This is a genomic window from Pseudoalteromonas sp. A601, assembly GCF_002165575.1.
In the GTDB taxonomy this organism is placed as follows: domain Bacteria; phylum Pseudomonadota; class Gammaproteobacteria; order Enterobacterales; family Alteromonadaceae; genus Pseudoalteromonas.
Genome location: NZ_MXQF01000036.1, coordinates 1 through 47,940, shown reverse-complemented (window position 1 = coordinate 47,940; position 47,940 = coordinate 1). Strand labels below are relative to the sequence as shown.

Annotated in this window: 41 protein-coding genes, 9 tRNA genes and 2 pseudogenes; 17 read left to right on the top strand and 35 right to left on the bottom strand. The window is 40.5% G+C overall.

Features of this window, described 5'->3' with window-relative positions; translation table 11 throughout:
* Window positions 1-52: 52 nt before the first annotated feature.
* Window positions 53-817, bottom strand: coding sequence for a class II glutamine amidotransferase (locus B5G52_RS19065; protein ID WP_087534225.1), 765 nt, complete (start codon window positions 815-817; stop codon window positions 53-55).
* Window positions 818-1,046: 229 nt separating this feature from the next.
* Here B5G52_RS19065 and fadE point away from each other — a divergent pair, with 229 nt between their 5' ends.
* Window positions 1,047-3,503, top strand: coding sequence for an acyl-CoA dehydrogenase FadE (gene fadE / locus B5G52_RS19060; RefSeq protein ID WP_087534224.1), 2,457 nt, complete (start codon window positions 1,047-1,049; stop codon window positions 3,501-3,503).
* A 4-nt stretch (window positions 3,504-3,507) separates the two neighbouring features.
* Here the strand turns inward: fadE and B5G52_RS19055 are convergent, their stop codons facing one another.
* Both B5G52_RS19055 and B5G52_RS19050 read right to left on the bottom strand, forming a co-directional pair.
* Window positions 3,508-4,623, bottom strand: coding sequence for a DUF6136 family protein (locus B5G52_RS19055; protein ID WP_087534223.1), 1,116 nt, complete (start codon window positions 4,621-4,623; stop codon window positions 3,508-3,510).
* Window positions 4,620-5,210 carry an ATP-binding cassette domain-containing protein gene (locus B5G52_RS19050; RefSeq protein ID WP_087534222.1) on the bottom strand — a complete coding sequence of 197 codons (591 nt, stop codon included), beginning with the start codon at window positions 5,208-5,210 and terminating at the stop codon, window positions 4,620-4,622. The genes B5G52_RS19055 and B5G52_RS19050 overlap by 4 nt, the downstream gene beginning before the upstream one ends.
* A 162-nt stretch (window positions 5,211-5,372) precedes the next feature.
* Here B5G52_RS19050 and B5G52_RS19045 point away from each other — a divergent pair, with 162 nt between their 5' ends.
* Window positions 5,373-7,316 (top strand): S9 family peptidase, encoded by a 1,944-nt coding sequence (locus tag B5G52_RS19045; RefSeq protein ID WP_087534221.1) that lies wholly within the window; start codon window positions 5,373-5,375, stop codon window positions 7,314-7,316.
* A 167-nt stretch (window positions 7,317-7,483) separates the two neighbouring features.
* Here B5G52_RS19045 and B5G52_RS19040 read toward each other — a convergent pair.
* The 11 genes from B5G52_RS19040 to dnaQ form a co-directional block, all read right to left on the bottom strand.
* Window positions 7,484-7,560: transfer RNA gene (locus B5G52_RS19040), tRNA-Asp, on the bottom strand.
* Between the two features lie 54 nt (window positions 7,561-7,614).
* Window positions 7,615-7,691 (bottom strand) — tRNA-Asp (locus B5G52_RS19035).
* A gap of 37 nt (window positions 7,692-7,728) precedes the next feature.
* Window positions 7,729-7,805 (bottom strand) — tRNA-Asp (locus B5G52_RS19030).
* Between the two features lie 30 nt (window positions 7,806-7,835).
* A tRNA-Asp gene (locus B5G52_RS19025) sits at window positions 7,836-7,912 on the bottom strand.
* Between the two features lie 41 nt (window positions 7,913-7,953).
* Window positions 7,954-8,030: transfer RNA gene (locus tag B5G52_RS19020), tRNA-Asp, on the bottom strand.
* A gap of 41 nt (window positions 8,031-8,071) precedes the next feature.
* Window positions 8,072-8,148 (bottom strand) — tRNA-Asp (locus tag B5G52_RS19015).
* A 41-nt stretch (window positions 8,149-8,189) separates the two neighbouring features.
* Window positions 8,190-8,266: transfer RNA gene (locus B5G52_RS19010), tRNA-Asp, on the bottom strand.
* Between the two features lie 27 nt (window positions 8,267-8,293).
* Window positions 8,294-8,370: transfer RNA gene (locus B5G52_RS19005), tRNA-Asp, on the bottom strand.
* Between the two features lie 41 nt (window positions 8,371-8,411).
* A tRNA-Asp gene (locus tag B5G52_RS19000) sits at window positions 8,412-8,488 on the bottom strand.
* Between the two features lie 99 nt (window positions 8,489-8,587).
* Window positions 8,588-9,964 (bottom strand): TIGR03503 family protein, encoded by a 1,377-nt coding sequence (locus tag B5G52_RS18995; RefSeq protein WP_087534220.1) that lies wholly within the window; start codon window positions 9,962-9,964, stop codon window positions 8,588-8,590.
* 8 nt (window positions 9,965-9,972) lie between these two features.
* The gene (gene dnaQ, locus B5G52_RS18990) at window positions 9,973-10,686 is read right to left on the bottom strand and encodes a DNA polymerase III subunit epsilon (protein ID WP_087534219.1); all 714 of its coding nucleotides are present in this window, start codon (window positions 10,684-10,686) and stop codon (window positions 9,973-9,975) included.
* 68 nt (window positions 10,687-10,754) lie between these two features.
* Between dnaQ and rnhA the strand changes: the two genes are divergently transcribed.
* A complete protein-coding gene (rnhA, locus tag B5G52_RS18985; RefSeq protein ID WP_087534218.1) occupies window positions 10,755-11,222 on the top strand; it encodes a ribonuclease HI in 468 nt (155 codons plus the stop codon).
* A 98-nt stretch (window positions 11,223-11,320) separates the two neighbouring features.
* Entirely contained in the window at window positions 11,321-12,175 is an 855-nt protein-coding gene (locus B5G52_RS18980; protein ID WP_087534217.1) for an MBL fold metallo-hydrolase, read from the top strand.
* Here B5G52_RS18980 and B5G52_RS18975 read toward each other — a convergent pair.
* The gene (locus B5G52_RS18975) at window positions 12,146-12,904 is read right to left on the bottom strand and encodes a class I SAM-dependent methyltransferase (RefSeq protein ID WP_087534216.1); all 759 of its coding nucleotides are present in this window, start codon (window positions 12,902-12,904) and stop codon (window positions 12,146-12,148) included. The two genes, B5G52_RS18980 and B5G52_RS18975, sit on opposite strands and share 30 nt — an antisense overlap.
* A 51-nt stretch (window positions 12,905-12,955) precedes the next feature.
* Here B5G52_RS18975 and gloB point away from each other — a divergent pair, with 51 nt between their 5' ends.
* Both gloB and B5G52_RS18965 read left to right on the top strand, forming a co-directional pair.
* Entirely contained in the window at window positions 12,956-13,741 is a 786-nt protein-coding gene (gene gloB, locus B5G52_RS18970; protein WP_087534215.1) for a hydroxyacylglutathione hydrolase, read from the top strand.
* 138 nt (window positions 13,742-13,879) lie between these two features.
* On the top strand, window positions 13,880-15,475 hold the full coding sequence (locus B5G52_RS18965) for a LysM peptidoglycan-binding domain-containing protein (RefSeq protein WP_087534214.1): 1,596 nt from the start codon (window positions 13,880-13,882) through the stop codon (window positions 15,473-15,475).
* Window positions 15,476-15,520: 45 nt separating this feature from the next.
* Here the strand turns inward: B5G52_RS18965 and B5G52_RS18960 are convergent, their stop codons facing one another.
* From B5G52_RS18960 to B5G52_RS18945, 4 genes are read right to left on the bottom strand one after another with little or no spacing between them, the layout of a single operon-like run.
* On the bottom strand, window positions 15,521-15,970 hold the full coding sequence (locus B5G52_RS18960; RefSeq protein WP_087534213.1) for a flavodoxin: 450 nt from the start codon (window positions 15,968-15,970) through the stop codon (window positions 15,521-15,523).
* A complete protein-coding gene (gene truC / locus B5G52_RS18955; RefSeq protein ID WP_087534212.1) occupies window positions 15,970-16,734 on the bottom strand; it encodes a tRNA pseudouridine(65) synthase TruC in 765 nt (254 codons plus the stop codon). Before truC ends, B5G52_RS18960 begins: the two co-directional genes overlap by 1 nt.
* Window positions 16,727-17,047 (bottom strand): YqcC family protein, encoded by a 321-nt coding sequence (locus tag B5G52_RS18950; protein WP_087534211.1) that lies wholly within the window; start codon window positions 17,045-17,047, stop codon window positions 16,727-16,729. Before B5G52_RS18950 ends, truC begins: the two co-directional genes overlap by 8 nt.
* A gap of 7 nt (window positions 17,048-17,054) precedes the next feature.
* Complete coding sequence (locus B5G52_RS18945; protein WP_087534210.1) at window positions 17,055-17,807, bottom strand: Nif3-like dinuclear metal center hexameric protein; 753 nt, start codon at window positions 17,805-17,807, stop codon at window positions 17,055-17,057.
* A 150-nt stretch (window positions 17,808-17,957) separates the two neighbouring features.
* On the opposite strand from B5G52_RS18945, the gene B5G52_RS18940 reads away from it, so the two are divergent.
* Window positions 17,958-18,329 carry a hypothetical protein gene (locus B5G52_RS18940; protein WP_087534209.1) on the top strand — a complete coding sequence of 124 codons (372 nt, stop codon included), beginning with the start codon at window positions 17,958-17,960 and terminating at the stop codon, window positions 18,327-18,329.
* Between the two features lie 35 nt (window positions 18,330-18,364).
* Here B5G52_RS18940 and B5G52_RS18935 read toward each other — a convergent pair whose 3' ends face one another.
* Window positions 18,365-18,835: an HPP family protein gene (locus B5G52_RS18935; RefSeq protein ID WP_087534208.1), complete on the bottom strand. Its 471-nt coding sequence runs from the start codon at window positions 18,833-18,835 to the stop codon at window positions 18,365-18,367.
* Window positions 18,836-18,928: 93 nt separating this feature from the next.
* On the opposite strand from B5G52_RS18935, the gene B5G52_RS18930 reads away from it, so the two are divergent.
* Entirely contained in the window at window positions 18,929-19,501 is a 573-nt protein-coding gene (locus B5G52_RS18930; RefSeq protein WP_087534207.1) for a TetR/AcrR family transcriptional regulator, read from the top strand.
* 73 nt (window positions 19,502-19,574) lie between these two features.
* On the opposite strand, the gene B5G52_RS18925 is transcribed toward B5G52_RS18930, so the two are convergent.
* The 6 genes from B5G52_RS18925 to B5G52_RS18900 all read right to left on the bottom strand — a co-directional run bounded on the left by B5G52_RS18925 (window position 19,575) and on the right by B5G52_RS18900 (window position 30,547).
* Window positions 19,575-22,760: an amidohydrolase family protein gene (locus B5G52_RS18925; protein ID WP_087534206.1), complete on the bottom strand. Its 3,186-nt coding sequence runs from the start codon at window positions 22,758-22,760 to the stop codon at window positions 19,575-19,577.
* Window positions 22,761-22,856: 96 nt separating this feature from the next.
* Window positions 22,857-23,681, bottom strand: a complete 825-nt coding sequence (locus B5G52_RS18920; RefSeq protein ID WP_087534205.1) for a M90 family metallopeptidase — start codon at window positions 23,679-23,681, stop codon at window positions 22,857-22,859.
* Between the two features lie 95 nt (window positions 23,682-23,776).
* Window positions 23,777-26,662: a ligand-binding sensor domain-containing diguanylate cyclase gene (locus B5G52_RS18915; protein ID WP_087534204.1), complete on the bottom strand. Its 2,886-nt coding sequence runs from the start codon at window positions 26,660-26,662 to the stop codon at window positions 23,777-23,779.
* 161 nt (window positions 26,663-26,823) lie between these two features.
* Window positions 26,824-27,462 carry a CatA-like O-acetyltransferase gene (locus B5G52_RS18910; protein WP_087534203.1) on the bottom strand — a complete coding sequence of 213 codons (639 nt, stop codon included), beginning with the start codon at window positions 27,460-27,462 and terminating at the stop codon, window positions 26,824-26,826.
* A gap of 118 nt (window positions 27,463-27,580) precedes the next feature.
* The gene (locus B5G52_RS18905; RefSeq protein ID WP_087534202.1) at window positions 27,581-28,621 is read right to left on the bottom strand and encodes a Glu/Leu/Phe/Val dehydrogenase; all 1,041 of its coding nucleotides are present in this window, start codon (window positions 28,619-28,621) and stop codon (window positions 27,581-27,583) included.
* A gap of 399 nt (window positions 28,622-29,020) precedes the next feature.
* Window positions 29,021-30,547 (bottom strand): fumarate hydratase, encoded by a 1,527-nt coding sequence (locus B5G52_RS18900; RefSeq protein ID WP_087534201.1) that lies wholly within the window; start codon window positions 30,545-30,547, stop codon window positions 29,021-29,023.
* Window positions 30,548-30,706: 159 nt separating this feature from the next.
* Between B5G52_RS18900 and pabB the strand changes: the two genes are divergently transcribed.
* The 3 genes from pabB (at window position 30,707) to B5G52_RS18885 (ending at window position 34,116) form a co-directional block, all read left to right on the top strand.
* Window positions 30,707-32,053, top strand: coding sequence for an aminodeoxychorismate synthase component I (gene pabB / locus B5G52_RS18895; RefSeq protein ID WP_087534200.1), 1,347 nt, complete (start codon window positions 30,707-30,709; stop codon window positions 32,051-32,053).
* A 6-nt stretch (window positions 32,054-32,059) separates the two neighbouring features.
* Window positions 32,060-32,641, top strand: a complete 582-nt coding sequence (locus tag B5G52_RS18890; RefSeq protein WP_087534199.1) for a CoA pyrophosphatase — start codon at window positions 32,060-32,062, stop codon at window positions 32,639-32,641.
* Between the two features lie 98 nt (window positions 32,642-32,739).
* The gene (locus B5G52_RS18885) at window positions 32,740-34,116 is read left to right on the top strand and encodes an L-serine ammonia-lyase (protein ID WP_087534198.1); all 1,377 of its coding nucleotides are present in this window, start codon (window positions 32,740-32,742) and stop codon (window positions 34,114-34,116) included.
* Window positions 34,117-34,170: 54 nt separating this feature from the next.
* On the opposite strand, the gene cysB is transcribed toward B5G52_RS18885, so the two are convergent.
* Complete coding sequence (gene cysB / locus B5G52_RS18880; RefSeq protein ID WP_087534228.1) at window positions 34,171-35,148, bottom strand: HTH-type transcriptional regulator CysB; 978 nt, start codon at window positions 35,146-35,148, stop codon at window positions 34,171-34,173.
* Window positions 35,149-35,470: 322 nt separating this feature from the next.
* On the opposite strand from cysB, the gene B5G52_RS18875 reads away from it, so the two are divergent.
* Entirely contained in the window at window positions 35,471-36,229 is a 759-nt protein-coding gene (locus B5G52_RS18875; protein ID WP_087534197.1) for a hypothetical protein, read from the top strand.
* A gap of 27 nt (window positions 36,230-36,256) precedes the next feature.
* On the opposite strand, the gene B5G52_RS18870 is transcribed toward B5G52_RS18875, so the two are convergent.
* Window positions 36,257-37,549, bottom strand: a complete 1,293-nt coding sequence (locus B5G52_RS18870; protein WP_087534196.1) for an NCS2 family permease — start codon at window positions 37,547-37,549, stop codon at window positions 36,257-36,259.
* A 127-nt stretch (window positions 37,550-37,676) separates the two neighbouring features.
* Between B5G52_RS18870 and B5G52_RS18865 the strand changes: the two genes are divergently transcribed.
* From B5G52_RS18865 to B5G52_RS18845, 4 genes are all read left to right on the top strand, one after another.
* Window positions 37,677-38,132, top strand: a complete 456-nt coding sequence (locus B5G52_RS18865; RefSeq protein ID WP_087534227.1) for a tetratricopeptide repeat protein — start codon at window positions 37,677-37,679, stop codon at window positions 38,130-38,132.
* 168 nt (window positions 38,133-38,300) lie between these two features.
* A complete protein-coding gene (locus B5G52_RS18860) occupies window positions 38,301-38,735 on the top strand; it encodes a SulA-like leucine-rich domain-containing protein (RefSeq protein WP_087534226.1) in 435 nt (144 codons plus the stop codon).
* A gap of 38 nt (window positions 38,736-38,773) precedes the next feature.
* Window positions 38,774-39,256 carry a YchJ family protein gene (locus B5G52_RS18855; protein ID WP_087534195.1) on the top strand — a complete coding sequence of 161 codons (483 nt, stop codon included), beginning with the start codon at window positions 38,774-38,776 and terminating at the stop codon, window positions 39,254-39,256.
* A gap of 439 nt (window positions 39,257-39,695) precedes the next feature.
* Window positions 39,696-40,091, top strand: coding sequence for a YkgJ family cysteine cluster protein (locus B5G52_RS18845; RefSeq protein WP_087534193.1), 396 nt, complete (start codon window positions 39,696-39,698; stop codon window positions 40,089-40,091).
* 209 nt (window positions 40,092-40,300) lie between these two features.
* Here B5G52_RS18845 and B5G52_RS18840 read toward each other — a convergent pair whose 3' ends face one another.
* From B5G52_RS18840 to B5G52_RS22425, 3 genes and pseudogenes are all read right to left on the bottom strand, one after another.
* Complete coding sequence (locus B5G52_RS18840; protein WP_087534192.1) at window positions 40,301-41,830, bottom strand: acetyl-CoA hydrolase/transferase family protein; 1,530 nt, start codon at window positions 41,828-41,830, stop codon at window positions 40,301-40,303.
* Between the two features lie 320 nt (window positions 41,831-42,150).
* Window positions 42,151-42,540 (bottom strand): hypothetical protein, encoded by a 390-nt coding sequence (locus tag B5G52_RS18835; RefSeq protein ID WP_140394351.1) that lies wholly within the window; start codon window positions 42,538-42,540, stop codon window positions 42,151-42,153.
* A 285-nt stretch (window positions 42,541-42,825) separates the two neighbouring features.
* Window positions 42,826-43,011, bottom strand: a pseudogene (locus B5G52_RS22425) (alpha-amylase family glycosyl hydrolase); the annotation flags it as partial.
* Between the two features lie 839 nt (window positions 43,012-43,850).
* On the opposite strand from B5G52_RS22425, the gene B5G52_RS18825 reads away from it, so the two are divergent.
* Complete coding sequence (locus B5G52_RS18825; RefSeq protein ID WP_087534190.1) at window positions 43,851-45,029, top strand: alginate export family protein; 1,179 nt, start codon at window positions 43,851-43,853, stop codon at window positions 45,027-45,029.
* Between the two features lie 60 nt (window positions 45,030-45,089).
* On the opposite strand, the gene B5G52_RS18820 is transcribed toward B5G52_RS18825, so the two are convergent.
* From B5G52_RS18820 to B5G52_RS18805, 4 genes and pseudogenes are all read right to left on the bottom strand, one after another.
* Entirely contained in the window at window positions 45,090-45,821 is a 732-nt protein-coding gene (locus B5G52_RS18820; protein ID WP_087534189.1) for a MauE/DoxX family redox-associated membrane protein, read from the bottom strand.
* A gap of 477 nt (window positions 45,822-46,298) precedes the next feature.
* Window positions 46,299-46,670, bottom strand: a complete 372-nt coding sequence (locus B5G52_RS18815; RefSeq protein ID WP_087534188.1) for a hypothetical protein — start codon at window positions 46,668-46,670, stop codon at window positions 46,299-46,301.
* A 122-nt stretch (window positions 46,671-46,792) separates the two neighbouring features.
* Window positions 46,793-47,389: a hypothetical protein gene (locus B5G52_RS18810; protein ID WP_087534187.1), complete on the bottom strand. Its 597-nt coding sequence runs from the start codon at window positions 47,387-47,389 to the stop codon at window positions 46,793-46,795.
* A 333-nt stretch (window positions 47,390-47,722) separates the two neighbouring features.
* Window positions 47,723-47,940, bottom strand: a pseudogene (locus B5G52_RS18805) (IS91 family transposase); the annotation flags it as partial.

Below are 47,940 nucleotides of genomic sequence, written 5' to 3'. Positions count from 1 at the left end.
GCAAGCGGCGGGGAATAAACCCGAAGAGATTAAAATGGTAGTACTTCTAAAACTAAATTAATTCACCCATTTTAAATAACGCGAACTCACCTGGCTCCATTTTTTGCCAACGTTCATCGTTTGTTAAAGGGCGAGTTGCAATCACAGTCACCACATCGTTAAGCGTGGTTTCTTGTTGAAAATCCACCACCATATCCGCATCAATCAACGTTGCTTTACCAAATGGTGCGCGGCGGGTGATCCAATGTAAGTTATTGGTACAATACGCTAGTACATACACCCCATCAGTAAGCAACATGTTGAATACGCCTTTTTCACGCAATGTATGCGAAAGCTTTGCCGCATAACGAAATACGGATGCCATATTTGATGGGCGTTTTGGATATTTTTCACGGATTTTATCGAGCAGCCAACAAAAAGCCAGCTCGCTATCTGTGTTACCGACAGGGCGATAATACTCAGGTTTTAAATCATGATAATTTGATAGCTGACCATTATGTGCATAGGTAATTTCGCGCCCCCACAACTCGCGGGTAAATGGGTGAGTGTTTTCAAGACAGACACGACCCCGATTACCTTGGCGGATGTGACTTATCACCGAGACACTTTTTATTGGGTATGCTTTAACTAACTTGGCAATTTCAGACTGACAGCTAGGCTCAGGATCTTTAAAAGTACGACAGCCCTTGCCTTCATAAAAGGTAATACCCCAACCATCTTTATGTGGGCCCGTGTTACCACCGCGCTCTAGTAAGCCCGAAAAACTAAAACAAATATCTGTCGGCACATTCGCCGACATGCCAAGCAACTCACACATAAAATAAATTAACCCTTAAACACAATGTTTATACAAACGAAGAACTGAGATATAGGCTAGCATTGTTAAACATAAGCAACATCAAGGCAAGCTTATGTTAGCTCCTTATCCTATACTCTTTATAAACATGTGAATAAACTCACTGATAATCTTAGTTAGCCACTTGATAATTACCGATTCTAGCGCTACTCTAACGAAGGTGGTCTGACCTCTATTAAGGATTGAATACATGACACTCATATTTGTACTTGGTTTAATCGTGTTGCTTAGCATCGCGAGTTACCACAGAGCGAGCTGGAACACAGCACTTGGCGTTTCTATCGCAACCCTTGTTATCGGTACCTTTGCAGGTGCTTTTGGCGCAATCAGCTGGTTAATCTTTTTAATCATCGCTGTGCCATTATCTGTTACTGGCATTCGCCAGCAATACATTATCAAACCAATCTTTGCTGCGTTTAAAAAAGTAACGCCTACAATGTCTGAAACTGAAAAGTCAGCTATTGATGCAGGTACTACGTGGTGGGAAGCCGATTTATTTTGCGGCCGCCCAGATTGGGAAAAACTACATCAATACCCAATGCCTAAACTCACCATTGAAGAGCAAGCCTTTATTGATGGTCCGGTTGAAACCGTATGTAGTATGTTGGATGATTGGGAAGCCACTCACGAGCTAACCGATTTACCAGAAGATGTTTGGCAATATCTAAAAGATAATAAATTCTTTGCCATGATCATCAAAAAAGAATACGGCGGTCTACAGTTTTCTGCGTTTGCACAATCATGTGTATTACAAAAGCTAACTAGTAAGTCTACCCTGCTTTCGTCAATTGTTGGTGTACCTAACTCATTAGGCCCTGGCGAGTTACTACAGCACTACGGTACAGAAGAGCAAAAGAATCATTATTTACCACGTTTAGCAAGTGGTGCAGAAATTCCATGTTTTGCCCTAACCTCTCCAGAAGCGGGCTCTGATGCCAGTGCAATTCCTGACTACGGCGTTGTATGTAAAGGTATGTGGGAAGGCGAAGAAGTTGTTGGTATTAGCTTAACATGGAACAAACGTTACATTACGCTTGCACCTGTTGCGACAGTACTTGGTCTTGCGTTTAAAATGCAAGATCCTGACGGCCTTTTAGGTGATACAAAAGATCTTGGTATTACCTGTGCGTTGATCCCTACGGATATGCCAGGTGTTGAAATTGGCCGTCGCCATTTCCCGCTTAATGTGCCGTTCCAAAATGGCCCTACGCGCGGTAAAGACATTTTTGTACCACTTGATTACATTATTGGTGGCCCAGAAATGGCAGGTCAAGGCTGGCGTATGCTGGTTGAATGTTTATCTGTTGGTCGAGCAATTACCCTGCCTTCAAACTCTGTGGGTGGCATTAAAACAATCGCACTGGCCAGTGGTTCATATAGCCGCATTCGTCGCCAGTTCCGTTTACCTATCGGTCAAATGGAAGGAGTTGAAGAATCACTTGCTAAACTTGCAGGCTACGCTTACAGCTCAGATGCAGCAGTGAGTATGTCTACCGGCGCGGTAGATTTAGGTGAGAAGCCATCGGTTGTTTCAGCGATTATTAAATATCACTTAACTGAGCAAATGCGTGATTCAACCATTCATGCAATGGATGTTCATGGTGGTAAAGGTATCATGCTTGGGCCAAATAACTATTTAGGCCGTGGCTATCAAGGTGCGCCAATTGCCATTACCGTTGAAGGCGCAAATATCTTGACCCGTAACATGATTATTTACGGTCAAGGGGCCATCCGTTGTCACCCATTCGTTTTAACTGAGTTAAACGCATGCTCAATTGAAGACCGTGAAGAAGCACTTGCGGTATTTGATAAAGCACTAATGGGCCACATCGGCTTTACTATTTCTAATTTAGTCCGTACTAAGTGGTTAGCATTTACGGGTGCTCGTTTTACCAGTACACCGTATAAAGATGAAACAGCTGAATTTTACCGTATTGCATCACGCTTTAGTGCCTCACTTGCGTTAATGTCAGATATCAGTATGGCGGTGTTTGGCGGCTCACTAAAACGGAAAGAACGTATTTCTGCTCGTTTAGGTGACTTACTAAGCTACCTATACTTAGTGTCTGCTACGCTAAAACGCTATAACGACGAAGGCCGTAAAAAAGAAGACTTTGCGCTTGTTCAATGGAGCTGCCAAGATCACCTTTATCATTGCCAACGTGCATTAGCTGATTTAATTAACAATATGCCATCAGCGCCGTTACGTGCAGCCCTTAAGCTTATGTTATTCCCGTTTGGTCGCCCGGTTCGTAAACCAACTGACAAACTTGAGCATAAATTAGCACAGCTATTACAAGTGCCTAGCGAAACCCGTAACCGCCTTGCAAGCTATGTATACTTAACCAACGAACCGCTTAACCTAGTAGGCCGTCAAGAGCAAACGCTTAAAGACGTGCTAGCTGTTGAGCCATTGTTTGACAAAGTATGCCGTGAAAAAGGCGTTAAACTGCCTTTCTTCCAACTTGATAAAGTAGCGCAGATGGGCCTTGACGCGGGCATTTTAACGCAAGCCGAAGCTGACAAGCTGGCTGATGTTGAAAAAGCACGTTTAGACACTATTAACGTTGATGACTTTGACCCTGCTGACCTATTAGCAGGTCAAGCCGCCCGTAATAGCGCAGAAAAAAAATCTGATGCAGCTTAACTGATTAGCCGTTAATCACTGCTAGTAAAAAACCTGTTATAACTATCCAAACCAGCGCATAATGCGCTGGTTTTTTTTGCGCTAAGGCCTGTTGTAATAAACACCAGACAACCCCTATTACTAGCAATAAGCTATTTGCTTGATTATATAAAACCACAAAACCAATCAGTGCGAGTAATAATACAATTAAGCTAGGAATAAATAAGCTAACAAAGAATGCTGTTTGCTTATTCTGCATGTTAAAAAACACACTGTACTGCTGATATAGCTGACGACAATCAAATTGTAAGGAGCTACTAAACAGCACTACAAAGGCAAGTGACAAAATACTGAATATAGCAGCTAAATCGGCGCGCTCTTGTAACAACACTTGGGAGGCTACAAATACGCACAACAATAAAGCCCCTCGCCATATCAAAGCCCAGCTCTTATGCATAAAAAATAACAGCCAAAAGCCTGTAAGTGAACTCAATTTTACCTTAGTGGTAAAACTAAAAGGTACCATTAAGGTGCTTAGTGCAAACAACAGCATAAAACCACACTGATAAATCAGCGGACTAACATCTAGCGGTAACATCACCCAGATTGCGGATAACAAAAAACCATAAACAAGCGCTATTGGCTTGTATAAACATAAAATGCCGAGCACAAATTGCAATAGTAAAAACAACAAGAAATGCGGCACTCTAAGCCACTGACTCACACTAAGATCAATCGCGATAATGAGGCTAGCGATCAACCAGCCATTACTTAACAGTAAAAGCTTTATATCCATCAAACCAAGCCAATACCGCTTCACCAATGTTTGTTGAAACGCACGCTGAGCGGTATTTTTTATCGCAGATTTCATTGCGCTTAACATGACACTTTGCAACAGCAAATACAGCCAAGCCATCTTCGCACCATACTGCGGTGCATCGCTGCTATCGATAATTTTTCCCAATCCTAAAAATAGCAGTAAAATCATACCAAGCATGGCAGAGCCAAGTACCACTAGAAATAACAAGCCAAAGTTTTTGAGCTGCAACAATAATTGCGTGAGTTCAGTTTTGTAAGCTTGGTACCGATAATCCATAAAAGAGTGATATTGCCCAATTGATTGTTTAAAGTTTGCAATCATAAAGGCATACACTCAAAGCCATGCTCAATAAATGGCGCTGGTTCATGGCAGGTGATGATTATTTGCCCTTCAGGCTTATCAGTTAAGTATTCATCGAGTAAATTTAGTAAATACTCAATACTGGCTTGGTCTAGGGCTGCGCTCGGTTCATCTAATAGTAAATACGGTGCATCGCGCATAAGCGCTAAAATTAACTGACATTTCTTTTGATTACCTGACGACAGCGCATCAAAACGAGTATTTAAAAAATCATTAAAATTAAATCCATCTATTAATGCAGTTGGCCAGTTACAACCCAGCGTATTCGCGGATAAGTTAATAATTTGCTGTGCCGTAAGAAAACCGGGTAATGCAATACGATCTGTGGCTATAGCAACTTGCTTATGTGGTTCGGTTAATGCTTTCCCTGAAAATAAAACCTGTCCACTTTGGCGCCCTTCAAGCTCAACTAACATCATCAACAACGTTGTTTTACCTTGGCCATTAGGCGCTTCAATGCATATTTTGGGTGCTGTAAACTTAATATGATAATCATCATAAAGTACGTTTTCAGCAAACTCTTTATGTAAACCTATGACTTCTATCATAAATTACCTCTAGTAATGGAAACACTACTATAGCGATTATTGTCTCGAAAACAATACACGCTTTGTAACACTTTATTGCTGTTCGCATATGCGAAATACTTGCGTTTAAAAAATGTTCGGTTAACACTAAAAGCCTATAACTATAAACCAAGAAATGTATCTATGAAAAAAACCCTCAAACTTGCCTGTATTACCTGTGCAGTATCAATTGCATTAACGGGTTGCAGTCAATCAAATAATTCAGCTTCTACACCTGTGGTAACTGAGCAAACACAACAAGTAAAAACTTATAACGCAAAAACCTTTTTTGATACTACATCTATCATGGGTAGTAGCTTTTCTCCTTCTGGCGATAAGATCCTCGTCAGTAGCGATGAAAGCGGCATTTACAGCTTATATGAAGTCGGTGTTAAAACAGGTAGTAAAAAGCGCTTAACCAATTTTGAAGACAGTACCTACCCAGTACGCTACTTCCCTAACGATGAGCGCGTTTTATTTACCAAAGACTCAGGCGGTAATGAGCGCTTTCATGTTTACGTGCGAGAAGCTGATGGCACCATCGAAGACTTAACCCCTGGCGATGAAACTCGTGCAAGCTTTGCCGGTTTTACACAAGACGGTAGCCAATTTTTTATCACCAGCAATCAGCGTGATGCCAAGTTTATGGACTTATACCGTGTTGATAGTCAAACGTATCAAGTCACGCCTGTGTATCAAAACACGCTTGGTTTAGATGTAGGGGCAATTAGCCCTGATGGGCGTTACATTGCCCTATCTAAAAACAATACCAACAAAGACAGCGATACATTTATTCTTGATACCTATAAAAAAACACTCAAGCCGCAGTTAATTTCAAAACACGATATACCAGCTCAATATACGCCTGACACCTTCTCTGTAGACAGTAAATATTTATACTACTCTACAGATGCTAAAGGGGAGTTTTCTCAGGTATGGCGTTATGAGTTGGCTACAGGCGAACATAGCGCTGCATTAAAAGATGATTGGGATGTCAGCTTTATATACTTCTCTAAATCAGGTCGCTATCAAGTAAGCGGTGTTAATGCTGATGCCAGCACCAAAGTGACCGTCAAAGATACCAATACAGGTAAAGAAATCGCTATGCCTGAATTGCCAGCTGGAAATTTACGCAGCGTGAATTTCTCAAGCGATGAGAAAAGCATGGCGTTTTATTTAAACTCAGACACCTCACCAAGCAATTTATTTGTTTGGCAAGTTGGTAGTACTGAAGCTAAGCAGCTTACCAATACATTAAGTAAAGAGATAGATCAAAACGACTTAGTAGAGAGCACGATTGTACGATTTAAAAGTTTTGATGGCCTAGAAATACCAGGCGTGTTGTATAAACCAAAACAAGCCAACAGCAGAAATAAAGTACCAGCGCTTGTGTGGGTCCATGGTGGCCCAGGTGGGCAAAGCCGAACAGGCTACAGTGCGATGCAACAGCACCTAGTTAATCACGGCTATGCTATTTTTGCCGTCAATAACCGTGGCAGCTCTGGGTACGGTAAAACATTTTTCCATTTAGATGATAAAAAACATGGCACTGATGATTTACAAGATATTGTCTACGGTAAAAAACACTTACAAAGCTTAGATTGGGTCGATGCAGATAAAATTGGCATCATGGGTGGAAGCTACGGCGGCTTTATGACCGCAGCAGCACTTGCCTTTGAGCCAGAAGAGTTCAAAGTAGGCATCAATATTTTTGGTGTGACTAACTGGGTGAGAACGCTGAACTCAATTCCACCTTGGTGGGAAAGCTTTAAAAAAGCGCTGTACGATGAAATGGGCGACCCAGCGACAGATGGCGAGCGTCACCGTGCTATTTCTCCGCTGTTTCATGCCGATAACATCACTAAACCTCTAATGGTTATTCAAGGTGCTAACGATCCGCGGGTATTACAAGTTGAAAGCGATGAACTAGTTGCCGCGGTAAAAGCCAATGGCATTCCTGTTGAATATGTATTATTTGACGATGAAGGCCACGGTTTTACTAAAAAAGAAAACCGTATCAGCGCCTCCAATGCCTATCTAAAATTTTTAGATACTTACTTAAAAGAGTTATTTGGCCCACAAAACTAAATAAAACGAGAAAGTAATAAATGGCCTGTGCTTGAATTAGAGTGCAGGCTTTTTTATGACTACCTAAAGCTCATAACTGATAGCTGATAGCTGATAGCTGATAGAAATTATGCTTTAATTTATTAACAAGGGAATTATTTATTTCTTGCTATTGAGGAAATAACAAGTGGCGGAGTGGACGGGACTCGAACCCGCGACCCCCGGCGTGACAGGCCGGTATTCTAACCAACTGAACTACCACTCCGCAGTGGTATGTGCATGGGGTAATGCAATTACTAATTTTATTACTGATACCAATTGGCGGAGTGGACGGGACTCGAACCCGCGACCCCCGGCGTGACAGGCCGGTATTCTAACCAACTGAACTACCACTCCAGCATACAAATTTTGTAATATAACAGTGTTTAAATAGTGGCGGAGTGGACGGGACTCGAACCCGCGACCCCCGGCGTGACAGGCCGGTATTCTAACCAACTGAACTACCACTCCAGCGCGTATTTAAATTGTTATTTTTCTTATTGGCGGAGTGGACGGGACTCGAACCCGCGACCCCCGGCGTGACAGGCCGGTATTCTAACCAACTGAACTACCACTCCATAATAAGAATATGTTTTACAACCATATGTTGTGTAAGTATTGGCGGAGTGGACGGGACTCGAACCCGCGACCCCCGGCGTGACAGGCCGGTATTCTAACCAACTGAACTACCACTCCATAATAAGAATATGTTTTACAACCATATGTTGTGTAAGTATTGGCGGAGTGGACGGGACTCGAACCCGCGACCCCCGGCGTGACAGGCCGGTATTCTAACCAACTGAACTACCACTCCATAATAAGAATATGTTTTACAACCATATGTTGTGTAAGTATTGGCGGAGTGGACGGGACTCGAACCCGCGACCCCCGGCGTGACAGGCCGGTATTCTAACCAACTGAACTACCACTCCAGCATCTACTTACAAATTGTCGAATATTGGCGGAGTGGACGGGACTCGAACCCGCGACCCCCGGCGTGACAGGCCGGTATTCTAACCAACTGAACTACCACTCCATAATAAGAATATGTTTTACAACCATATGTTGTGTAAATATTGGCGGAGTGGACGGGACTCGAACCCGCGACCCCCGGCGTGACAGGCCGGTATTCTAACCAACTGAACTACCACTCCGCATTTTCGTTTGCTGCTTAGGTCTCCCTTTGCAGCGGCGTGAATAATACGAACCAGCCCCTACTTCGTCAAGGGCTTTTTTGTTTTTTTACAGGTTTTTTAGTCATCTGACATCGAAAGGTTTAAAATTTCACCTGATTTATCACTTTTTGAGCCATTTTTGTGAACTTCATTTTTTTCGCTTTCTTTGGGCTCTTCATCTATTGTTGTTTTTTTCTTCAAAAAAGGAATGCTGACTTTAGGTAATAGTGGTTTTTTCTGTACAAATTTACGAATTGCCAGCCAACCAATTAATAAAACCACCAAATTCCCACCAATAATTAAGCTAATAAACATGATGGTTGACATCGACTGGGCTTCTCTTATTGCTCTGTCGATCTCTTTTTGTTCTGCTGCTGTAATTATTGGTTCTGGTAATTCTGGCACGGCTTCGATGGGACGTTCAATTTCAAATTTATAGGTAGGTAATGTCGCCATAAATTCTCGGTCATTTACATTAGTACCAAACACCGATAGCTCAACACTGTACCGACCCCAGTCATAGTTTTTAATGAGCAACTCACGCGTCAGCAATTTACTGCCTTCTAAGTTAAACATCTGCTCTTCGTTATTAGGGTAATAAATTTTACCTTGTATCAGCACGGTTTCTGGCTTTACCACGCTTGAGTCTAGAGTAATCGTTAATTTGTGTTCATGTGCATCATCTTGGGCAAGCGCTATGTCGTAACTAAATGGTGGCTCTTTTATTTCAAGCACATCTTGAACTACGGTACGTTTTAGTAAAGGAGTTTCGATGTATAACTCGGGTTGCCATTGGCCAGCGGGGAAAACTAGCTTAAACTCGCCTGTGAAAATGCCATCTTTTGGGCGCTCGTCAAACCCTCGGCCATCGTCTTTAAACTGTGCAACATTATGCGTGCCCGCCCCAAAGTTTGCATAATCACTGTTGTTAGTACTTATAAAGTCAACATGTAAACTAACAACATCTCTGAATAGGCCCACGTTAATCGGTTCGTTATCATTTAAAACTTGCCCTGTAACTTTGACAGTTTCGCCACGAAATAGTAACGGCGGCAAGGGCTCTACTTTTAAATCAATATCACCGAGCACAACAATACGGCTATCCGGTAAAATACTGCCGATCACTTGCCATGGCCCTGCCATTGGTTCTCTTATCGTGATTAAATCGTAACTTAGCTCATCAAACCAATCGACGTTTGGCTCTTTAATCGCGGAGGTGGCATAAAGCTTACTCCCGTTTGGCTGTACTAAAATAACAGCAGGAGCGCCGCGCTTACGAAAAAATAGCAAGGTAATTTCATTCACTTTGTAATCAATTCGAAATCGATTGTCTAATAGCGGAATTTCATTTTGCTCGCCATCACGTTTCAGTAAGGTGATTTTTTCTTCGCTATTAGCACTTAATGACAGTGGCGTGATCAATGCCACCAACACTACTAGTAAAAGTATTTTCATTGTGGGCCTTATTCGGCGCGCCATAAACACTGGCCGCCAGCATCTTGAACAATATCTAATCTTGCTTCATGCGCTATCTGCTCATCATCGAACGCTTTTAATACCATCAAAGGAGCACGGTTTGCGTCTAAACGACGAATTTCTTTTTGTTGTTGCTCATTACCCTGATCTTTATTTTGATTCAGGTTTAGCTTCACTTGGCCACCCGTCATGGCTAAGTATACGTCTGCTAGTATTTCAGAATCCAGTAATGCGCCGTGTAACGTCCGCTTAGTGTTATCTACATCATAACGACGGCAAAGGGCATCTAGATTATTCTTTTGACCTGGATGCAAGTCACGCGCCATTTTAAGGGTGTCGAGAACTTGACAGTATTCGTGAGTGTTAGGATACCCCTGATTAAGCATAGCAAACTCATTGTCCATGTGGCCGACGTCAAACGGGGCGTTATGAATAACAAGCTCAGCCCCTTTGATATAATCAAAAAACTCTTGCGCTATTTGGTAATAAAGAGGTTTATCTCGTAAGAACTCATTGGTAATACCGTGAACATCAATTGCTTCTTCTTCAATACTGCGTTGCGGATTGATATAAACGTGAAAGTTATTACCGGTTAATCTGCGATTTATTAACTCCACACACCCGATTTCAATAATTCGGTGCCCTTGTTTTGGGTCGATGCCGGTGGTTTCTGTATCTAAAACTATTTGTCTACGCTGCATATCGAACTTAGCCTGATTCTGGTATCTTTCTATAATCACTTTATTGTACATAATATCAAGGTAAAACAGTGCAAAAAACCGTAGAGATTTATACCGATGGCTCATGTTTAGGTAATCCGGGCCCCGGCGGATATGGTATTTTCATGCTTTATAACGGTCATGAAAAAGAAATGAGCCAAGGTTATACCCTCACCACAAACAATCGCATGGAGATGTTAGCGGCCATAGTGGCGCTTGAAAGTCTTACCCGCCCGTGTGAAATCAACCTCACCACAGACAGCCAATATGTAAAACAAGGTATTGAATCTTGGGTTGCAAACTGGAAAAAGCGTGGCTGGAAAACGTCAGCCAAAAAACCAGTTAAAAATGTCGACTTATGGAAACGCCTTGATGAAGCCTGCACTAGACACACAATAACCTGGAAATGGGTAAAAGGTCACAGCGGTAACAAATACAACGAAATAGTCGATGATTTAGCTCGTGATGCCGCGGGCAGTAAAAACTTATTAGTCGATGAAGGCTACAAGCCAGAATAAAGCAATACTATATCAGCGGTGATTAATTCACCTCAAGCTATTTTACATTTAGGTTATATGATATAAGATTTAGCTATATCATATAATGGAGTTGTAAAATGCCTGTCTCGGTTAAGTCTTTTTTTCATCCGCAGAGCGCTACGTTTAGTTACATCGTTAGTTGTTTAAATACCGGTAGCGCTGTGCTGATTGACCCACCCGCTGACTTTGATGCTCCTAGTGGCACTCTTAGCTTCGCAACTGCCAATGAAATCATTAAATATATTGCTGCCGATAAGCTGACTCTCGAGTGGTTGCTAGAAACTCATGCTCATGCTGATCACATTACCGCCGCAGGCTACATCAAACAAAAACTTCACCCAAAGCACCCTTGTAAACTAGGCACCGGGGCCAACATCACTCAAGTACAAACTTACTTTAGTAATTTATATCAAATAGATATGCCTTGTGATGGTCGCCCTTTTGATGAGTTGTTTGATGATAAAAGCCACTACCTCTTTGGCGATAGCCAATTTAGTGTATTAACAACGCCTGGCCATACACCAGATAGTGTGTGTTATTTAATTGCAGACAACGTATTTGTTGGCGATACTTTCTTTATGCCTGACAGTGGCACTGCCCGCTGCGATTTTCCTGGCGGCAGCGCAAAACAGCTGTATATGTCTTTACAGAAAATTTTAGCCCTACCCGATAAAACAGTCATGTGGATGTGTCATGACTACCAGCCCAACGGGCGCAAGCTTGCTAATAAAACAACGGTGGGTGAGCAGCGTTTAAATAATGTACACTTACAAAGCTCTGAACAAGAGTACATTTATACCAGAGAAAGCCGTGACGCCACATTAAATGTGCCTAAATTATTACACCCCGCAATACAAATGAATATACGTGCGGGTCAATTGCCAAAAGAGTCACAACCGAGTTTAACTATTCCGCTGACGGTGCTGCTTTGATGTTTGACGCAGCCCTGCACCTTTAACGGGTGCAAACTGCGGTCTTGCATGCCACTTTGGTTTAATCGGGGTTAGTGGAGCAACTCGTTTACGTGCAACTAACATATATACACTGCCCATGGGTTTCAAATATTGCTTAGCAAAGCGTCGCCATGGCGCAAAACGTGACAACCTATTACCACGCGCTAAAGAAGAATAAATAAACCGCTCATCGCTGATAATTTCGAAACCAAGTAAGTTAAGCCAATCCTTCACGCGCGCAGGGGTAAAGAAACGCCCCGTCCATGGCAATTTTTGACCACTAAATGGCAGTAATTGAGCCAAGCCACATAAACTAAACGGGTTAAACCCGGTGATCACAATATAGCCGCCAGGGATCAATGTACGGTGTGCTTCTCGCAAAATATGATGAGGGTCTGAATGATATTCTAAACAGTGGCTTAAAATACATGCATCAACACTGTGCTCATAAAACGGAAGTTCATCAATATCTGCAACAACCCCCGTAAACGGGCCTGATTCAGCCACACATACTTGATGTTTGATAGTGCTTGCAGTGGTTTTAAGCTCACCACTTAGATTACCCAATTTAAGCATGTGATAACCGAACATTCGCGGTAACCACTTCGCCATCTTACGTTCAATATCGCAACGTAAATAGTCGCCATGAGGAAACTCATGCCACGACAGTGGTTTAGGTCCTTCTTGAAAACTAAGGGCTGGTTTCATTTGCTGAGCTCGTTATACTATTAATATCGTCACTTTATAGAGCAATGTTACATGGTGCAAGTCAAAGCAATTAAAGCCTTTTCTGATAACTACATTTGGTGCATCACAGATAGCCAAAGCCAATTAGCCTGGGTTGTTGACCCGGGTCAAGCAGAGCCTGTATTAGCCCATTTAAAAGACGCTGGCTTAACGTTGGCGGGGATACTAATCACCCATCACCATTATGATCACACTGATGGCGTGGCCGATTTGTGCAAAGCCTTCCCTGGTATCATGGTATATGGCCCAAGCAATAGCCCATTTACAGGGATAACAAACACGCTAAGTGAAGGCGATAAAGTTACAGTATTTGATACTGAGTTTGTCATCACCCATACCCCTGGCCATACTTTAGACCACATTTGTTATTTAAACCCTGCCCTGGCATTTACTGGTGACACACTATTTAGTGGTGGCTGCGGGCGCCTGTTTGAAGGCAGTGCCGAGCAAATGCAGCACTCTTTTGATAAACTAAAGCAGCTGCCAGATGCGTGTAAGATATATTGCACTCATGAATACACACAAGCAAATTTAGCGTTTGCCTTAGCGGTTGAACCTAACAACGCGGATTTAATTGAGTACGTTCACTGGGTAGATACAAAGCGTAGTAACGATGAAATTACTTTACCTAGCACTATCGCTGTAGAGCAAAAGATAAACCCTTTCATGCGTAGTGATATCTCGGGTATTAGTCAAAATATTCCAACTGAATATCAGAATAAATCAAAAAACATATTACAAAATAATGAACCTTGGCAAAACTTTGCGGGTCTTAGAACCTGGAAAGACCACTTCTAAAACTATAACCTCATAGTTATCATATAATTATGAGGTATAAATACTTACCGTTGCAGTTTTTAGATGGTCATACAGTGGCAATGTTAGCTCATAACGGGTAGTATTCGCCGAGTTTTTTACCTGATGTATTTGGTATTTATGAAAAAATCTCCCCTCGTTTTAAGCTTGGCATTGGTGCTAAGTGGTTGTCAAACTTTGACTTCAACACAATCCGATGACGCAAGTGAGCAGTTAGTTGTCAATCAAACCGCGCAGCAATTAGAAGGCGCAAGCCCTAGCGATATCAATAATGCATTAATGATCAACGCACAATACCTGCAGGTAAACGAACTTGATGATGCCCCCCCTATTTTTGATGATGTATGGGAGCGAATTCGCTACCAATTGTCAATTGAGGTGCCGCAAAACCGCCCGGTTGTGACTGAACGTAACTATTATGCACGCCACCAAAACTATTTAGATCGTGTGTCAAAACGTGCTGAGCCTTACCTGCATTTTATTGTTGAAGAAGTTGAAAAACGAGAAATGCCGATTGAAATTGCGCTACTCCCCATTGTCGAAAGCGCATTTGACCCGTTCGGTTATTCACATCGCAGTGCCTCGGGTATTTGGCAGTTTATGCCGCAAACAGGCGAACGCTTCGACTTAAAACAAAATTGGTGGTACGACGGCCGCCGCGATATAGTGCAATCAACACGTGCTGCTCTTGATTACCTTTCATATTTACACAAAACCCTTGAAGGTGACTGGTTAAACGCCATTGCTGCTTACAACTCCGGCGAAGGTCGCTTGTTACGCGCAATTAAAAAGAATCGCAAAAAGCAGTTACCAACAGATTTTTGGTCACTTGATTTACCAAAAGAAACCACGGCTTATGTACCGCGTTTATTAGCCTTATCAGATTTGCTAAAACGTCAGGAAGAGTTTGGTCTTACTTGGAACCCAATCATAAACGCACAGGTAGTAGAAGCCGTTGATGTTGGATCACAAATCGATTTAGCACTGGCAGCTGATATGGCACAAATTAGCCTTACCGAACTATACCGCTTAAACCCGGGGTTTAATCGTTGGGCAACCGATCCAAATGGACCACATTTTTTACTTATTCCGTCGGATAAAGTTGATACTTTCCAACAACAATTAGCTAAAACAGATATTAAAGATCGTTTGCGTTGGCAACAATATAAAGTAGCCAGTGGCGACAGCCTGTCAGTGATTGCTAAAAAGTTCTCAACCAGTACTAGCGCGATTAAATCACTTAATAAACTTAAGTCGAATACGATTCGCGTTGGTCAACAGTTGCTCGTCCCTTTGAGTGATGGTGCAATAAATAGTGAGCATTTACCTAAGCAAATGCGTATGGCTGCTAATAAGAATAGCCAAAAGAAACTATCGCACACAGTTAAAAGTGGCGACACCCTATGGGATATTAGCCGTGAATATGATGTCACCATTAATGAGTTAGCTAAATGGAATAAACTAAAAAAGAACAGTGTGTTACGTTTGGGTCAAAAACTCACGGTTTATAAAACAAGTAGCAATACACAAACGACTCTAGTTAGCACCAACCGTACCATTACCTATAAAGTTCGCCGTGGTGACTCGCTAGCACGTATTGCTTCTAAGTTTAACTTATCAGTGAACGATATTATTAAGTGGAACAAACTAGCTGGACAAAAGTACTTACAGCCTGGGCAAAAGCTGAAACTTAAAGTAGATGTAAAAAGCACATAACGTAAGCTAAAACTAGTAAAAAGAGCGCTCACGCGCTCTTTTTACTTACTCGGGAAGCTTACTTAACCACAGCTTTAACCAAGGCTCTGTTACAGGCCAAGGTTCAAAATCTTCACAGGCATCAATTTCTAAACGATGACCAATTGGCTTTGCCTGTAAATCACGGAGCAGCTCATCAAAGCTTCGCCCTGCACCGCAAAAAGTGTCGCCATAACTTCTGTCTCCCATAGCCACAATGCCGTAAGGTTTACCTGTAAGCATAGGGAACTGACTGTTAAGCTGGCTATAGAGCGGCGCTAAATTATCTGGTATCTCACCTTGCCCAGTGGTTGAGGTAATTACCAATATATGACTCGCTGACTTTACATCATCTAATGTAGGTGTGATGATCAGCTTTGCTTGATGGTTTGACTGCTCAATCAATTCAATCACGTCGTCACTTAAGCGTTCTGCTCCACCATAAACACTGCCGACAAATATACTTATCGTTGCCATTAATAATCCTTTTCTTGGTTTGGCCAGCCGAGTTGCTGACAAATGCTCAGCATTGCTTCACCCAGTGGCGCTTTTATTTTTACAGCTTGCTTTGTATAAGGGTGCACAAAGTTAAGCTCAGTTGCAAATAACATTAACCGACGCAATGTAAAGTGCTCCCGAAAAAACTGGTTATGCTGATTATCGCCATGATTAACATCACCGATAATCGGTAATGATAAATGCTTCAAGTGCCTGCGTATTTGATGCTTTCGCCCAGTTTTAGGAAAACACTCAACCAATGAATAACGCACTGTTGGATACTTTCCTATTGGAATTGGCAACGCAGCTTGGTGCAAACAATTAAACTGTGTTTGAGCTTGCTGAGGGGCTTTGTCCTGATCAGCAAATTTATCAGCAATTTTATCAAGCTCTTCTTTTAGCGGTTTATCTAAAAATACCGACTCTGGCGCAAAGCCACGTACTAAAGCTAAATAACGTTTACTTATTTGATTATCAATAAACAATTGGTTTATATCACGCGCAGCTTCTGAGCTAAGCGCAAATAGCAATACACCTGAGGTTGGCCTATCTAATCGATGAACAGGAAAAACACGCTGACCAATCTGATCTCGCAGCATTTGCATCGCAAATTGTGTTTCATGTTTATCCAAAAAAGAACGGTGGACAAGTAAACCCGATGGTTTATTTATCGCGACGTAATTTTCATCACGGTATAAAATTTCTAATTCACCAAACTCAATTGGCTCTGGGCGTTCAATCATTTAGGCTTCCAAAAGCTGTATCTAATTTATTCAGTAATGCAGTGACTTCTGTGCCACCGGATTTATTTCCAAGCATAAGCTCCCCCATTGGAGCAATAGCAAAGTTACTCGGCAGGGGCTGTTGATTGGCAACAAGTGCACCCATTTTTTCAATAAACACAAATTGCAGCCATTGCTCAAACGCCATCGTATCATGACAAAATGGCGTAGTTGAAAGTAACGCTTTGGCATCAATCGGCTCATTTTGCCAAAGCTGATGCTGCTTCAGTAATGATTCAAGTTGTGCTAAATAGCTCTGAATTAGTTGGTGCATATATCGTTTATACCGGGTTGTCTATATCAATGAAAGTTACATCAAAACCATGCTCTTGTGATAACAGCTCTCCAAGGGCCTTGATCCCATAACGCTCTGTGGCGTGATGCCCAGCTGCAAAAAAGTCGATACCTTGCTCACGAGAGCTATGAATCGTTTGCTCTGATGCCTCCCCTGTTAAATATGCATCCACACCTTGGCTTGCCGCTAAATCTATATAGCCTTGTCCGCCACCTGTACACCAAGCAATGGTTTCAATTGGTTCATCACGTACTAAACTCGTTAATGGTTCACGGTTAAGGACTTGGGCAATCTTTTGTGCAAATTGCTCACCCATCATAGGCTTTTTTAAACGTCCTTTAACAGCAACGCTATTATTAACAGGCTCAAGACCTGTTTCCCACTGCATATCGAGAAGCTCTGCTAGTTGCGCGTTATTCCCAATCACAGGGTGAACATCAAGCGGTAAATGATAAGCAAACAAGTTAATATCATGCGCTAATAACGCACCTACACGACGCTTTTTCATCCCTGTAATAGGTTGTGATTCACCTTTCCAAAAATAACCATGGTGCACCAAAATTGTATCCGCACTATGTGCAATTGCGGCATCAATGAGTGCTTGGCTTGCAGTAACGCCCGTAACAATTTTTTTAATCTGCTCCTGACCTTCAACTTGCAGCCCGTTTGGGCAAAAATCTTTAATTGAATCAGGTTTTAAGATCTCATTTAATAATTGGTTAAATTCTCTACGCTGCATAATACTTTGCCACCTCTGCATTAGATTTTGTGCAAATTTTGGCGCTTATAGCAGCAAAATGAAAGGAAAATCGCAAAAAATTGAAAAGTTCGCTAAAACTAGGTATAAATGTGTATTCTTTATCTGTGTTTACAACGTATAGGGTCTCTGATGAGCAAACTAGACAAAACAGAAGTGTTAAATGCCTTTGAAGCAGCATATGAAGCAGCCAATGGCAAGAAACCTGAAATCACTACAAAACCTGGTTGGTACAGCATCGATGGCGGTAAAAATTTACGCCTTGCAGATGTAGCAGAGTTAACCGAGCAGTTAACATCTGGTAAAACAGCTGAGCAACCTGCTGCAAAAGCGCCAGCTAAAAAAACTAAAACTAAAACTGCTGCGCCAGCAAAATCAGCTGAGAAAAAAGCACCATTTGCTGTCGTAACAGCTAACGAAGACGGCTACACAGCCGAAGAGTTATGGATTGTTTACCTAGCTGAAAAAGATCATGACTGTCGCCTACCGCGCGGTGTTGTGTAATTTAAAGTAATACACTTTAAATAAAAAAACCGCTGTTAAGCGGTTTTTTTGTGCCTAAATAAATATCCTTTTAGCAGCCTCTGAGATAAATATCCGCATAAAACGATGAATATAGTGCCTACTAATACTGGCGCAATTAAAAACGGCCAACTTTGCCCCGTCACCATTATCAAAATAGGATTGGCTCCCGCAGCAGGATGAACAGTGTTCGTCAACATCATCATACTAATCGCAAGCCCTGTAGCCATTGCAATGCTCACTGTATCTACACCGATATAATTAACAAAAACAACCCCTATCAATGCGGTTAAAAAGTGCCCTCCAATTACGTTTTTAGCCTTAGCCAAAGGACTAGACGGTACGCCAAATACTAATACCGCAGTAGCACCAAAAGGGGCCATTAACCAAATACCATAATTTCCTAAACTATCTAAAAAAACCAACACACTTAAGGTTATCGCTGAAAATACTCCAGCACTTATTGCTTTTAGAACATCACCATTCATAATTAGCTCCAATAAGTAGACCGACTTGTCTACCTGCATATAGTAGACAAATCGGTCTACTCGTGTCAAGCTTACTTTTTTAAAGGAGCCGATATGAATAAACGTAGTCAAATCGTCAATACAGCATTAGCGCTTTTTTACAATAAAGGCATTCATGAAGTAGGCATCAATGAGGTAATACAGTCTGCTAAGGTTGCTAAAAAGACGCTGTATAATCACTTTAGTAGTAAAGATGAACTCATATGTGCATGTTTAGTAGAGCGAGATGAGCGCTTTAACGGGTGGCTAAAATCACAATTTATTTATGCTAAAACACCATTGGATATAGCTGATGCACTCTTTAATGCATTATCGCTTTGGATCAACAATCAAGTAGATGAGCTTGGAGATTTTAATGGCTGCTTTTTTGTAAATACGGCAGCTGAATTTCCACTGGACACGCACCCTATTGCTCAATTATGCACAAAGCATAAACAGACTGTACTTAAAATTATTTATGAAGCGCTTGCACTTACACCGCAATTTAAAGAAGCCCCTTCAGAGGCAGAGAAATTAAGTAAATTACTTATGACATTAAAAGAGGGAATGATTTGCCAAGCAAGAGTCAGCAAACAGCCTCAAACATTGCTGCTTGATAAAACTATATTAAAAAAGCTTATTGCTTAAAGGGTATGCCCAAAAAGCAAAAAAGCGGCTAATGCCGCTTTTAGTCATAACCACCTATTCGGTGTTTTGTTTTTTACTTCTTTTCAAAGTAAAGTTTATCACGTTGTTTTTGGCCTACTTCATTCATTGTGGCGGCGTTAAATAAACGGCCATTGATCATGGTGTAGTCAATTTTATCGGTATCACGAATGTTCTCAAGTGGATTACCATCAATCACGACTAAATCGGCAAGTTTACCCACCTCAAGTGAACCAATGTTTTTATCAAGGCCAATGTATTTAGCAGGGTCGAGTGTTGCGGCCCGTAGCGCTTCGAGTGGCGTCATGCCGCCTTGTGCAAACATCCAAATTTCCCAATGAGCCGCCAAACCTTCACGTTGTCCATGCGCACCTAAATTCACTAATACACCTAAGTCTTGCAGCTCTTTCGCTACGCGTGCATTATTAAAGTGATTATAGTGATGATCGGGCGCTTTAACGCGGCGCATAGAACGCGGCAACAGTTGGTTTTTAGGCACAAACTTACTCAAGCGCGGGTGATTCCACACATCGGTTTTATCATACCAATAGTTTTCACCCCAAATACCACCGTAAGCAACACCTAAAGTCGGCGTATAACCAACGTCACTTTGCGACCAAAGCTGTTTAATATCATCATAAATATTCGCCACAGGAATTGAATGCTCAATCCCTGTGTGACCATCCACTACCATGGTTAAGTTATGTTGTAATAATGAGCCACCTTCTGGCACCACCATCATTTCAAGCTCACGACCAGCTTCAATAACTTGTTGACGTTGCTCACGTCGTGGTTGGTTATATGATTTAACACTAAACGCACCCACTTTCTTTAAACGCTCTAAATGGAATTTAGCATCCTCTAACGAATCAATATGTGAGGTGTAACCTGGCATGTTTGCCCCATATAAAATGGTCCCCGTTGAGAAAATACGCGGCCCAACAATGGTGCCTGCTTTTTGCATTTCACTGGCAGCAAATATTTCGGTGGTGTCGTTAGATGGATCGTGAATAGTGGTCACACCCAATGACAAACCAGCTAGGTTTTTCCAATTTTGCTCAGGAATGATCTCATTACTGCCTTGCGAGCCATGGGCATGGGCATCCACAATACCTGGCATAATGGTTTTACCTGCCACGTTAATGACTTGTGCACCTTTTGGGATCGTGACGCTATCAGCACTACCAACTGCTTTGATGTGTTTGCCATCAGTGATCAGTACGCCGTTTTCGATGACTCTATCACCTTGCATAGTGATAATACGCGCACCGGTTAGCGCAAACATACCTTTTGGCTCAGCCATTTTTTTGCGAAAGCTGATGTTATCACCGCTTTTTACTTTAAAATCGGCATCATCGGCTTGGTTTATATCAAAAATACCCGCTAAACTGGCATGATAAAGCTCTGGGCCTAAAGTCCAATAAAGTTTATCACTGTTTGCGCTCCAGCTAATGCTTTCACCAGCACGAACAGATAATTGCTCAATCGGAAATTGGCTGTCTTTCGGGCCAATATTAATGCTCTTACCATTTTCTACAAGTGGCGTTACAAACACTTTAAAGCGCTCTGCAAACGCTAAGTATTTGCCATTAGGTGACACTCTAAATTCTGTCGCATGTTTTGATTCATATAGCTTCTGTGCTTTTTTAGAATCAAGGTCAACCACGCTTAAGCTTGGTTTTGGCCACGGGCTCATAACAAAAATACGGTCACTGGTCGCGCCAAATTGCGGTTGATAACCACTTTTAGTAATTAATTCAGCCTCACCGCCTTTCGCACTTACCGCGTAAATACCTGGGTGTAATGACCAATCCGGATTTAAAATGCCACCGCCTGACGCTTTACGATAAACCACAGTTTTACCGTCTGGGCTAAATGTTGGCTCAACATATTTACCCGGCTGATCTGTTATTGTGTCGCCGCGACCGCTTCGTGCTGATACCACACGAACACTGCCTTGCTCGTTGTCGTCCCATGTAACATAAACAATTTTTTTACCGTCACGAGAATACTGTGGAAATAATTCAAAGTGATCATCTTGGCGTGTTAAGCGTTTTATTTTTCCTGACTCTAAATCGCGCTTATAAATATGCCCAAGCGCTTCAAAAATAGCGGTTTCACCATCCGGCGATACTTGAACATTACGCAGCATTTTTATATCAAAATCTTCACTATCAATATCTTGCGTAAAACGTACTGCTGTTTGAATTTTTTTATTCGTTTCAACATTAAAAGCAATGTTCTCAACTGACTTATCTTCAACATCGAGTTTATGAATTTTACCCCCAGCCCAAAATACCAGCTCGTCATTATCTGGTGTCCACGCGATAGTCGGGTAAACGCCATGAATCGCCCAGGTTTCTTGCATATCACGTTCAAGCTTGTCATAAAGTTTGGTGTGTTTGCCTGAGGTTAAGTCATAAACATATAAACTGGTTTGGAAATCATCACGCTTAATATACGCCAGCTTTTTACCATCTGGTGACGGTGTTGGTCTAATAGCTCCACCCATACCACTGATAATGGTCTCAATTTCACCTGTTTGGCGGTCAAAACGTTTAATCTTATAAATACCGGCAACAGAATCTTTTGAGTAATGGAAGGTTTTTCCTGGTGTCGCATCATGAGAGAAGTAAACATAACGCCCATCAGGTGAAAACATTGGCTCACCTAAATCTTTTTGGTCATCAGCACGCTTCGTTAGCTGAACACCTTTACCACCCGCTTTATGATAAAGCCATACTTCACCAGCACCTAACGAGCGTGTTGCAGTAAAGTGCTTACGTGCCACGATATAATCGCCATCAGGGCTCCAAGCAGGACTATTGAGTAATCTAAAAGTTTCGTCGGTAACAGCGGTTTGATTTTCACCATCCACGTCCATTAGCCAAATATTGTCGCCACCACCTTGGTCTGAGGTAAACGCAATATGTTTACCATCAGGGCTAAAACGTGGCTGCATTTGCCAAGCAATGTCTGATGTCAGCTGAGTAGCCTTTCCGCCGCTGATAGGCATAGTGTAAATGTCGCCGAGTAAATCAAATACAATCGTATCTCCATCAGGGCTCACATCAATGTTCATCCAAGTGCCTTGGTTAACATTAATCGTCGCATCGACGAATTTGCCTTGAGGGGCATCTACTTGCCATTTTTTATCATCTACATTATCTGCAGCATGAACATTTGAATAAAGTGCTAACGATACTGATACAGCCAATGCTGTTTGCAGTAGTTTTTTCATCGAATTCTCGCTTGTTTTTGTTGTTTATTAATATGATTGCAACAAAAAGCACAGCAAGTTACCAGCAATATCTGATAAAGCGTCTTAAATTGGCGGTTAATGCCATTTAATTGGATCAAACTGGTAATAGTTCACCAGCATAGTATAAATCTCAGGGTCGTAATGGCGCAGTTCACTAGGCTTTTCTAAAAACGTTTCAGTGATCACAGCAAAAAATTCAGCTTCGTTAGTCGCGCCATAACTGTGGATAACATGCGGCATACTGTAAACTACATGTGTTTTGAGTTGATTAAATGCACGGCTAAACACTCTCGCCCATTCTTTATAATCAGCCTCTTTTTTTAGTAATGGCGTACCCGTTGTTTTACCGGTTTCTTGATCAAGTTGATGTGCAAATTCATGAAACACTAAGTTATGGCCGTCACTTGGTAAGCGGTTTCCTTCAAGTACATCATGCCAACTTAGAACCAAAGTACCGCCAGGCCAAGACTCACCTTGTCGCACTGTATTGTGATAGCTCACTAAACCGGCATTATCACGAGAGGTTTGCGGGGCGTAATAGGCACTTGGGTATAATAAGATTTCCCTAACATTTTTATATAAAGGCCAAGGCTTATTTAGCACAAGCAAGCAAGCATCCGCTGCAACAATCAGCTTCATGGCATCGTTAAGCTTTAGACCATCGCAGCCAATAAAGCGCTTTTCATTTAAAAACCAAACGATGTGACGCTCAAGTTTAGCGCGATCAGCATCTGTCATTTTTTGATAAATAGGCATATAACGCAACAATATAGATTTTTGCTGCTCATTAAGGCGGTACTTTTGGTATTTTTTTTGCCAAAGTTGATTTTGAATATCAGGCCAGCGCCAATAAAAAACCACAAACGCTATTAACGCAAGAATCAATAAACCATTTACCATTAGCAGGCTCGCTGAGAAAAGACTAAGTTATTAATATGACCGCTAAAGTCATATTTCAATCTTTTACTATAAATTTATCAGGGAGCTGATTGAGGCTAAGTTACTTCAACTCGATTCCGCCCATTGTTTTTTGCTTTATAAAGTGCTTGATCCGCACTGGCTAGTAATCTGTCATATTCATCAACCACACTCGAATCTGCGACGCCAAAACTCACGGTTACGTGAAGCCCTCCTGCAATTGCAGAAAAGTCATAATTTGCTATATCAGTTCTTAATTGCTCACAAATTTCAACTGCTTGCGTGGCCGTTTTATTTGGTAGAAGTAAAGTAAATTCTTCACCTCCCCAACGTGAGACTTGGTTTGCATTATCATTACAGCATTGTTGCAAGATAGTAGCGATCACACATATCACTTTATCTCCCACAATATGAGACCAGTTATCGTTAATACGTTTAAAGTGATCTATATCAATAATTGCAATGCTAAGTGGTTGGCCTGATTGCTTAATATTGTCAAAATTTTCAGCTAACCAATTATCAAATGCACGTCGATTTGGCATTCCGGTTAATTGATCATGACTTGCCTGATGAGCAAATGCATCGGTTTGCTGTTGTAAATCTCGAGTTTGCTGCTTCACGCGTAGCTTTAACTCTTTTTCAATTTTTTTATAGTGATATAAGCGGTATTTATAAAGCCCAAAGAACAGCAAAATCAATGAGAAAAATACCATTAATTTAAAACTTAGTTTTTGCCAGAAAAATGACTGAATAACAAAATCCAACGCTTTATGGTTTTCTTGCCATTGTCCATTAGGGTAGCCTGCTCTGACCATAAAAGTGTATTTACCGGGCGCCAAATTTGTATACTCGGTGATGTTGAGTTGCTGTCGGTCGACCCATTTATCATTATAACCTAACAACTTGGTTTGAAACTTTATCCGCTGGGGCATTATAAAACTAAGCCCAGCGTAGTGAAATGAAATACGATCAGAACCAGGCGGTAATAATACTGCTTCATCTTTTGTTATAAGTGGTGTGTTTTTACCATCGACGAGAATACTTTCTATCACAGTAGGTAATTTAAGTTGCGACGCTCGTTTTAATCGCTCTGGTAATGCAGTAGCTGCACCTTGCGCCGTAGCAAACCAAATACTGCCATCCTTGTGCAGTACAGCGGCAGGGTTAGAGCCCCCATTTGCCTGAGCACTAAGCATGCCATCGCCTTCATCGTACATTTGATAATGTAAGGCATTAGCTTGATGCTGTGAGTTGTTTAATAATTCATTAACTTGATGCTGATTGACTTGAATGATTCCACGATTACTTGAAAGCCAAAAAGAATCGCCCTGCGCAACAATCTGAAAAAGTTTATCAACAGGCAAACCTTGCTCTCTTCCTAGCATTGCAACATCACCTGTATCAATGTTAAATCGAATAAGGCCGCGGTCAGTCGCCATCCACATGTATTCATTTTGAGAGTAAAAGCCAAACGCGTATTCAGCATTAAATTTACGAGGGAAAAGCTGACCTTTAAACTTACCTAAAGTGTCATTAAACATTGCGACCCCGACCCCAGTACCAACCCAAACGTTACCTTTTGAGTCAAGCTTCAGCGCCATGATAAAATCACCAGGGAGTCCTTGCTTTGTTGTAAACTGTGTTAGTGAACCATCGACTTCTATACGTGTCAGACCTGTCGCAGTGCCAAGCCACAAGCGCTGTTGATTATCAAACAGTAACGCTCTGACTTCATTACTTGCCAGACCTGAATCACGATTAATAACAGTATGAATCTGACCATTTAAAACCCGCATTACACCCGCAGTATAAGTCCCTAACCAAACACCACCGCTGTTATCTTCGGCTAAACTTAATACTGACAAAGGTTTGTCACTATCAACGAGCGAAAATGATTCAATATGATCATTATGCATTCTATTTAAGCCAGTACTGCCGCCCAGCCAAATACTGCCATCGGAGTGCGACATAACCGTTCGTATATAATCTGAGCCTAAGCCTCGCTTTTTAGTCCACGATGAAAAAGGCGCTTCTCTTAGTCTGTATAGCCCACCATTTGTACCAACCCAGATACTGTTTTCTCTATCTTGTAACAGAGAAAGAGTACGATTGCCAGGCAGACCTGCTTTTGCATCAAGATGCTCAAGGCCAAAACCACTCAACCTAAAAACACCGTTATTGATAGTACCAAACCACAGATCATTATGATCATCTTCTAATAAACTAGAAATTGATTCATCATTGAGCTGTTGATGAACAGGAGTAAACTTACCATTACTTAATTTCCATGCCCCTCTTTCACCACCCACTATAAGTTGCCCTTGACGTGTCAGTAGCAAGGTATAAATAGGATCACTTGGCAAACCCATATCAGCAGTAATCAAGCGCGCTTTTTTATTTTCTATTTTATATAAACCATCACTGGTTGCAGCCCAAACAACCCCATTGAGGTCTTGAATTAACCGATAAGCACTTAAATTAATTAATATATGAGTTTCAATATCCGAGTCAGCCGCGCGATACACTAAGCCTTTTCCCTCAAGGGCTAGCCAAAGTTCGTTAGTATTGGTTTTTAAAAGATGATTGACCATGGCCTCAGCTTGAGGTTTGGTATGCCATTGCCCATGTTGTAAATGACTTACGCCACCGCGAGCACCAACAATATATAAACTTCCATCCCCTTGAGCAGATAAACTACGTAAACCAGAATCTGGCAGACCAGGAATTTCAGAGCGGGTAAATAACTTAAATTCACGGCCATTATACCTTGCAAGCCCTTCCCAGGTCGCAACCCAAATATAACCATCATTGGTTTGAGCTAAACTATTTATACTATTGTGAGGTAAGCCCGAACGAGTGTTCCATGTTTCAGAAAAGTAATCATTTAAAGGAAGGCGCGCCTGATCATTTGCAAAGCACACAGATTGAATCATTAAAAACAGAAATACACTTATACGTAGCATTATATTGAACGCCTTCCCAACTACTAATTAATGATTTAGCTATAAAAAAATTAATTAAATAATGATTTAGACTTAATTTTTGTCATTATTATTGACTGCTTAGTAAGCATACTAGCATAGTATTAATTTCAATTTCATTAACAAGCTATTTATATAAGTAATTATTTTTTGCAGTAAGCCTTAATGCACTCTGTGTAGCAATCAACAAACCTGGCAACATGTAGTCCATCCATCAAAGCATGATGTACGTCAATGGAGAGTGGTATTTTTCCGGTCTCAGAATTGTATTTACCAAAGACTAATTTAGGAATACCTAAGCTTGTACCTTGGTGGTGCGCATGGGAAAAACTAGTAAAGTCCAACCAAGGTAATACAGAGATATGAATTAAATCAGCTTGGCCTTCTGTTTTAGCAAAAGCTGAAGAAAATAACGACTGCTGCTTAGTTGACTCACTCACTTGATGAGCATGTTTAGCAAACGTTGAAAAGTCATCATAGGCGTTAAAGTAACTAAATCTAAAGGTGTCATTTGCCGCCAGCTCTACAACACTGGCTCGCGTGCTTTGGAGTTGTATAGGCTTATCATCAACAATGCGCAACTGCATCGGCTGATACTGATGGCAGGCACGTAGTGCTAAAAATATATAGCTTTGAAAAAATGAATGCTGGTGAGATTTACAATATTGATATAACTGCTGTACATCTAATTGAATGCAAACATTAAAGTATGGTTGGGTAAAGCTTTTAAAAAGCTCAAAATGTTGAGCCCGTGGCCAGTTATTTAAATCAATAGGAGTCATTATAATTTTTGTGAACGGTAAAACTAAAGTGTAGCTTGATTCTATAAAGCTATAAAGAAAAAGGCGCGCATCCGCACGCCTTCATAAGCAAAAATACGTTTAAAATTTGCTAGAGTACTTAAAGACCGTTAGCAATGATCTCTTGTGCCAGTTCATCAGCAATAAGATGCGTAGATTTTTGCTCTTTTTCGCTACGAGCAAAAATTTCCGTCAAGGTCGTAAAAATACCTTCAACATGCTTATTAGATGCCTCTTCAGAATAACCTTCTGGTGCAGTTTCATAATAAACATTAATAATGCCACCAGCGTTAATTACATAATCTGGTGCATATAAAATGCCTTTTTCACGAATAATTTCACCATGGCGAGACTCTGCTAACTGGTTGTTTGCACACCCTGCAATGATTGTCGCTTTTAAACGCGGGATAGTATTATCATTAACCGTTGCGCCCAGTGCACACGGTGCATATACATCAACATCTAAGTCATAGATATCATCAATACCCACGGCAGTAGCCGCAAAATCATTGACTACTCTATCAATTGCAGCCTGATTTATATCAGTAACAAATAATGTTGCACCCGCTTCATGTAGATGTTTACATAAACCATAAGCAACCGCGCCTAAGCCTTGCACGGCTACTTTAACGCCGCTTAAATCTTGATGCCCGCGTTGATGCTGTAACGCCGCTTTAATACCTAAAAACGTACCATAAGCTGTAAAAGGAGATGGGTTACCACTTTTACCTTCAAGGCCAAGTACATAATTAGTTTCTTTATTCATAATAGCCACATCAGCGCAGGTGATGTTTACATCTTCAGCAGAATAGTAACTACCACTTAAACGCTCTAATTGACGACCAAAGGCACGAAATAGTTGTTCTGATTTAATTTCTTTTGCATTACCAATAATCACCGACTTGCCCCCACCAAACGGCAGGCGTGCAACGGCATTTTTATAAGTCATACCTTTTGATAAACGCAATGCATCGACTATCGCATCATCATCGTTGGCATAATCCCACATTCTACAGCCACCAACAGCAGGCCCTAAGTTAGTATTATGCACGGCAATGATTGCACGTAGGCCTGATTCTTTATCTGAACAAAAAACCACTTGTTCATGGTTATCAAAGTCAACTTGATTAAACACAGCCACTTTATTTTACTCCGAAATTTATTACCCGTGAGAGGGTATGAGCGCTGAAATTGCCAAGACTTTATCACTTCAAATTGCGCCTTACCACTATATGAGATGATAAAACCAAGCAAAATACTTACACATCATAAAGAAATCACAAAACCAGACTTCAAGGAATACTTAATTCAAAACAAGCCAAAAATACAAATTTATTATGTTAAACAGGAGAGATGAGTAACTATTACGTTTACGTACACGTAAGATAATCATTGAGTGTAAAGTAAATATTACAATCTAAAAATCGCTTATATAGCTTTAAATATAGTGGTTTGAGGAGATTACGAGGGTTTTAGAGCAACTGGTAAGAGCTGTTTGCGGTATTCAACAGTGTTGAATACCGCAGCAGTAAATAACAACTTATTTTAATTTGCTATCTAACTCGGCTATTTTAGCTTTCCAAATTGCAGGGCCTTGCGTATGCGCGTTGGCGCCTTCGCTATCAACAGCCACGGTTACTGGCATATCTTCTACTTCAAATTCATAGATGGCTTCCATCCCTAAATCTTCAAATGCCACAACGCGTGCTTTTTTAATTGCTTTAGACACTAAATAAGCAGCGCCACCAACAGCCATTAAGTAAACAGACTTGTTGTTTTTAATCGACTCTACAGTAGCTGGACCGCGCTCAGCTTTACCTATCATGCCCACAATGCCCGTTTTCTCTAGCATCATATCGGTAAATTTATCCATACGAGTAGCAGTTGTAGGGCCAGCCGGACCAACCGCTTCGTCGCCTACGGCATCCACTGGGCCTACGTAATAAATAAATTTATTATCAAAGTTCACACCCTCTGGTAAGCCTTCACCTGAGTTGATCATATCTTGCAGACGTTTATGCGCAGCATCACGACCCGTTAAGATAGTGCCCGAAAGTAATACCGTTTCACCCATTTTCCATTCTTGCGTATCTTCTTTGGTTAGGGTGTTTAAATCAACACGACGAGTGCCCTCACCTACTTCGAACGTTACTTCTGGCCAATCTTCAAGTTTTGGCGCTTTTAAATCAGCAGGGCCTGAACCATCAAGGGTAAAATGCACGTGACGTGTTGCTGCACAGTTAGGGATCATAACCACAGGTTTAGACGCAGCATGAGTCGGCGCAGTTTTAATTTTTACATCAACTACTGTAGTTAAACCACCTAAGCCTTGTGCACCAATACCTAATTTATTCGCACGCTCAAAAATGTCTAAACGCATTTTTTCTTCGGTTGTTTCTGCGCCGCGCTCAATTAGCTCGTGAATATCAACCGGATCCATTAGTGATTCTTTAGCAAGTACCGCTGCTTTTTCTGCAGTACCACCAATACCTATACCTAGCATGCCCGGCGGACACCAGCCAGCACCCATTGTTGGTAATGTTTTTTCAACCCATGCAGCCACATCATCCGATGGGTTAAGCATAACCATTTTAGTTTTATTTTCAGAGCCACCACCTTTTGCAGCAACCATTACTTCAATTTCGCCACCCGGTACTAAATCGATGTGTACAACAGACGGGGTATTGTCTTTGGTGTTTTTACGTGTGCCAGCAGGATCGGCAACAATTGATGCGCGTAACGGGTTATCTGGATTTAAGTAAGCACGACGAGTACCTTCGTCAACCATTTGCTGTACCGTTAAGTCTGTTTTATCCCATTTAACATCCATACCTACTTTTACAAAACACGTGATGATACCTGTGTCTTGGCAAAGCGGGCGTTTACCTTCAGCTGACATGCGAGAGTTAATTAGAATTTGTGCAATGGCATCTTTAGCAGCTTTACTTTGCTCTTTGTTATACGCTTTTTCGAGTGCTTGAACAAAATCAAGTGGGTGATAAAACGAAATATATTGTAAAGCGTCTTCAATGCTATCAATGAAGTCTTGCTGACGGATAGTACTCATAGGGGTTCCTTAAGTTACTTTTACGTATTATACACGTAACATAAATCAAACCGGTGACGGTGGTTTGTAACGCAATAGGCAACTAAACGCTGCCAAAAAAATTTAACTTATGATACCCTCCCAGCCCGTTTCGAGCCAGTTTTTCAGGGTAAAAAATAGATGATAAAACAACATAAAACCTGCATTCAATTAGACATATCGCTCAATTGTGCCGAGGTTTTTAGCTATTTTTGTGATTTACCTTATGCCGTACTCCTAGATTCTGCCAATAGTGAACATGAAAATAGCCGCTTTGATATCATCGCTATCGCGCCATTAATGCGCTTAGAAGTGAAAAACAATCAGGTGTTTGTGGATAATCAATTAACTGAGCAAAGTTGTTTTACCGTATTGCAAACTCAGTTAAATAAACTTAATGACACTAAAGCCCACCCTGAGCTGCCATTTAACGGAGGTTGGCTTGGCTATTTTGGTTATGATTTTGGCCGTGTAATTGAAAAACTGCCTGAAAATGCAATTAATGATATTGATATGCCACAACTAGCAGTCGGTCTATACCCTGATGCACTCATCTACGACAAACAACAAAGCACATGGTTTTATATCGCTCAACCAAATACAGATAGACTAGCGCTTTATTTGTCGGCCTTAGACGATACAGCCAAACAGCGCCCCCCTTTTGAAATAACACAAAGGTGGTCATCTAACATGAGCAAAGCGCAATACACCGATAAGTTTGCGCAAATCCAAGCCTATTTAAAAAGCGGTGACTGCTACCAAATAAACCTCGCTCAGCGTTTTAGCGCACAATATAAAGGCAGCGCTTGGCAAGCATATTGTACTTTGCGAGAAGCGAATAAAGCCCCATTTTCAAGTTTTATCAATCACCCCGATGGCGCTATTTTATCAATCTCGCCAGAACGCTTTATTGCCATTAATGACGGACAAATTCAAACAAAACCAATCAAGGGCACTTTGCCCCGCTGCGCCGATGAATCAGCTGATCAACAACAAGCAATTCGGTTACAACGCTCAAATAAAGACCGTGCCGAAAATGTCATGATCGTTGATTTATTACGTAATGATTTAGGTAAAGTCGCAAAGCCTGGCACTGTAAGCGTCCCTTCGCTGTTTGCCATTGAGAGCTTTCCTGCAGTGCATCATTTAGTCAGCACTGTGACGGCCCAATTAGCTGAGGGTAAAACTGCTGTTGATCAACTTCATGCTGCGTTTCCTGGCGGCTCAATTACCGGCGCACCTAAAATTCGCGCAATGGAAATAATTGAAGAACTCGAACCCCACCGCCGCAGTATTTACTGTGGCTCGATTGGCTATTTAAGTGCCTGTGGCAACATGGATACCAGTATTACTATTCGTACCTTGGTCTGCCATAAGCAACATATTTACTGTTGGGCAGGCGGCGGCATAGTAGCTGATTCACAAGCTGACTTGGAATACCAAGAAACATACGATAAAGTAAATAAAATACTCCCATTACTGAAGTAAAATACCGTGAACAGCCAACAAATACTGGCCCGTTTTCAGCTGAGTGTTGCTGCCAATTCACAGCCTTTAATTACGCACCCACAAAAAACACGCCGTGCCAGTGCTGTTATGTTGCCTTTAATCGACATAAATAACAGCGCACATATTTTACTGTGTAAACGCCCTCATTATTTAAAACACCACCCTGGGGAGATCTGTTTACCTGGTGGAAAGCGAGAATTAAACGACAAAAATTTACGCGATACCGCACTACGTGAATTATATGAAGAGCTTAATATTAACAGCACTCATGTTAATGTAATTGGGCAACTTTCTGAGTATGCAACGTTAACCGGGTTCACTATCACGCCATTTGTTGGAGTATTAAACCCACATACGCAATGGCTTGAAGATCCTAATGAGGTCGCAGCAAGCTTTTTAATTCCAATTAGCGCATTAATTAACACTGACAACTGGCAACCTATACCTTTTCAACGTTTTGGCAAAACGCTCACCCTTGAAGGGTTTTCAACTTCACATGGCCTGCTGTGGGGCGCAACTGCCAGCATTATAAAAAACTTTACAAATCAGCTAGCCATACCAGTTTAAATCTGTGCTACAAAAGGTTACAAGTACTGCATTACACGTTATTATGTGCGACCGTTCAAAGACAGCAGTCGTGCTGAGTAAAAAGTAGAGTAAAGTATATGATCAGTGCATTCGATATGTTTAGTATTGGCATTGGGCCGTCGTCGTCTCACACCGTCGGACCTATGCGCGCTTCGCGTTTATTTGTTAACGAATTACAACAACAAAACCTGTTAACCGATGTCACGAGCGTCAAAGTAGAGTTATACGGTTCACTGGGTCAAACAGGCATTGGCCATGGCTCGGGTAAAGCCGTTATTTTAGGCTTAGCAGGGTACGATCCTGAGACTATCGACGCCGATTTAGTCGATGATATTCTTGCTACCATTGAAAACGAACAGGTTATTTACCTTAATAAAACTCACAAAGCTAAATTTCCCAAGCAAGGTGCCATTGTTTTTCATCGCCGGAAAACACTACCTAAACACTCTAATGCAATGGAAATTATTGCTTACAAAGAATCTCAGCCTGTATACAGCAAAGTGTACTACTCGATTGGTGGCGGCTTTATCGTTACAGACGAAGAGTTTGATAACGAAAAACAAGCAGCGTTGGATATTCGCGAGCAAAACCCAGCCCCTTACCCGTTTGAAACAGCCAAAGATCTGCTCGAAATGTGTAAAGAGTCGGGTTATAGCGTTTCAACACTGATGATGAAAAATGAAAAAACACTTCGTAAAGAAGATGATATAAAAGACGAATTATTTAATATTTGGCAAGTTATGAAAGCCTGTATTGAGCGTGGTATGCGTACCGAAGGTATATTACCCGGTGGTTTAAAAGTAAAACGCCGTGCGCCTAGCCTGCATTTAAAGCTCAATATTGAAGTAAATAACGACCCACTACGTGCAATGGATTGGGTGGATTTATTTGCCCTTGCGGTTAATGAAGAAAACGCCGCTGGTGGTCGTGTAGTCACTGCGCCAACTAATGGCGCGGCAGGTATTTTACCTGCCGTACTGATGTATTATCATACATTCATAAAAGAAGTAGATCGCGACATTGCAACCCGTTACCTACTCACTGCTGCAGCCATTGGTATTTTGTATAAAAAGAATGCTTCAATTTCAGGTGCTGAAGTAGGTTGCCAAGGCGAAGTAGGCGTAGCTTGCTCTATGGCCGCAGGCGCACTAACTGAAATTGTCGGCGGTAACGTAGTACACGTTGAAAATGCAGCTGAAATCGGCATGGAGCATAACCTAGGCCTAACATGCGACCCGGTTGGTGGACTCGTGCAAGTACCTTGTATTGAGCGAAACGCCATGGGAGCGATTAAAGCAATTAACGCATCTCGTCTTGCTATTCGTGGTAGTGGTGAACAAAAAGTATCTTTGGATAAAGTAATCAAAACCATGCTTGATACCGGTAATGACATGAAAACAAAATACAAAGAAACCGCCCGTGGCGGTTTAGCTGTAAATATTATTGAGTGTTAAATTTAAGCCATTAAAAAAGCCGCAATTTGCGGCTTTTTTATAGCAATAAATACGTTACTTTACAGGTAACTCAATATCTTCAAACAATTTATCAACGTCTTCTTGGTTACGTAATAAGCTTGCTCGCTCTACTCGCTCTTTAGTTAAGTGCGGTGCAAAACGTTCAATAAAGTCATACATATAACTACGTAAGAAGCTGCCTTTTCTAAAGCCTATTTTGGTAGTACTGGCTTCAAATAAATGGCTCGCATCGATACACACTAAATCTGTATCAGAGATTTGATCAATTGCCATTGACGCAACCACACCCACACCTAACCCCAAGCGCACATAAGTTTTAATGACATCTGCATCAGTTGCAGTAAATACGATATGCGGCTCTAAACCTTGCGCATTAAATGCTTTATCAAGCTCAGAACGTCCAGTAAAACCAAACACATAAGTAATTAATGGATATTGTGCAATATCTGCAACGCTTAACGAATTTGCTTTTTTAGCAAGCGGATGATCTTTCGAAACCACAATACTGCGATTCCAGTGATAACACGGCAACATCACCAAGTCCGAATATAAATGTAATGCTTCTGTGGCTATGGCAAAATCAGCATCCCCGCGGGCTGCCGCATCAGATATTTGCTGTGGAGTGCCTTGGTGCATATGCAATGATACTGCCGGGTACTTTTTCATAAAGCCTTGAATTACACTTGGCAACGCATAACGTGCTTGCGTATGAGTAGTCGCAATATTTAACTTACCTTGGTCAGGAAGTGTATGCTCATTCGCAACCGCTTTAATCCCTTCAACTTTTGATAAGATCTCGCGAGAGATATTAATTATCTCGTTTCCCGCGCTGGTCACATGCGTTAAGTGCTTACCACTTCGACCAAAAATTTGTACACCCAACTCATCTTCTAACATGCGCACTTGCTTTGAAATACCAGGCTGAGAAGTAAATAAGCTCTCAGCAGTTGCTGACACATTTAGTTTATGATTTTGGACTTCGACGATGTATCTGAGTTGTTGTAATTTCATAGCTACATTTTTAGTGTTGTTATACTGCTTATTTATAAATGTTGAAGCACGCCAAGCCAAGTTTTATTTCTAATATTTAGAATAAAAAGACTAAACCGACCATTATTTATAAGATTATTGTCCTTAGGCTAGCACAAACGCTCGATATGAGGTAGCCATCTTTTTACAAGATAAGCTGACGAAAAAGCAAAAAATGCATTTTTATAGTTATAAATAATGAGAAAGACATTTTTATTTGTCATAAGCCGCGCAAAACTACCCTGTTAGCATATATTTAATGTAAGATAAAAATTATTAGCTTATAAAACCAGAGACCTAAACCATGATCGTTTCTATTATTATTATGTTGATAGTTGCACTTATTGTTATTGCCTTATGGGTAAGTGCGGTACAACAACATAAAGAGAAACAAGAAACTGAGCGCCGAAAAGAACTCACAAAGCAAAAAAAGATCATAGAAGAATCTGAAGATATATTGCTCAATAGCGCCAATATCCCAATGTCAGAAAACGCCTACCGCGTAATTCAACGCCGTATATATGATGCACTTACAGCTATGGTGCAATTATCACCGACCTCAAAAGAGCTAAAAAACCGCTTAAATGAAGCCAAAACACGTATGTCAGACCCTGTAGATGCCAGTAACTCAGAAAACCTCGCATTACCTGATGGTGATAAACAATTAATCACGCTTATCCAAGGAATTAAAAAATTAAGAGCGGTTTTACGTTCAGAGCATGGCAAAGGTAAAGTAGATAGCCAAGTATTCGTAGCAGAAGATAAACGCCTAGAAAAACTACAACTTAAAATAAATATCGAAAGCCAAATTAAACGAGGTATATCAGCACGCTCGGCAAATATGGTGGGCTCTGCTCGTCAATACTTTGAAAAAGCCTACGCCACTGTGTCGGCTGTCGCTTATAGTGATGATTACATCAATTCAAAAAAACAAGAACTCGAAGGTTATTTAGAAGCAATAAGTACCGAGCTAAAAGCATCCAACGCAACAGCTTTAAAAAAGAAAACAGAACAAGAGCAAGACGACTTAGATGTACTTTTTGCACCAAAGAAAAAGTGGTAACTCACTTTTTCTTTGGTTATATTTAAACTACGATAAAAACGCAAATTTGACGACAAACATCGCAGTTAAAATCCACACACTGATACTTACCTCATCACGCTTAGCGCATAACACCTTTACCGCTGTGTATGAAATAAAACCCAATGCAATACCATGCGCAATTGAAAACGTTAATGGTGTCATCAGCAATACCACACTTACTGGTATAGCGTCTGTCATATCATCCCAATTTACAAACTTTAAATTTTGTAGCATTAGTACCGCGACATATAAGATTGCTCCAGCGGTCGCATAGGCTGGCACCATTTGCGCAAGCGGTGCAAAAAACATCATTAATAAAAAGCAAATACCCACTACTACAGCCGTTAACCCTGTTCGTCCTCCAACAGATACACCAGCAACAGATTCAATATAAGAGGTAGTTGTTGAAGTTCCCAGCATTGACCCTGCAATTGTCGCTGTGCTATCAGCGCTAAGCGCACGACCTAAACGAGGCATATTCCCTTTTTCGTCCGCAAGCCCTGCCTTTTGCGTTACAGCGACGAGCGTGCCCGAGGTATCAAATAAATCAACAAACAAAAACGCAAAGATCACACTAAGCATAGAAAGCTCAAACGCAGCAGCAAAATCTAACTGCATAAACGTAGGTGCTATTGAAGGCGGCATTGACACCACACCTTGGTATTGTACTAAGCCTAAACCAAGTGCAATTAAGGTAACGGCTAAAATGCTTATTAACACACCACTTTTAAAGTCACGATACAGTAATGCAGCAATAACAAAAAAGCTAAAAATAGCTAAAAGCGGACCGGCTGCAGTAATATCACCCAACTGAACCAATGTTGCAGGACTCGCCACAATAATACCTGCATTTTTAAGCGCTATTAACGCTAAGAACGCGCCAATCCCGGTAGCAATTGCTTGTTTTAGCACTAAAGGAATCGCATTGATTATCCACTCCCTGACCTTAAACAAACTTAAAAACAGGAAGATACAGCCAGACATAAACACAGCACCCAACGCTGCTTGCCACGTATAACCCATACCTAAAACAACACCGTAGGTAAAAAAGGCATTTAGCCCCATCCCCGGAGCAAGCGCTAACGGATAGTTAGCCCAAAAGCCCATAATAAAACAACCAATGGCCGCTGCTATGCACGTTGCTACAAATGCCGCGCCTTGATCCATTCCGGCCTCAGCTAACATGGCAGGGTTTACAAAAACAATATAAACCATAGTAATAAAAGTCGTTAATCCCGCAATACACTCCCGGCGAACGGTCGAATCATGGGCTTTGATCTTGAATAACGCATCAAGCATAATAAAATTTCAGCTAACAAATGAATAATTGCGTAATTTTACCATAGATTTAACGAATAACAGGACAAATTACCTTGTATTAGACTAAACTTATGCAGTGAATGAAAACAATAACATGCGTGGTATTATGACAGATACATCTCCAAGTGGGCTGGACCTAGAGCAACAACTAGATAATGTTTTATCCTTTATTACTCAACCGAGTAATACGGTACAAAAAGAAGGTAAAGCGGATACCCCCGATAATGTTGTTACCAAGGCACTGTATTATTTAAAAAACGACCAGCCTCCCCTAGCAGCAAAATGGATGAGACTTGCCGCAATGGCGGGTAACCATCGCGCACAATTTTATTTAGGTCTGTTTTTTATAAAAGGTCAAGGCGTACCACAAAGTGTATTTCATGGCGCTGTTTGGCTTAGCCTTGCAAGTAGCCAAGGGTATGAACCTGCTACAACAGCGCTAACTGATTTGAGAAAACACCTGACAACAAAGCGCTTTCAAGATGCAAAATGTTATGCGGCAACACTGTATGAACAAATTCACCAACAACAATTTAATCACTTAATCCCGCCAGCTCCTTAATATGGGCTTAACCAATAAAAAATAAAGCACTGATATTTAATAGAATTATATATTTCCGTTCATTTAAAACAAAAAAATTGATTAAAAAATAGCAAAAAGCACTTGCGCAAAATAACTGTATAAACTACTGTATACACATACTGTATAAACAACCAGTGAGTGAAAGTTATGTTACAGCCTATTACCGTAAGAACTGTTAAAAGCTACCAACAAGATAATCAAAGTGCAGCAGTTAATTTAATTCAAATTGAAGATGAGATATCTGCAACTTTTGAATTATTAAAAGTGCTTCACCATTACAACAGTCAAAATGCGTGGACCCTTTTAATTGCACCTGACCATGTACCAAGTAAAGCATTGCTAGACTCTTGCTCAATTGATACCTCAAAGCTTTTAGTGATCAGACAAAAACACTTGGTAAATTTAGAGTATGTATTAAATTCTGCACTTCATAACGGTAACTTTGCCGCAGTCATCACATGGACTGATATAGTAAAAGATAACCAGCTTGCTGATTTATCAATCAACTTAGAGCATACTAGTGCAAAATTATATTGTTTTACCAAAACGAAGCAGCCAAGTGAGTTAGCATTAGCACAGTAAGCTGTTAAAATATCGTTTTATCTAACAAGTAAAACATAATGACCTCACTCACGCAAAACCTTTGCTTGTGTAATAGTAAACTGAGTTATGCTGACTGCTGTGAACAGCTACATGCGGGCTCAGCACAGGCAACAACGCCAGAGCAGCTTATGCGCTCACGTTACGTTGCTTATGCTCTTAAAAATGCCGAGTACGTTTACCAAACATACGCAAAGGAAAAACAACCAGAAAACCCTATTAAAGAAATAGCTGATTTTGCTAATAGTTGCCGTTTCAGTAACCTAGATGTAATGGCGGCTGAACACAATGATCAAACAGGGGTCGTTGAATTTTGCGTAAGCTATTTCTATCAAAACTTATATTGCCAGTTGCACGAAAAGTCACGCTTTGTAAAAGAAGATGGCCTATGGCGCTACTTAGATGGTGATATATTTCCCACTACTGATATTAAAGTCGGTCGTAACGATGAATGCCCATGTGGCAGTGGTAAAAAATATAAAAAGTGTCATGTAAGCTTTTAGCCACAAACTCGCACTGCGCTAACTTATGAATTAAACTTTTCTTATATCCATAGGTTAAGATAAATAAGACAAGTATGAAACTGGGAACGTGTTAAGAGCGGGGAGCAATTAGTGCTAGGCACACCTAAAGCGGTTACAGCGGGTAAACTGATTTATGATTGGTATATAAAACATGGTTGCACAGCTACCATTATTGTTATTTGTAACTCACTTCAAAAACAATTAATAAAAGATATTTTAAAAGCACCGCCGCTGTTTTTGTTGATATTGAACAATCTACACAATGGCTAGAGCAAAATGACCATGAGGCTCGCCTTGTGCAAACTGGTTAACCGATTCGATACACACTAAACCTAACCTGCTAGCAACGAACGTTTATTAGCGACCTTAGCAATAATTACTGTATAGTAAAGTGAAGCTATGACAACGAATGTGAACCATGAAAGAGTGTAACCAATGTGGTAAATGCTGTATCAAATATGGTGGCGGCGACCTTAATGCGACCCAAGAAGAAATTGATTTATGGGAACTCTTCAACCCAGACATTTTTGCATTCGTTAAAAATAATCAAATATGGCATGACCCACAATCAGGCGAAAAACTTGAACAATGCCCATTTCTCGAGATAGCACCAAAAAAAGATCCACTTGCCACGAATAAATATACATGCAGCATCTACTTAGACAGGCCAGAAGATTGCCAACACTATCCTAGCCTAATAACCGAAATGGTTACAGATGAATGTGAAATGATCGAAACCAGCGATTTGCAGAATTATAAAAAAGCACAAAACAAACTTGATATCCTCATGCTGGATAGCCGCCCTAAGCGTTGAGGGTAATGCAAAATGTCTTATAACGTTATGTAAGACAAACTTACACGTCAATATCTAGCCTATTGCAAGTAAATTCAACGTAGTTCGCACTAAAAATTGCAGCTTAAAAAGATTTATTATCCAGAATTTATCGGGTTAAGTACTACATTGTAAAAAACGCTCCAAAGTGGAGCGTTTAAAATCATTTTACCAGTTAGTCAAAAACAAACTTAAGCAGATAATGCCGTAGGGGGATTTTGCGTTACCAATGTTTTTTTCATACTACCTTCTTGCTCTAGGCGAATATGCCAACTAAACGCTTCTTCTAGTAAATGAGGCGTATGCCCGCCACGCTCACAAGCGCGCTCATAGTAATCTAACATCGCTTCACGATAATCTGGGTGTACACAATGCTTAATAACTTGTACAGCACGCTCACGCGGTGCTAAGCCACGTAAATCAGCTAAGCCTTGCTCGGTTACTAAAATATCAACATCGTGTTCGTTATGATCAACATGGCTCGCCATAGGCACGACGCTTGAAATAGCACCATCTTTAGCAATCGATTTAGTAACAAATATAGCTAAATGTGCATTACGAGCAAAATCACCAGAGCCGCCAATACCATTCATCATTCGTGTGCCACACACATGTGTTGAATTTACGTTGCCATATATATCAAATTCAAGCGCAGTATTTATAGCAATGATCCCTAAACGACGCACTATTTCAGGATGGTTTGAAACTTCTTGAGGGCGTAACACTAGCTTGTCTTTGTATTGTTCTAAATTATTAAATACTTGCGCGTTACAGCGCTCAGACAACACAATTGAGCTGCCCGATGCAAAACTAAGCTTACCTGCGTCAATAAGGTCAAATGTCGAATCTTGTAATACCTCTGAATACATTGTTAAGTCTTTAAAGTCAGAATCAAGTAGACCCATCATTACTGCGTTCGCAATGTTACCAATACCAGCTTGCAATGGACCTAAATTAGCTGGTAATTTATTTTGAGATACTTCATCTTGAAAAAATTTAACTAAATGGCGCGCAATTGAGGCGGTATCTTCATCAGGGTCGGTAACCGTAGAAAACGAGTCGCTTTGGTTAGTAAAAACAATACCAACAATTTTTGCAGGATCGATAGGAATAGCAGTACTACCAATTCTATCATCTACTTTAACTAACGGCATTGGCTGGCGAGTAGGACGATAGGAAGGAATGTATATATCGTGCAAACCTTCAAGGTTAGGGTTATGCAGCATATTAATTTCAACAATTACTTGCTTAGCAAAGATAGCAAAACTCGCTGAATTGCCTACTGATGTTGTCGGTACAATATGCCCTTCTTCGGTAATAGCAACGGCTTCAATAACAGCTACATCAGGCATGGTTAATTGATGGTTTCGTAGATGTTCAACCGTTTCAGATAAATGCTGATCAATAAACATAACATCACCATTATTAATCGCTTTGCGCAAAGTGTTATCTACTTGAAAAGGCATACGACGGGCTAAAATGCCCGCTTCTGTCAGTAATTTATCTAAATCATTTCCTAAAGATGCGCCAGTCATTAAATTTATTTTTATTGGATTTTTTTTGACTTGCTCTATTAATGCTCTAGGTACTGCTTTAGCTTCCCCAGCACGAGTAAAGCCGCTCATCCCTACAGTCATTCCATCTTTAATAAATTGGCTTGCTTGTTCTGCCTGCATTACCTTGTCATGCAGGTTACTATTGCGAATACGTTCCAAGTTCATTTTAAGCCCCTTTTTAAATTTTACATTATTCTAATCCTAACTTCGCACTACACAATCTATACTTAAGTCGTATTTACTGTTCAAAGAAATAAACTTGTTCAAATGAGAGGTTAACCTACGTCCTGTTAATGTAAAAAAGTATATTTAGATTTAAAACTAACAAAAGGAATTAACATTGCTTGAATTCAAGGTTTAGTGCCCTTGAGAGATATTTGGGACAATATTCATTACAGGAGATGCACCACCCATTGCACTTTTTATTCATAAAAAGCGCAATGGGTGATGTAGAGACTGGAGATTAGAGACCTCCTGCTACCCGATTATTTGCGCACTTTAACCAGTGATAAATATTTATCATCGCATTCTGAAAAGAGTGTAAATGGATTCATACGATTACCAAAATTTTGGATGACCAAAGAATCTCCTTGTTTTAAAGCACTCACTTCTATTTTTGAATTTTCGGCCGGTTTTGAAGCATACAGCTCTGAAAATATAATTTGTTGACCTCTTTTTACAAAGCTCCCCATAACAGTGCGCGTATCTGTTGTAACTTTGTACTCAAACTGACCGTGTTGTTGTGACAGCCCAACAACTAAATTACATGATGTAGGCACCGAACTTTGATAGTAAACAAAACTTGGCTCTGGCGACGACATAGTACAGCCTGTAAACAAAAAAAGACCAGCGAATAGGCAAAGTGAATTTTTCAAGTGTTCTCCCTGTACATAACAAGCCTGTAGATTAACTCGTTTTAAACTTATTTTTATCGATGAGTCAACAATAGCTGAGTTCCTATTTTGGTTCAATCGGTTATCGCTCTTTTAAATAAAATGTTTGCTGTCTGCTTTAATTCGTGTTTTGGAAAGGATTGACAGGTGTTTAAGTGACTTATTTGAGGTGATAAGGGCTAAAGAATAAAAAGGGACAGGCACATATTTTTCTTGAGTAAGATTACATTATTTTTTCACTCAGCTTGCTATAGAACATAGAGTTGTTTTGTTGATATGCCCTTTTTTCTTTGGAGCTATGTGGCGACCACTCCAGTCGACTAATTCAATATAATCCAGTAAAGCAAAGGGGCTCGTGTGTGTAATGTGATTACCACCAAATGGTTTTAGCTGTGCTGGTTGACTTTCATGCTGAATGTTATCTTTTTATTTGAGAGGTTTATCCGCTTTAACTGTGCCTGTGATTGCTCATAACTGCATAAGCAGCAATTTCTATGGCAAATACACTACTTAATCACTTTATTCCCACTGTAAATAACAACAGTAGTTGATACTGTGATTTTTGCAAAAAATTTTATGCCTGTCCTATTTTACTCTTACCTAAACCTCCCTTTTAATTTTATAAGAAAAATTTAATGATTAAATATGCACCAGTTTAAAACACTCATTACTCCTTAATGATCCATTATTGGTAGATTTCATTGCTCACACTAATTAACAAAAAAGTAACACGTTGTATTGTATACATTTTAAATAACTGGCACTAACTATGCTTTAACTAAGAAAATTAATTTAACAACTTATTCAGTTAAAGCTAATAACAATGCAAAGTAGCATTTATTAGTTTGGCATCGTGGCCCACAGCAATTCAGATTTATCTGCATTGCTGTGGGCTTTTTTTTTGGAGAAAAAAATGTTGAAAATACTATTAAAGCACCATTGCAAAAAATTATGTCAAGCAGTCATCGCTGGTACTTGCTTATCCGCATCATTGCTTACGAGAAAGATGAAGGCTTATACGGTACCCCGCAAGCCAGTACTACTTATGTTATTACGTAGGTGAACGATGGAACCAGCAAGCTGTTTTTAAAGGTGTTGATGTAATTTTTTACCAATTGCTACGTTATGGCAAATAGCATGACCAGCACCTTTGAATGTGAGAAAAGCGATAAACGACAGTGCCTGACTTTAGTGTGCACTTTCGACACCCAAAAGACCGCCTAGCGCTAGCAGCAGGTCCGCCGTACAACCGATTACGATCAATAACAATTAATAAACTTTACGGAATCAACATGAAAAATCTATTTAAATTATCAAAAATTACTTCATTGATAGTATTAACTAGTATTGCCTTGCCCACTTATGCCAATACTGAATCAAAAACCACACTTGATTTTAACCTTCGCTATGAAGGCGTTCAGCAAGACAACTTGTTAAAAGATGCTTCAGCCTTAACACTTCGTTCGCGTTTGAATTTTACAAGTGCAAGTTACAAAGGTTTTTCTGGCGTGATTGAATTTGAAGATTCCCGCCAAGTGGCTGGTGTCGATAGCTACAACGATACAGTAGATAATAACCCGTTATATTCTGTTATTGCCGATCCGCAAACCACTGAGCTTGACCAAGCTTTTGTAAAATATCATTCAGATAAGTTCACAGCTAAGCTAGGCCGCCAAGTAATTGCGCTTGATAATCAGCGCTTCATAGGTCATGTTGGCTGGCGCCAAGACAGGCAAACATTTGATGCCCTAACCTTCAATGCTAATGTGGCTGCTAATTTGAAGGCAAGTTACAGTTACATCAATAAACGTAATCGTATTTTTGCACAAGACAAAGACCTTCATTCCAACGACCACCTTTTAAACTTAAGTTATCAAACCGGTTTTGGCACACTCAACGGATATAGTTACCTTCTCGAAGTTGATGAAGGTATAGACAATAGGCTAGATACTTATGGTATCAACTTTAAAGGTAAAAGAGATAAATTTGCGTACTATACTGAGTTCGCAACACAGCAATCACAAACCAACACAACAGATTATTCAGCCACCTATATCGCCATAGAAGGAGCTTACAGCTTTGAAACGATAACAGCCAAATTAGGTATAGAACAGCTCGGCAGCGATAATGCTATGTATGGGTTCTCAACACCACTGGCAACACTGCACAAATTTAATGGTTGGGCTGATCAGTTTTTAGCAACCCCTAACGAAGGGCTCGTTGATTTATATGCAGCAATTTCAGGTAATATCTTAGGTGGAAAGTGGACATTTGCTTATCACGACTACTCCGCCGACGAAGCAACACAAAGTGTCGACGATTTAGGTAATGAAATTAACGCTGTTTACAGCAAAAAGTTTGCAAAAAATTATACCGCAGGGATTAAATACGCCATGTACTCAGCTGGCGACGCTGGTGCAGGTAAAGTTGATACCGACAAAATATGGTTATGGATAGCCGCTAAGTTCTAAATTATAGCGCTAGCTTTTGGTTCACTCTTAAAGCTAGCGCTGAACTCATAAACATCTAATTTAGCGAACTAACATCCATATACCTGCTGCAATCATAAACACGTTTTCTGTTAATGAAATAAACCCTAAAGGCACATTGCTATCTCCACCGACACAGGCACACTTTAACTCTCGTTTATCAACGTATACAGCTTTAAATACTGACACAGCACCAATTGTACCTATGAATAACGAAATAGGTGCAACAAGATAAGCCGTGAGCCCAGCCACCATGCCAATTCCTACAAAGGCTTCTAAAAATGGGTAAACATAAGCATAAGGTACAACTTTCATTGCAAGTAAATCATACGTAATAAAGGAGTTTGAAAAGCGATATAAATCTTGCAGCTTTTGAATAGCAAGCACAGCCATGGTTAATGCAACAAATAGCTCAACAGTGCCAATAGAGAATAACCCCGCACCTAGAGAATAACTAAACGCGATACTCAATAAAAAGGTTACAGCAAATATTGCAAACACAGGTGTATAACTTGTACCTTGCTGACCGGCTTGAGGTTTATTAAAAAATGCACGTAAATCGTCATAGCCTCCAATACGTTTATTGTCTATAAATGTTTGTGGTGTCGTTTTTACATTATATTGCTTTTTCAATTCATCAGCTTGCTCTCGCGAAGCTAATAAATGGTCATCAACGTCATAGCCCTCGCGCTCTAATAAATCTTTTGATTTAAGTCCAAATGGGCAAATGTGTTCATTCGTAGCCATTCTAAAAAGCTGTGCTGACTTACTCATTTTATTTGCTCCTTTTAATATTTTAACATTGAAAATAAAGCTGGCACTGTGTGCTATAAGCCTAAATAGCGAACTGATAGGTATATTATTCAAACAAAACTGTAGCTATTACATCACAGAGCTTAAAAATCAGCTTTATCTATGCATTTCACGCCGATATCTAACCTTATTCAAAAACTATACCGTAGCATTGCAAGCAGCGGGTAAAGACAGCAAACGATAAAAAATCCACGAAACCTATTTAATGATCACCACCTATGAAAGTGGCTTTTTTAAAAGGTATAAACCAAAGGAATTAACGTTGTGCTAGGCATGACCATTTAGCTTCACAAAGTTTAGCGTCATTAAGGGATATTTAGATCAATATTCATTACGGGAGATGGGCCGCTCATGGCACTTACGGTAAATAAAAAGTGCATGATGGGCTGTGTGGGCCTGGAGGTTAGAGACCTCTGGTTGCCGGATTAGCTTTACTAACTACACTCTAAGTAGAGTTTGAATATAAAATGCTGACATCATAACAGTTACTACTGCCAAGAATGCACCAACAACTGTCCTTTCTGGTATTGCATGAACTATCATTGATGGCATCAGTTTTAGAACAGGCAGTGTTGGAAAAAAGAAAGCAGAATGGTTTTCAAAGTTTTTATATTTATCCCACACATTTGAGAAAAACAACTTGATACCTGAAAGGTACATGAATACAAACGTTGAAGCCCCAAGCACTTCTACCATAGCCATAAGTTCTATACTCACCATTATTTCAGGCCCAGCTAAAAGCATGACTATGATTATTCCCAAGGAGTGCCAAAACCCTTTCGACATTGCCTTTTTTACCTTATCAAACACCAAGTTTTCCTTGTAAAGCTAACGCCCACCTAACCAGCGGCGCGCTGGCGTAGTTTTTTGCGTCTCTTTTGCGAAAAATGCGACAGCTTTAGCCGTCTGGTTTAGGTGCTTGTTATAGCACGTTAATGCGTTCTATTTTTCCCCAAACCATAGCCGCCACCATTTAGTTTAATTTGACGGTCGAATATATCTTGGCTTTCACTGCCAGTGATTATAGTGAATTGTTTTGTTGGTTTAACAGAGTCTATCTGATTTTTAATTTTTGACATATCAACATGGTGCTCTTGCTTATAGTGCTGGAGTATATTTTTCTTTGTAACACTTTTGCTACATAACCCACAACGAGCGACTTCTTTATGAGTTAAACTCAATAGTTCCTCGTAGTTACTCTCAAATTGTTTTTGCGTTTTTGATTTTATATTTTTTATAGACTCTGACTTAGCCTCATTAAAATATATATGTGCGATATTACTTGTATCTTTTGGGTAAAAGTCATGCATTTTATTTAAGTGGGTCAATAGAGAGTTTTTAGTAATTTTTCGTTTGCATTGCTTACACTGATAATAAGTCCTAGTGCATTTAACTACTCTCTTCTTTAATAGCAGATCTTCTATTTTAGCTAACTTATCAGAATGTACTTTTTTTAAATGCTTCGCTAGATTATCTCGTTTCAGTCTACAAGAACAATACTCGCAAAAAATATACCCAGAGCTTTCCATGAACCACCTTAGTGCTATAACATTTTAGTATTTATGCGACACGCAGTTTGTGTTGCATAATCGCTTGTTGAGCTGAGGCGCTACCTGCTCGGTGTATAGAGTTGGTGTTGTTTATGCTATGGGAATTTGTTTTTATGGCCTAAGTGATACCAAACCAATTTCATTGGCGTGTCTATCGTATCTAAGCTATCCCTGCGTTACTCAGCGTTTATTATGTGCCTATTAAACCGAATGTTTAACCGTTAAGCAATGATCTTTTTCTCACGCACAGTCGTGACTAGCCTGAGCAGTTAAGCAGGTTAACTTATTGATTTAATGCAGCAAGTAAGGCTGCTAACTCGTTCGCGCTATTTTATTTGTCGCCCCATCTAAATTCATCACACCAATAAATCGTAAGATACCCGCCTTGCATGACTGGCAAGGCCAATGCGGTATTAATGGTTCTTGCTCTACCTTCGGCTTCACCGCTTTGGTTGGGGTTGCTGATGCTTGAGCGTTTATTAACCCTAACTTTCGCTTACGACATGCATTAGCTAAAAAGCCATAGTGGC

What these genes read in the sequence shown, in the direction of transcription:
- B5G52_RS19065 (WP_087534225.1), bottom strand. Translation starts at nt 817, where the DNA reads ATGTGTGAGTTGCTTGGCATGTCGGCGAATGTGCCGACAGATATTTGT.
- fadE (WP_087534224.1), top strand. Translation starts at nt 1,047, where the DNA reads ATGACACTCATATTTGTACTTGGTTTAATCGTGTTGCTTAGCATCGCG.
- B5G52_RS19055 (WP_087534223.1), bottom strand. Translation starts at nt 4,623, where the DNA reads ATGATTGCAAACTTTAAACAATCAATTGGGCAATATCACTCTTTTATG.
- B5G52_RS19050 (WP_087534222.1), bottom strand. Translation starts at nt 5,210, where the DNA reads ATGATAGAAGTCATAGGTTTACATAAAGAGTTTGCTGAAAACGTACTT.
- B5G52_RS19045 (WP_087534221.1), top strand. Translation starts at nt 5,373, where the DNA reads ATGAAAAAAACCCTCAAACTTGCCTGTATTACCTGTGCAGTATCAATT.
- B5G52_RS18995 (WP_087534220.1), bottom strand. Translation starts at nt 9,964, where the DNA reads ATGAAAATACTTTTACTAGTAGTGTTGGTGGCATTGATCACGCCACTG.
- dnaQ (WP_087534219.1), bottom strand. Translation starts at nt 10,686, where the DNA reads ATGCAGCGTAGACAAATAGTTTTAGATACAGAAACCACCGGCATCGAC.
- B5G52_RS18980 (WP_087534217.1), top strand. Translation starts at nt 11,321, where the DNA reads ATGCCTGTCTCGGTTAAGTCTTTTTTTCATCCGCAGAGCGCTACGTTT.
- B5G52_RS18975 (WP_087534216.1), bottom strand. Translation starts at nt 12,904, where the DNA reads ATGAAACCAGCCCTTAGTTTTCAAGAAGGACCTAAACCACTGTCGTGG.
- gloB (WP_087534215.1), top strand. Translation starts at nt 12,956, where the DNA reads ATGGTGCAAGTCAAAGCAATTAAAGCCTTTTCTGATAACTACATTTGG.
- B5G52_RS18965 (WP_087534214.1), top strand. Translation starts at nt 13,880, where the DNA reads ATGAAAAAATCTCCCCTCGTTTTAAGCTTGGCATTGGTGCTAAGTGGT.
- B5G52_RS18960 (WP_087534213.1), bottom strand. Translation starts at nt 15,970, where the DNA reads ATGGCAACGATAAGTATATTTGTCGGCAGTGTTTATGGTGGAGCAGAA.
- truC (WP_087534212.1), bottom strand. Translation starts at nt 16,734, where the DNA reads ATGATTGAACGCCCAGAGCCAATTGAGTTTGGTGAATTAGAAATTTTA.
- B5G52_RS18950 (WP_087534211.1), bottom strand. Translation starts at nt 17,047, where the DNA reads ATGCACCAACTAATTCAGAGCTATTTAGCACAACTTGAATCATTACTG.
- B5G52_RS18945 (WP_087534210.1), bottom strand. Translation starts at nt 17,807, where the DNA reads ATGCAGCGTAGAGAATTTAACCAATTATTAAATGAGATCTTAAAACCT.
- B5G52_RS18940 (WP_087534209.1), top strand. Translation starts at nt 17,958, where the DNA reads ATGAGCAAACTAGACAAAACAGAAGTGTTAAATGCCTTTGAAGCAGCA.
- B5G52_RS18935 (WP_087534208.1), bottom strand. Translation starts at nt 18,835, where the DNA reads ATGAATGGTGATGTTCTAAAAGCAATAAGTGCTGGAGTATTTTCAGCG.
- B5G52_RS18930 (WP_087534207.1), top strand. Translation starts at nt 18,929, where the DNA reads ATGAATAAACGTAGTCAAATCGTCAATACAGCATTAGCGCTTTTTTAC.
- B5G52_RS18925 (WP_087534206.1), bottom strand. Translation starts at nt 22,760, where the DNA reads ATGAAAAAACTACTGCAAACAGCATTGGCTGTATCAGTATCGTTAGCA.
- B5G52_RS18920 (WP_087534205.1), bottom strand. Translation starts at nt 23,681, where the DNA reads ATGGTAAATGGTTTATTGATTCTTGCGTTAATAGCGTTTGTGGTTTTT.
- B5G52_RS18915 (WP_087534204.1), bottom strand. Translation starts at nt 26,662, where the DNA reads ATGCTACGTATAAGTGTATTTCTGTTTTTAATGATTCAATCTGTGTGC.
- B5G52_RS18910 (WP_087534203.1), bottom strand. Translation starts at nt 27,462, where the DNA reads ATGACTCCTATTGATTTAAATAACTGGCCACGGGCTCAACATTTTGAG.
- B5G52_RS18900 (WP_087534201.1), bottom strand. Translation starts at nt 30,547, where the DNA reads ATGAGTACTATCCGTCAGCAAGACTTCATTGATAGCATTGAAGACGCT.
- pabB (WP_087534200.1), top strand. Translation starts at nt 30,707, where the DNA reads ATGATAAAACAACATAAAACCTGCATTCAATTAGACATATCGCTCAAT.
- B5G52_RS18885 (WP_087534198.1), top strand. Translation starts at nt 32,740, where the DNA reads ATGATCAGTGCATTCGATATGTTTAGTATTGGCATTGGGCCGTCGTCG.
- cysB (WP_087534228.1), bottom strand. Translation starts at nt 35,148, where the DNA reads ATGAAATTACAACAACTCAGATACATCGTCGAAGTCCAAAATCATAAA.
- B5G52_RS18875 (WP_087534197.1), top strand. Translation starts at nt 35,471, where the DNA reads ATGATCGTTTCTATTATTATTATGTTGATAGTTGCACTTATTGTTATT.
- B5G52_RS18870 (WP_087534196.1), bottom strand. Translation starts at nt 37,549, where the DNA reads ATGCTTGATGCGTTATTCAAGATCAAAGCCCATGATTCGACCGTTCGC.
- B5G52_RS18865 (WP_087534227.1), top strand. Translation starts at nt 37,677, where the DNA reads ATGACAGATACATCTCCAAGTGGGCTGGACCTAGAGCAACAACTAGAT.
- B5G52_RS18860 (WP_087534226.1), top strand. Translation starts at nt 38,301, where the DNA reads ATGTTACAGCCTATTACCGTAAGAACTGTTAAAAGCTACCAACAAGAT.
- B5G52_RS18855 (WP_087534195.1), top strand. Translation starts at nt 38,774, where the DNA reads ATGACCTCACTCACGCAAAACCTTTGCTTGTGTAATAGTAAACTGAGT.
- B5G52_RS18845 (WP_087534193.1), top strand. Translation starts at nt 39,696, where the DNA reads ATGAAAGAGTGTAACCAATGTGGTAAATGCTGTATCAAATATGGTGGC.
- B5G52_RS18840 (WP_087534192.1), bottom strand. Translation starts at nt 41,830, where the DNA reads ATGAACTTGGAACGTATTCGCAATAGTAACCTGCATGACAAGGTAATG.
- B5G52_RS18825 (WP_087534190.1), top strand. Translation starts at nt 43,851, where the DNA reads ATGAAAAATCTATTTAAATTATCAAAAATTACTTCATTGATAGTATTA.
- B5G52_RS18820 (WP_087534189.1), bottom strand. Translation starts at nt 45,821, where the DNA reads ATGAGTAAGTCAGCACAGCTTTTTAGAATGGCTACGAATGAACACATT.
- B5G52_RS18810 (WP_087534187.1), bottom strand. Translation starts at nt 47,389, where the DNA reads ATGGAAAGCTCTGGGTATATTTTTTGCGAGTATTGTTCTTGTAGACTG.